Origin of the sequence: Acidovorax sp. (assembly GCF_046294525.1) — a bacterium.
GTDB lineage: Bacteria > Pseudomonadota > Gammaproteobacteria > Burkholderiales > Burkholderiaceae_C > Acidovorax.
This window is the reverse complement of record NZ_JBKBKQ010000002.1, coordinates 53,793-110,503: the sequence shown is the minus strand read 5'-3', so window position 1 is coordinate 110,503 and position 56,711 is coordinate 53,793. Positions and strand designations below refer to the sequence as shown.

Below are 56,711 nucleotides of genomic sequence, written 5' to 3'. Positions count from 1 at the left end.
CGGCGTACTACAAGGTGGACCGCTCGCGCACCGGTGCGGCCGAAGACGGCTACGGCCGCCTGGTGGCGTTTGCCGAATACAAGCTCTCGCGCCGCACCAAGGTGTATGCCGAGCTGGACAACACCCGCTGGCGCAACGGCTTCCAGGGCGCGGCCAACAAGGCCACGGCCACCGGCATCTCGGCCGGTGTGGTGCACACGTTCTGAGCAGGTCTCAAACAAACTTGCCGGTGATGCCCCCGTCCACCACCAGCTCGGTGCCGGTCACGTAGGCGGCTGCATCGCTGGCGAGGAAGGCGCAGGCATGGGCCACATCCCAGGCGGTGCCCATGCGGCCCATGGGCACCTGGCGGGCGCGCGCGGCGCGGGCCTCGTCGAGACTGGTGTCCGAGAACATCTTCGCCACCGTGGTGGCGATGCGCGGCGTGTCGATGAGCCCCGGCACCACCGTGTTGGCGCGCACGCCCTGGCCTGCGTACTGCTGCGCCACCATGCGCGTGAAGTGCGTGACGGCTGCCTTGGTCACGCCATAGGCCAGGTGCGGATAGCCGAGGTAGCGCATGCCCGCGATGGACGAGATCGCAACGATGGAGCCCCGCCCGCGCTCCACCATGCCGGGCAGCACCTGCTGGCAGGCCAGCAGCAGGCTGTTCACGTTGACGGAATGGATGCGGTCGAAGTCTTCGGTGCTCGTCTCCAGCGGTCCGCCGGTCTTGCCGATGCCCACGTTGTGGTGCAGCACGTCGATGGCGCCGCCAAAGCGCTCGCGCGCCTCGGCAAACAGGCGCTGCACATCGGCCGCGTCCGCCACGTCGCCCACCAGGGTGGCGGCCGTGCCGCCCTCGGCGTGGATGAGCGCCGTGGTCTCCTCGGCCGAGGCCGCGTCGCGGTCCGCCACACACACGCTGGCGCCCAGGCGCGCGTAGGTCACGCAGGCGGCGCGCCCAATGCTCCAGCCCGGGCCGGCAGACCCGCCCCCGGCCACGACCACCACGCGGCCCGACAGGTCCAGCGGCAGGGCGGCTGGGTGGGCTGGCTGCGCGCTCATGCGTCCGTGCCCTGGCCGGCACTGCCGCCGACAAAGGGTATGGCGTGCTCCACCGTGTCCCAGATGAATCGGCCCGAGGGGCTTTGCTGCTCTTCCACGATGTGCGCCACCAGCCCGGCCGCACGCGAGATCACCGCAAAGCCGCGCATCACGGCCGTGGGCACGCCGATCTCGCCCAGCAGCGCGGCCACCGCGCCGGTGGCGTTGATGGTGATGGGGCGGCCAGCCACTTCATCCACGGCCTTGGACAGCGTCTCCAGCGCACGGATCTTGTCGCCCTGCAGCTCGGGTTCGGCACGGCCCATCTCCAGCAGTTTGTAGGCGCGCGGGTCTACCGGTTTGTGCAGATGGTGGCCAAAGCCGGGCACGGGGGATTTGAGGCCCTTGTAGTGGCGCGCAATAGCCAGCGCTTCCGCCTCAGGGTCTTGCGCCGCCGCAATGCGGTCGAGCAGGCCCGAGCAGTTCTCCATGGTGCCCACGAAGGAGCTGCCCACGGCCAGCAGACCTGCCGACACAGCGCCCTGCAGGTTCTCGGGCGCGCTCATGTAGATCAGCCGCGTGGCGATGGCGCTGGGCGTGAGCCCGTGCTCCATGAGCACGATGAGCACCACGTCGGTGATGCACAGGTCCACGCCGCGCGGGGTGCGGCCCAGGATCTGCATCAGCATCACTTCGGTGAAGGTCTTTTTGCCCATCAGGTCCTCGACCAGGTCCGCATCGCGGTAATGCAGGCTGGTGAGGGTGTGGGTGCACAGGCGGGTGACGGGGGTCTTGGAAGCAGGGTGGGTCATGAAATGGGTTCCTTCGTTCAGGCAGTGGCCGTACCAGCCAGGGCAGCCAGGGCCGCATCGCGCACGGCGGACTTGAGCACCTTGCCCACGGGCGAGCGCGGCAGGCTTTCGTGAAAGTGGATGCGCTTGGGCGTCTGCACCGGGCCCAGGCGTTCGCGCACAAAGGCGATCAGCTCGGCCTCGTTCGCGTGCTCGCCGTTGCGCAGCTGCACGGCGGCCTGTACGGTCTCGCCCCACTTGTCGTCGGGCAGGCCGAACACGGTGCATTCGTGCACCGCAGGGTGCTGGCCCAGCGCGTTCTCCACGTCCACGGGGTAGACGTTGAAGCCGCCGGTGATCACCATGTCCTTGAGCCGGTCCTTGAGGTAGAGAAAACCCCGCTCGTCGATCAGGCCCCGGTCGCCCGTGTGCAGCCAGCCGTCCACCAGGGTCTCGGCGGTCTTCTCGGGCAGGCGCCAGTAGCCGGTCATCAGCAGGTCGCCGCGCGCCACCACCTCGCCCACTTCGCCCGGGGGCAGCAGGCGGCCATCAGGCGCCATGATGGCCACGTCGCTGAACCAGGTGATGCGGCCCACCGAGGCCAGGTTGCGCTGGTCTTCAAAGTCCTCGGGGCACAGCACGGTGAGGATCTGCGGCGCCTCGGTCTGGCCGTAGGTGGTGCCCAGCACCGGGCCGAAGAAGTCGCGCACCTGGCGGATCTTGTCGGGCGGCATGGGCGCGCCGCCGTAGATGAGCCGGCGCAGGCGTGGAAAGTCCGCGCGCGATGCGCCAGGCAGCGCCATCAGCATGTAGACCAGCGTGGGCGGCATGAAGCACACGGTGCCGCCGCGCTCGCGGAAGGCCGTGCGCACCGCCTCGGCGCCCGCGCCCGCCAGCACCACGTGGCAGCCGCCCTGCGCCAGGATGGGCAGGATGTACGTGGAGGTGCCGTGCGTGATGGGCGCGGCCACGATGTAGCGCTCGTGCTTGTCAAAGCCCCAGGCATGGATCTGGTTGGTGATGTTGGCCATCCACGCGCGGTAGGGCTGCATCACGCCCTTGGGGGCGCCGGTGGTGCCGCCGGTGAACTTGATGGCTTGGGTGGCGTCGTCCGGCAGGTCGATCACGGGGCGCGGCGCGTCGGCGTGCGCTGCGGCCAGCTCCGCCAGCCCTGCGGTCTGCAGGTGGACACCCGGTGCGCCCTCCAACAGCTCGAAACAGGCGCTGTCCAGCACCACGATGGAGGGCTCGGTCGCGTCGATGATGCGGCGAATCTCGGGCCGCGTGCTCTTGGGGTTGAGCGGCACCCACACCTTGCCGCAGGCCAGCACGGCCAGCAGCGCGGCGATGTGGTCGGCGCTGTTGCCCGCACAGATGCCCACACGGCTTTGGGGCGCAGGGTCGATGGCGGTGAAGCCCGCCGCGAGCGCTGCCACGCGGGCGGCCAGCGCGTCGTAGCGGATAGCGCCCTCCGGCGCGTCGATGGCAATGCGGTCGGGCCAGCGCTGGGCGGCCCGCCAGAAGAAGTCGATGGGGAACATGAAGGCAGGTAGGTTGTGTGGGTGATCTGTCACTCCGCGGATGCGCCCGACTCCTTCACCACTTCTCGCCAGCGCTTGATCTCGGCGGCGGCGAACTGGCGCATCTTGTCGGGGGTGCCACCGTCGGGCGTGGCAGCCAGCTCCTGCAGGCGCGTGCTCACCTCGGACTGGGCCAGCACCTTGTTCAGGGCTGCGTTGACCTGCTCGACGACGGCGCGCGGCGTGCCCGCCGGTGCGGCCAGGCCAAACCACGACTGCACGTCAAAGCCCGCGTAGCCCGACTCAGCCAGCGTCGGCACGTCCGGCAGCAGGGGCGAGCGCTGGGCACTGGTGATGGCAATGGCGCGCAGCTTGCCGGCCTGCACATGCGGCAGCGCCGACGGGGTGTTGTCAAACATCGAATCCACCTGGCCGCCGAGCAGGTCGGTCACGGCAGGCGCGCTGCCCCGATAAGGCACATGCAGCATCTTGAGCTTGGACTGCATCTTGAACATCTCGCCCGAGAGGTGGATGGACGAGCCGCTGCCCGAGGACGCAAACGTGATGCCGTCCTTGGACTCCTTGGCGTAGCGCACGTAGTCGGCCAGGTTCTTGATGGGCAGCTTGGGGTTGACCACCAGGATGTTCGGGATCTTGGCGATCAGGCCGATGGGCTCGAAGTCCTTGACCGGGTCGTAGCCCAGCTTGGGGTACAGCGTGGCGTTGATGGTGTTGGCGATGGTGTAGACATACAGCGTGTAGCCATCGGCCGGCGCGCGCGCCACGGCCTCTGCGCCCACGTTGCTGTTGGCGCCTGCGCGGTTGTCCACCACCACGGGTTGGCCCAGCTGGTCGCCGAGCTTGACGGCCACCATGCGCGCAATCACGTCCGTGGCGCCGCCCGCCGCATAACCCACCACCAGCTTGACCGGTTTGGTGGGCCAGCCCGAGGCATTGGGCTGGGCCTGCAATGGCATGGCGGCGCCGCAGGCCAGGGTGGCGACCAGCGCCAGCAGGGCGCGGCGCGGCAGGGATGGCGAAGCTTTGCGCTGACCCAGCGCGGCGGGGGTGTGTGGGCTCATGGTGTCTGTCTCCGGTGGTTCTTGGAAAAATGCCGTCGTGGCGCCCTGCTGCGTGCTCTGCGGCACACTGCGCACTGGTTGCGTTGACGAACAAATTCTTTCCCATGCCCTCCCGACCTGCGAATTCAAACGTCCGGCTGCCGGACGAACGTGTGAGTGCGCACACGGCAGACGAACCGGCCGACGACCACGGCAGCCGCACGCTGCGGCGCGGCCTGCAGGTGCTGGACGCCGTTCTGGCCCATGGCCGCGACGGCGCGCGCGTGGTGGACCTGTGCCGCGCCGCCGCGCTGGAGCGGGCCCCCGTGTACCGGCTGCTCGCCACGCTGATGGAGAGCGGCTACGTGGCGCAGCGCGGGCGCTTTCGCTACGTGGCGGGCCCGCGCCTGGCCGCCCTGGCCGAGCCCCCGGGCCAGCCCAACCTGGCCGTGCGCCTGGCGCCTGTGCTGGAGCGAGTAAGCCGCGCCTGTGGTGACGCAGCCTTTGCCATCGTGCGCGAAGGCCCCACCTCGCACTGCATTGCACGCCATGTGGGCACGCACCCGGTGCAGATCCTGGTGATCCAGGTGGGCACGCGCCAGCCGCTGGGCGTGGGCGCCGCGGGCCTGGCGTTGCTGGCGGCACTGCCCGATGCCGAGATGCAGGCCTGCATCGACGCCAACGCGCAAGATCTGCCGCGCTACGGCGGCATGACGCCCGAGCGCCTGCAGATCCTGGTGCGCGCCACGCGCGAGCGCGGCTGGTCGGTGGTGGGCAACCATGCCACGCAGGGCGTGCTGGCGGCTGGCATGGCCGTGCGCAACGCGGCGGGCGAACCCGTGGCGGCGATCAGCGTCGCGTCAACCGTGGACCGCATGCCGCGCGAGCGCCAGCAGCTCATCGCACGCTGGATGCGCGAGGCGCTGGCGGCGTTGTTGCCGCATGGGGTATGACGGCTGCGGGGTCGGGGACGATGCCTGCGTGGCGCGATTCGTGAAGCCCAACCCCACGCCGAGAAAGCCGAAGACGCCGGGGCCGCCGTCCCTGCCAGCTTCTTGCTACTGCGCCGCAGGCTCGGTCACCGAGATATCGGTATGCACCAGCGTCAGCGGAAAGCGCTGGCCCGCCAGGTAGTCCTCCAGGCAGCGCAGCAGCAGGGGGCTGCGGTGGCGCTCGGGACAGGCGCGGATCTCGTCGGCGGTGAGCCACAGCGTGCGTACGATGCCGGTGTCCAGCGTGCGCCAGTCGTGGTGCGTGCCCAGCGTGCCCGCAAAAGCAAAGCGCATGTAGGTGATGTCGTCGCCGGTGCGGGTTTTGGTAAAGCGGTTGAGGTACACGCCGATCAGCGCCGTGGGCTCGAAGTCGTGCGCGGTTTCTTCCAGCACCTCGCGCGCGCAGGCCTGGATGGGCGACTCGCCCGGGTCCAGGTGGCCCGCCGGGTTGTTCAGTTTGAGGCCGTCGGTGGTCTGTTCCTCGACCAGCAAAAAGCGGCCGCCCTGTTCTATCAGTGCGGCCACTGTGACGTTGGGTTTCCAGCGGTGGGGCATGGCGCGCATTATGACCAGGGGTGGTGACTAAAGGCTGCGCGCCATGTACACCGCGCCGTCGCCGTAGCTGGCCAGTCGCGTGCGCTGCTGCGCACCATGCAGAGTCTGCAGCACATAGCCATGGCGTTGCCAGTAGGCCTGGGTGCCCTGCACCGACACCAGTGCACTGTGCCGCAGGCCTTGCTCCGTGGCCAGCGCCCACAGCGGCTGCAGCAACTGCCGGGCCAGGCCTTGGCCTGCGCAGGCCGGCGACACAGCCATATCGTGCAGGTACAGAGTATCGGCTGCAGGGCTGGCGTCAAAGTCGCCGTGCAGCGGGGTGACTTTGCCAAGCACCGACCGATAGGCCGCCAGGTAGGCGCACACCGTGCCGGCCTGCTCCAGCACCAGCGAGCAGTTGGCGGGGCTGGCCAGACGGCGCGCAAAAACCTCGCCGCTTTCGACAAAGCCTTCGCCATAGCAGGCCAGCTGCACGGCCAGCAGGCCCGGCAGGTCGCTCAGCGCCAGGGGTCGAATCACCACTACGGACACGGGAGCGAGGGGGTCAGTGCGGCAGCACAGGCGCCTGCATAAAGTCGTCCAGCGACAGGCCCTTCTCTTTCAGCAAGGCCTCCAGTACCGGCTGCAGGCGCCCCAGGCTTTCGTGCACCGCATCGCGCACCGTGTCCACCACCACCTGGGTGCTGCGCTCGATCTCGATGTTCAGGCGGTCGCCCACTTTTTTGTTTTCAAACACGGTGGCGCGGCGGGTCTCGGGGATCATCCAGATCTCGAACCAGCCCTCTTGCCGGTTCACCTCGGCCACGGTGAGGCTGGCCCCGTGGATGGCGATGTAGCCCTTGGCAAAGATGTAGCGGCGAAACGCCTCGGGCACGGCCACGCGCCACACCAGGTTGTTGTCGAACTCGCGCCGCTCAATCAGCGTGGCGGTGAAGTCCACATGGCCCGACAGCGGGTGGCCGCCGATCTCGGCCCCGTCCTTGGCCGCGCGCTCTACGTTCACGCGGTCACCCTGCGCGTAGCTGCCCAGCGTGGTGATGTTCAGGCTTTGCAGCATCACATCGAAGTTGGCCTGCGTGGGCGAGAGGATCTCGGTGACCGTGAGGCACACGCCATCGGTGGCCACGCTGGCGCCAATGGCCAGGTCCTGGCAGAAGCCCTCGGGGAAATCGAGCGTGAAGGTGCGCAGACCCGCGCGGTCGTGGATGGCGGCAATGCCTGCCGTGGCTTGGACGATGCCTGTGAACATGGGGAAGCGGCTTCCGGTCAGCGTGGGTTGGAGTGCTGGAATTCTGCCACCCAGTCATGTGCCGCGCCGGTTTCGGGGCCTTCAGCCGCTGCGCTCGCCGGCGGTGCCGTATCAGGCTCCGGTGGGCGCGCGCCCCTGCGCGTGCACCTGCAGGCAGTGGATGAAATCCAACAGCGTGGCGGAAACATGCTCTGGCTTCCACACCACCGTGATCGGCCCGAAGTGGATGCCGGACTCCACCGCAATCTTCTTGAACAGCCCGAGCGAAACCATGTAGTCGGCCATGGCCCCGGAGCACACACCGACATAGTCGCCCTTGTGAAGCAGGGCCTGCATGATGATCAGCGACGCCGTCTCGGCCTTGGGAACCAGCCACGAAGCAGCCTGTCCGATCAGGAAAGCGTCCATCTGCACGCGCGTCAGCGTGCCACTGGGAGGCATGACCCAGTTGCCGTGCAGCACGTCGGCAAAACCCAGCGAATCGGCGCGCTCCCAGTGCCTGCTGCCTTGGCCGATCACAATGGCCACCTGGTCTTCAAACAGCACGTGGTGCGCTAGGCCAGGCTGGTGGGCGCGCGCATCCAGCACGCCGATAACCGCGTCCATGGCACGCGTTTCCAGCCCTTTGAGCAAGTTGTCGAACGGCCCGTCGTGAATGGCCACGGCCACGTCGGGGTGGTCGATCTGGAAGGCGCTCACGGCCTCGGGTAACCCGCCCGCGATGCCCGCCCAGACGCTGCCCACGTTCAGTCGCGGCACGCGCCCTTCGGCCACGGCATTCATCTCGCGGCCGGTGCGGGCAATGTCCCCCAGCACATTGATGGCCAGTCGCTTGAGCACATGCCCTGCGGGGGTGAGCTGCACTTTCCGGCCGCGCAGCACCAGCGGCGTGCCCACCACGCTTTCCAGCTCGGCCAGCCAGTGGGACATGGCCGATTGCGTCATGTGCAGCCGCGCGGCCGCCCCGGTCAAAGTGCCGGCTTCGTCGAGCACCAGAAACGATTCGAGGTGGCGAACCTTGATCCGCCGCGCCCATGAAGTGGCTTCGAATCGCTCAATCATGAAGAAACCCTCATGCCACTATTCTGCCTTTTCACTAGGCAGATGGCGCGTCGCTTCATGACAATGACTTCATCTTCTATTCATGAACTTCGAGGAAACGCCGTGCCCACCACCTTCCGCTACGCCGCCAAGTTTGTCCTGCTCGCTGCAGCCGCAGCCGTCACGGCCACCGCCGTGAATGCGCAAAGCGCCTACCCGAACCGGCCCGTGCGCCTGGTGGTTTCGCAGCAAGCGGGTGGCAGTTCCGACACCATTGCCCGCATGTGGGCAGAAAGCGCCGGCAAGGTGCTGGGCAACTCCGTGGTGGTGGAGAACAAGCCGGGCGCTGGCGGAATCATCGCAGCCCAGCAGGTACTGGGACAGCCGGCCGATGGCTACACGCTGTTCTTCGGCGGTGTGTCGCAGATGGTCTTCAACCGATTCACCTACAAGAACCTGCCGTACACGCCCGAGAAGGATTTCGTCGGCGTGGGCATGCTGACCACCGTGCCCTTCATCCTGGCGACCAACCCCGCCACCGGCATCAAGACGCTGGACGAGCTGACGAAGAAGGCCAAGGCGGCACCGGGCAAGCTCAACTTCGCGTCGGCCGGCCAAGGCAACTCCACACACCTGGCGGTCGAATTGCTGTCGCAGGCGCTGGGCATTTCGATGACCCACATCCCCTTCAAGGGCGAGCCCGACGGCGTGATGGCCACCATCGGTGGCCAGACCGAACTGATGGCGCCCGTGTTCGGCACCGCGCTGCCGCACATCAAAAGCGGCAAGCTGACACCGTTGGCCGTGATCGCGCCCCAGCGCCTGAGCGAGCTGCCGGAGGTGCCCACCGCCAGCGAACTGGGCGTGAAGGGCTTCGACACCATGGGCTGGAGCGGCATCGTGGCGCGCGCCGGCACACCGCCCGACCTGATCGAGAAGCTGCACAAGGCCACGGAGGCCTTTCACAAAGACCCCGAAGTGCAGGCCAAGCTCAAGAGCATGGGCGTGATCCCGCTGCCCGGCCCCGCATCGCTGCTGATGGAAACCACCGCCCGCGACACGAAGGCCTGGGGCCCCACGCTGCAGGCGCTGAATCTGAGCAACAAGTAAACAAAAACAAGCATGCCAAAAAAACACGAAGCGATGGTGGTCTGCCCCCAGCCCGAGGCCGCCGAGTCGGGCATTGACATCCTGCGCATCGGCGGCAACGCTGTGGACGCCGCTGTGGCCACCGCCCTGGCGCAAACCGTGGTGGACCCGCTGATGTGCGGCATAGCCGGTTTTGGTACGGCGGCCGTGTACATGCCGGAGAAACAGGCCCACGAGTACTTCGATTTCCATTCGCCAGCCCCCCTGGCGGCGAAGGAGACCATGTGGGAGCACCTGCTCGAAGGCGAAACCAAGGACGGCTTCGGCTTCATCCTGCAGGGCCGCGTCAATGACATCGGCCCCCAGTCCATCGGCACGCCCGCCACGCTCAAAGGTCTGGAGGCTTTGCATCAGGCCCACGGCCGCCTTCCGTGGAAGCAGGTGGTGGAACCTGCCATCCGCTGGGCCAGCGAAGGCTTCTTCGTTCGGCCCGGCATGCACGCCTTCTGGATCGACGAGCCCAGCATGGGCCGGGTCGGCAACCTGGAGCGGCTGCAGTACAGCGAGGACGGCCGCCGGCTCTACTGCCGCCCCGACGGGCGCCCCAAGCCCATCGGAGCACCTCTGCGCAACGAGGACATGGCCGAGGTGCTGCGGCAGGTGGCGCACGAAGGCGCACGCCCGTTCTATGAGGGCGATCTGGCGCGCAAGATGGTGGCGCACCTTCAGGCGCTGGGCGCACTCGTCACGCTGGACGACCTGGCCCAATACCAGGTCAAGCGCAACCCGCCGCTGGTGGGCAGCTACCGCGGGCGCACCATCGCCACCAACCAGCCCCCGGGTGGAGGGGCGATGCTGCTGGAGATGCTCAACATCCTCGAACACTTCGACCTGGCGGGCATGGAGCACAACAGCCCCGAGTACATCCGCCTCGTGTGCGAGGCCATGAAGAAGGCCACCATCGACAAGGACCGCTGCATCGGTGACCCGCAGTTCTTCGATGTGCCGCTGGACCAACTGCTGTCCAAGGACATGGCCCGGGCCGTCGCACAGCAAATCAGCGCGGGGGAACGCTTCAACGTGCAGCGCGTGAACCCGGGTGCGCCGGTGCCGCGCGACACCACGCACCTGAGCGTGGTGGACGCCGACGGCAACGCGGTGTCGATGACGCATTCACTGGCCATGCCCTCGGGCATCATCACGCCCGGCATGGGGTTCTTCTACAACGGCTGCATGGGCGTGTTCGACCCGCGCCCGGGCCGTGCCGGCAGCATCCAACCGGGCAAAAGCCGCTTCACCTCGTCCTGCCCGACCATGACCTTTCGCGACGGGCAACTGGACGTGGTGCTGGGCGCCCCGGGCGGCACGCAGATTGCCATGGGCGTGCTGCATGTGCTGCTGAACGTCATCGACCACGGCATGGAGATGCAGGCCGCAGTTTCAGCACCGCGCTTTTCATCCACCAGCAATTCCATCGACGTGTGCAACCGCATTCCGCGCTTCACCACGCGCGCGCTGGAGTCTCAGGGCTACACCGTAGGCCGCAACCCGTACAACTACACCATCGGGTGGGTGCACGCAATCCAGGTGCAGCCTGACGGCCTTCATGGCGGTGCGGACCCTGGGCGCGACGGCGTGGCCTATAAGCTGCAGACCAGCGCAGCGGCATAGCCAGCAGCCGATCCCGCCCGGTTGCAGCAGGTACAGGGACTACCGGAATGCTCTCCTATTGATAGCTACTGGCGATTTGTCAGCAAGCGCCAGTAGCCAATATGGCGTGCATTCCACCTCAAGCAGCTACTTCGCCCGCAGCAGTTCCCCCACCTCCAGCAGCACCAGCTCGTTGTCATCCGCCTTGTTCTGCTCACGGCTGCTGCTGAAGGGCAGGTTGTTGTCGTTGCCCACCACGATGTGCGTGCTGTCCACGATGTCCACGTTCTCGATAGTGAAGAACGGGAAGGTCAGCACGCCGTTGTTCAGCGGCTTACGGGCCAAACGCTGCGGGTCCTGGATGTTCATGAGGTCGATGTAGCCCACCTTGCGGATCTCGCCGCCCACGTTGGCGTCGCTCATTTCGACCTTGTACACACGCTTGAACTTGGCCAGGTCGTGGAAGCAGTCCGTGCGCTTCTGGCCTTCGGGGCAGGCCTTGTCGGCCGTGCCTTCGCCGTTGTCGCGCTCGATGATCAATCCCATGGTGTTGTCGATCATGTTGAAGTCGCCAATCGCGTGGTGGTTGGCCTCCAGCACGTACTTCCAGTGGCGGCCGGTCCACTGCTCGGTCTTCACGTCAAATTCGAGCACGCGCAGGTACTGTTTGCCGCCCACGTTTTCATACGCCTTGGCGCCGTCGTTCCACAGCGCGCCCTCGAGCAGCGCATAAAGCTTGCTGCCGTCCTTGGACGAAGCCATGCCTTCGTAACCCTTGGAGCGCTTGACCTCGAATGGAGCGGGCTTGGCATCGGGCGCACCAGGCGTGACCATGCCGGGTGTGTCAGGGGAACGCACGAGCTTGCCGTCCACCCGGGTCTCGATGACCGCCAGCACCTTGCCATTCAGGTCCGCCTTGATCAGGAAGGGGCCAAACTCCTCACCGATCCACAGCGCGCCACCGGCAAACTGAAAGCTTTCAAGATCGAAGTCAGCGCCCGTGAGGTACCGCTTTTCAGTGCCTTCGTGGGTGATGCGGAATGGCACCTTCTTGTCGGGGTCGTGCAAGAAGACGGTCTTGAGGCGATGAAACTGGCCGGTCTTGAAGTCCACGGCGTAGTGGCTCAGGTGCAGCATGAAGTCTGGCGAATTGGCCTTGGAGCCCGCGCCGTTGTCGGTCAGCAGCCAGAAGCTGCCATCGTCCATGCGCTTGATGCCCGAGTGGCCCTGCAACGGCTGCCCCTGGAACGGCAGTGACACGCCGGTATCGCGGCCTCCAGACTTGCCCATCACGCTGCCCACGGCGTCCACACGGCGGGGGGTGGTGAACTTGCCGCTGACCTGCAGGTCCTTGGGGGCGTCCTCGGGGGCTGCGACGAAGCTGAGCGCAGGCAGCACGGCGTGGCCCGCCAGCGTGGCGGGGTAGGCAAGGACTTGGGATTGCGCCGGAGCGGCAGTCAGCAGGGCATACGTGGCCAATGCTATGGGGCGAAGAAGGTTCATGAGTATCAATGGACAAAAGCACCATCTGTCACTATGGCGGTCCGCCATGACGCGCTCATGACACCAGTCATCCAGGTAGACAGCAGCCGTCAGCGCGAGGAGAGACAGGAATGGGGCGCCTCTTGGCGGAATTGCAGCACGGTTTCAGAACTGCCGCACTCCATTGAGTTCGTAGGCATTGAGCTTGTCGCCACCGCGCTCAGAAATGAGGCGCCCGATATGCTGACACGCGATCAGATCGAAGAACGCCGTTCCATGTCCCTTTGCTGTGAAACGTCGCGCAAACGCTTGTTCAAAATGTCCCTCGCCCTCATCGAATGGGCCCAGTTCCAACAACTTGCGGGCGTCCAAAAGCGAGGGCTGAAGCGAGAAGTTCGGCCACCAAAGATTGCTGCGAGCACCCTGCGAATGCCTCGCAAAAAAAGCGGCATGCCCCTCGGGCGGCACGTGTTCGTGCAGCACGTAGCGCCGGCCCGATACCGGGTGCCTGCGCGCCATGCCACCCACAAGCGCCCGATCCGGCAGGGTTTCGGCGTAGTTGCGATTGAACACTACTTGGGCCACGCCGGGCTCAGCTTGCAGGACGTCGGCGGCCCGGCTGACATAGGGCAGGGCAGCTAAGAACTCCCAGTCATCTTCCAAATGCAGCCAATAGGGCGTACACACCTCAGAGCGCAGCAAATTCATGCTGCGCGCGTGGCCCTTGTTCTTTGGGTCTTTGAAGATGAAGTCGAAGAACGGATAAAGCTGCCGCATGCGTTCGCGATCGCTCTCGCTGGAGTTGTCGTCCACGCACACGAAGCGCCGGATGCGATGCAAATCCTCGCAGCAGTGAAGGAACGAATTCATCGTCCTCTCGAATAGGTCGAGTCGCTTGCAGGTAGTCACGGTCAGCGTGGTGTCGCCCTCCCCCGTTTCGCGGCGCTCCAGCAGCCTATGGACGATGGCACGAGGATACCGCGCGGCACGCGCGGCAACGGCGGGTGCCGCGAAATCCCGATTGGCTTCCACGCGCGGGCGCTCGGATTCGGGCAGCAAGTCTTCGTCAAGCAAGCGCATGCACAAGCGAAAGCTTTCCAGCGGCTCTCCCAGCCAGTAGGCGGCGATGGCAGATTCGTCAATCGCCCCCCAGCGATACATTCCCGCATCGAGAAAGAGAAGGTCATCCGGCTCAGGCGATGCCATGGCCGCGCGGGCATGGAGTTGCGCCAGTGCCCATTCCTTGCGCCGACCATGCCAGCGGGCAAGCGCCACGAGCGGCTCGATCCGCGCTGGCCTATGCTTGTAGGCTGCCAAATACGCTCCCTGCACGTCGGCAACGGCTCCTTGCAAGCGCTCAGCCAGCACGGCGGCTTGGTATAGCGAATACCACACCTCCTCGGCCCAGCCACCCATGCCGGCGCGAGCTAGATAAGCCTCCTTCGCCTTTGCAAGCTCGCCCGCATCACGCCAGCTTTGCGCCAGGTAGAACGCATAGCGCGCATTGCCGGGCTCACGGCGCAATGCCTCCTCCAGCAAAGCGGCATCCTTGCGGAATGTCAGCGGGTCGCGGCTGCGCGCGCCCTCGTGCCTGCGCTCCACCAAGGGACCTGCGAGAGCTTCGATGTGATGCGGAGCGTCGACCGTGAGGTACTCGTGCAGCACACCCACCCATCGCCAAGGCAAGGTGGCGCTGACGAGGAGACACTGCCGGTAGCGCGTGCCCTCGCCGTCCAGGTCCAGGTAGTAGGCAGGCGCCTGCAGCGGGGGCCAGCGCCAGCCCGACGGCACATGGAAGATGTTGTCCGCATCCATGAAGAGCAGGTAGTCCCCAGCTTGCGCGTCATCGCGCGCCAGGTCCAGCGCCTCGCTGCGGTTGTGACCGAAATCGCGCCACTGACGCTCGTGCAGTTCCCCAGGAAGGTCAGCCATGCAGCGGCGGATGATGTCTTGCGTGCCATCGGTGGACCCGGTGTCCACAATGACCCAGCGGTCAATGTAGGGTTTGACCGAGGCGAGGCAGCGTTCGATGACGCCGGCCTCGTCCTTGACGATCATGTTCAGGCAAACCACTGTTCGATACGCTCCCCAGGTTCTGAAGCGGCAACGTTCCTGGGATCTGCCTTACGGTGCGCAAACCGCATGCGAAGCGACCTTCTCCGTCGCGCGGGGAAAACTGGCATCGAGCCACACAACACATCGATAGGTGGTGGGGTTGACCGGATAGTGGTCGTACCAGAAGGCTCCGTTTGATTGATTGGTGGAAGAACAGCCGCCACTGATCAGCCTGCTGCCTCCCGTGCAAACGGCGTCTAACTCCAGAGTGGTCTGCAACGCAACGGAACTATTGGTTTCCGTTTTCTGAAAGGTGATCGTTCCCAAGCCGCCCGCCGGACCGGTGGGTCCTGTCGGCCCCGCCACGCCCGCGCTTCCCACGGAGCCAGTGGGACCGGTCGCCCCAGTAGCTCCCGTCGGCCCTGTCGGACCGGTAGCACCTTGCGCTCCAGCTGTGCCTGGATTGCCCTGCGCCCCTTGGGGACCAGTTGGTCCTGTAGGTCCCGCCACCCCTGCGGCCCCAGTCGGCCCGATCAGGCTTACGCTGGAGCCGGGCCACGCACCCGCAGCTTTGGGGCCATAGACAGCTGTGGCAACGCTGTCGAAATAGAAATCACCATCCTGTCCCACAGCGGCGTTCGGCGCGCCTGTTCCCGTCAGCATGCCGGCACCCTGCGATCCGACTGGGCCTGTGGGACCGGTCGGGCCGGTTACTCCGGCTGGTCCCGTAGGACCAGTGGGACCTTGTACGCCTTGGATGCCCTGGGATCCCTGAGTACCTTGCACGCCTTGGGGGCCTGTCGGCCCGGTCGGCCCGGCGGGCCCGGTAGCGCCGGTCACTCCAAGCGCCCCCGCGCTACAGGGGCCCAGCTGGCCGCTCGCGCCGTTGAAACAGGTCGCCGTACCTTGCTGCGCGGCACTGTTAAGAGAAGGAATCCGCACTGTACCGTCGCCATTCACATGCAGTCGGTCGGCGTTATCGCCAGGGTCACGCACGGAAAAACCACCTCCAGGGGGCGGCACGACCGTCACATCAGCCGCCATCGCTCCGTGTGAAACAAGGCTCAAGTACAACGCCATAAGCAGGCGGGATGGTGCAGGAGGTTCGCGGGTCATGGAAATTTACGGTCAGGAAATGGGATGGAGGGCGCTTACGCGTGCTCGCGTCGGCGTTTGAGGATGATCGCGGCTGCCAAGGACAGAAGTGCTGCGGCGCCGATGCGCCCCCACTCGGACAATGTAGGTATTCCGACTGCACCTGCATGCGCCAGGGCACCAATCTGCACATTGGCCGCCACTTGGGCGTTGTTGCGCATCACCAGGGCGCCAGGTCCTAAGTTGACTACAGCAGTGCTGCCGCCGGAAGACGCCAATTGAATCGGCATGGCCGGTGTGCCCTGCAAAGTGAGCGTGCCGTTCACGGTGATATTGCTCCCCTGTGGAAGTACAAAGGTGCGCCCACTCAGACTTGACAGAGTAAGGTTGTTGAACACGGTGGCACCTAAAAACGCGATGGGGCCCCCAGCGCAAGCATCGTCGAAGGCCACGGTTCCAGTACCTGGGTCAAAGCTACCGTTGTTGACCCAGTCGCCGCTGACTGAAAGGGTTCCAGTACCTGCGCCCAAGGCACCTCCGGCGTTGATTTGTACACCTGCTGCGCGCTCGATCTGGCTGGCACCAAGGTTGACCGTGCCTGAAACGCCCAAGCTGGTACATGCCAAGCCCAAAGTACTTCCCGTCGGAAGGTTCATTCCCGCGTTCGGAGGCACCGTCACCTGAGCGAACGCAACGCCCGGCGTGAAAACCGCCACGGCAAGCGTTTTTGCTATGTACATGCAACGCATTGTGAATTTTTGTGAAAATCCTTTGATCCTATGAGGGTCAGGCGAACACTGCAAGAAAAATAGCAGTTAGCCCTGTGACTGCCGAGCTTGTCTCCCATCTTGCGCTGGCTAGTCCCAATGTGCGTGACGTTATCGATCAGGCACCTGGGCACTCGGCCAGCCTGTCGTATACCTCTCGCGTGAACTTGTCATTGGCCATGACGATGCAAGTCGCGGCATTTATCCCTTGCCGTTGAACGCAACCTGCGGTGCTCAAGCCCTCAAGCCATTGCGACGGCTCACACCATGCGGTGCAGTACCTTGTGCCGCCATACGCCGTGGAAGTAAAGGCTTTGCAAAATGAGTGCGGCGAAGTAGGTGGCTGGATAGGCCAACCAGGTAGCCACCAGACCGAACTGGCGGCCCAGCAGCCAGCCCAGCGGCACGATGAGGCAGGCCAGGCATCCAAGCGAAATGACGGTGGGTACCAGCACCGTGCCACTGGCGCGCATCACGCCCGAATACACACTGGCCAGCCCGAAGAACACTGCGCCCCACACGGTGATTTGCAACACCCGCGTGGCGATGTCCACCACCCGCGCATCGGCCACGAACAGGCCCACTGCAGCCGGCGCGGCCACAAACACCAGCGCCGCCAGCCCGCCCGTGAGCAGCAGGTTCATGCGCATGCCGCTGCGTGTGACGGCCGCCAACTGTGCGCTCTCGCCCGCGCCTATGGCCTGCGCTGCAAACACCGACGACGCAATCGCCACGGCCATGGCCGGGAACAGCACGTACGACATCACCTGGCTGGCGGCGCCCCAGGCAGCCGTGGCCGCAGCGCCGTGTGTATTGACCAGGCGAAGCACGCCCAGGTCGGCCAGCGAGCCGGTGATGAAAAACAGCCCTGTGGGCACACCCAGCCACACCAGCGTGCGCAGCAGAGTTCCGTCCAGCCGCAACTGAGCGGCCAGTGCCCGATTGGGGGCCAGCACATGCGCACGGCGCCGAAGGTGCCAGGCTGTCCAGCCCAGCGATGCCAGTGTGGCCAGCAGCAGCGCCACCACCCCGCCAAGAATGCCCTGCGCGGGCAAGCCAATGGCAGGCACGCCGCGGATGAAGACAGGTGCCAGCACCACCGTGACGGCCAGGGAGACCCCCAGCGCGCGCAGCGGCGTGACAGTGTCGCCCGTGCCGCGCAGCAGCGCGGCCGTGAGCATGGACGTGAACAACACCGGGAACAGCGCCATCATCCCGCGGGCATACACCACGGCCTGCGGCAGCACATCGGCGGGCGTGCCCAGCCACGCCATGAGCGGCTGCGCCACCAGCACGCCACACCCGGCCAGCCCCAGCCCCAGCAACAGGCCGGCCCACAGCGTGGTGCCTGCCACCGCCCGCAGGCCCTGGGTGTTGCGTGCACCGTGGGCCTGCCCCACCAGGATGGACGCCCCCGTTCCCAGGCCAAAGATGAAGGCGCTGAACAGCAAAAACAGCGGCATGAACGAGGCCACGGCCGCCAACGCGTCCGCACCCAGCAGCCGCCCCACGTAGATGTGGTTCACCGTGCCGGTCAGCGCCTGCAGGATGTTGGTGAGCACCAGCGGGCCGAGGAAGACGAGGAAGCGGCGGTTGAGCGATGGCGCCGGGGCGGCGGGGGTGGGTGTCGGGTCCGTCATGGCGCTGCGCTCACCCATTGTCCAGGGACCAGGGCGGTGTGGATGCACACCAACGTGCCCACTTCAACCCGGTCGAACAAGTCAATCACATCGGAATTGGCCATGCGCACGCAACCGTGCGACGCGGGCACGCCCATCACGCAATCGTCGGGGCAGCCGTGGAGATAGATGAAGCTGCGCAGCGTGTCCACTGAACCGCCTCGGTTCAGGCCGCGCTCGCAGCCGGCGAGCCACAGGATGCGACTCAGTATCCAGTCGCGACCGGGGTGTTGTGCGGCCAGTGCGGGCGAATAGATTTCGCCCGTGGCGCGCCGCGCCACAAACACCGTGCCGGGCACGCAACCAGCGCCCACCTTGGCGCGCACGCGGTGGTGGCCGCGCGGGGTGCAGCCACTGCCATCAATTTCGCCTACGCCATTCAATGCGGTGGAGACGCTGTAGCTGCGCAGACTGGCCCCGGCCACCACCAGGTGCAGCCGCTGCTGCGCAACGTCGATGTGCACTTCGGCGCCCGCCATTCGCCTCAGCCCGCCGTCACCAGCCCCGCGCCGTGTCCGCGCGTGAAGGCTTCTTCAAACACCGAATAGCCCGACCAGTCGCTGTGCGCAAACGCGAGCCGGGCGGTGGCGGGGGTGGGAATCCACGGCGCACGCTCTCCGTTTGATAGCTGCTTGCGCTTGCTGGGCAAGCGCTGCAGGCCGATTTGGCTTAAATAACTTTGCAGCCCCGGCACCGGCACGGCCATGGCGTGGCCGTAGCGGGTGATGCGCACCTCGGTGGCGCGCTGGCGCAGGTCGGGGTGGGGAACGGCCAGGGCGGCCAGGGCGGCATCGGCCCAGTGCTGCCAGGGTTGGGTGGCCAATTGCTCGCGGCCGTCTGGCAGGTCGCCCAGGGCCTGGTAGTAGCTCAGCACCGTGGGGCCGGCCAGGGTGGCGCCTGTGTCCAGCCGCTGGTGGCCGGCGTCCACGTAGCCCAGCCCCCCTGCGGTGGGGTCGGCATACAGCACGTTGTCCCACGCGGGGGCGGCGCCGGGGCGGTCGGTCAGCGGGCTGTCGATGTGGATGTTGGCCACCAGCCAGGGCGCCCACTGCAGACGCTGTGCCGCGCCGGTCAGAAAGGCGGGCGGGCTTTGCACCACGCGCGCGGCCACCAGCACGGGCAGCGCCACCACGCAGCGCGGCGCCTGCCAGCGCTCCACGTTGCCGGTGGTGTGGTTGAAGGCATCCACCTCCACGCCGTGGCGGCCTTCGGTGATGCGCAGCACGCTGGTGGCCGTTTGCAGCTGGCCGCCACCCTGGGCATTGCTCTGCAGCGGCTCGGCCAGGCGCCGGGTGATCCAGCCATTGCCTTCGGGCCAGGTGAGCACGCTTTCGCGCGCTTCGTCCACTGCCTCGCCGGGCGCATGAAAACCGTGGCGGCTGGCAAAGTAGTGGATGCCTGCCCAGGCCGACACACGCGCGGCGCCCGCGCCATAGTCGTCGCGGCAGCAGTAGTCAAGGTACCAGCGCAGGTGGGCATCATGAAGCCCCTGCTGCACCAGCCATGCCTCAAAAGTCATAGCATCCAGCGCTTGATGGGTAAGCGCCAGCGGCTGTTTTTGGCTCCAGAGCTTGAGCGCCGGCATGGCAAACTGCGCAGCGTCGCCCGCGGCCTGCACCGCCTGGGCAAAGCGGCGGTATTGCGCCAGCGTGGCGTCGCCCACGCCGTGCACGGGCAGCAGGCCTTCCTGCCATTCGCCATCAAAAAACAGGCGCTCCTGCGGGCTGTGGCACAGGTGGCGGCCGTCCTCGCCGCCGTACTGCCAGCGGCCGGCCACGCGCTGGCGCAGGCCCAGTTCTTCCAGCAGGTCCTGCACCTCGCGCGCGTCGTCGCCGGGCACGGGCAGGTAGTGCGCACCCAGCGGGCAGGGGATGCCGGCCACGCTGCCGCCCCGGCTGTTGCCGCCAGCGGCGTCTTCCAGCTCCAGCAGCGCAAAGTCCTGCACGCCGGCCAGGCGCAGCGACCGGGCCGCCGCCAACCCCGCCACGCCGCCGCCCGCGATGACGACCTGCGCGCGCCGCACCACGACGGGTGCGGGCAGGCTGCCGGTGCGCAGCAGGTCGCGCAGGTGGTGGCCGCGCGCCATGTCGATGCCTGCAAAGCCTCCTTGCAGCGTGCGCTGCGGCGGCTCGCACCCCGTCAGCAGCGTGCCGCCCAGAGCGGCCGCGCCGACCTGCAGCAGACTGCGGCGCGACAAGGTGGAAGAGCGGGGCGAGGAAGCGGCCATGGGGCGCCTACTCTAAAGCACGGCAAGGCAAACGAACGACCGCACTGTCTAAGGCGACGCTGAACAAGTCCCCGCGATGGCGCGCGCCCTGGTCTGGAATGGGATGCAAGGCGCAAACCACAGCGATAGCCGTAGCTATCGCGAGGATTTGCAACGCGGCAGCCCGCCCAGAGCAGGGATGCGCGGCGCGCGAGGAACTTGTTCAGCGTTGCCCGAAGTCGCAGCCATATCAGTTACTCATGCCGCCGTGGCAGCACCCACGGCGCGTGAGACGGGCGCGGCCCAGACCAGAGCAGCCGAGCAAGGGCCGCCCCGCAACGAGGGCTGCGTCCCCCCGCCCGCATGGCGCGTGCGAGAGAGGGGGGATGCCGCGAAGCGGCTCAAGGGGGGTCGCTCCTCGTCAATCCGGCCAGCGGCGCTGGATGTCCTGCAGGGCGGGCAGTTGCGCAATGAAGACCTCGACCATGGCCGGGTCGAAGTGCCGCCCGGCCTGTGCGCGCAGGTGGGACACGGTGTCGTCGATGGGCCAGGGCTCCTTGTACGGGCGGCGGGCGGTCAGCGCGTCAAACACGTCGGCCAGAGCCACCATGCGCGCCTCGGCCGGGATGGCCTCGCCCACGAGGCCCTGGGGGTAGCCGCTGCCGTCCCACTTCTCGTGGTGGTACAGGGCCACGGTGCGCGCCATGCGCAGCACGCCCGAGGGGTGTTCGCCGATGATCTCGGCGCCGATCTCGGGGTGGCGGCGCATCACGTCCCACTCCTCTGGCGTGAGCTTGCCGGGTTTGCGCAGGATGGCATCGGGGATGCCGATCTTGCCCACGTCGTGCATTGGTGCGGCGTTGAGCAGGTCGTCCGCCCACTGTGCCGAATGGCCCAGCGCCAGCGCCAGCACACGCGCAAAGTGGCTCATGCGGATCACGTGCATGCCGGTTTCGTTGTCCTTGAACTCCGCGGCGCGGCCCAGGCGCTGCACGATCTGCAGGCGGGTTTCGCGCAGCTCGTCCATGCGCACCAGCGATAAATGGGTGCGCACACGCGCGCGCACCACAGGGGCGCTGATGGGCTTGGTGATGTAGTCCACCGCGCCCGCGTCAAAGCCGCGCGTTTCCTCGGCCGTGTCGGTGAGTGCGGTGACAAAAATCACGGGGATGTGCGCCGTTTCGCGGTCGGCTTTCAGCGCGGCGCACACGGCGTAGCCGTCCAGGCCCGGCATCATCACGTCCAGCAGAATGAGTTGGGGCTTTTGCTGCTGCGCAATCTGCAGGGCGCGGGCACCGTCGGTGGCAAACAGCAGGCGGTAGTCGTCCTGCAGCACATGGCGCAGCACCTGCAGGTTGGTGGGCTCGTCGTCCACCAGCAGCAGGCGCGGGCGGTGGTCATCGGCGGGCATCACGGCGGCGGGGTTGGCGACAGAGGCCGTGGCCGCTGCATCGCCAGGGGCATGGGGTGGAACCATCGTCAAGGTCCTTCAGAGGCCGGCATCTGCGCGATGTGGTGGTGCAGCGCGCGCAGCGCACCCTGCGCGTCGTCAAAGTCAAAACGGTCCAGCGCCTCGCGCAGGCCGTCCAGGCGGGTGGCGGGCAGGTGCTGCTCCAGCACGGCCAGGGGGCCGTCCGGGAGCTCGCCGGTGGCCAGGGCCTGGCCCATGGCGTCCAGCGCGGTCAGCACCTGCGCGCGCTCGCCCGTGCCCAGCGGTGCGGGTGCAGTGGCCGTGTGGGCGGGGCCGGCGTCGGGTGCGTCCAGGCTGGCCAGTGCCCCGCGCGCCTGCTGCAGGGCCGCCGACAGCTCATCGACCAGCGCCGGCCGGGCGCTGGCGTGGGCGGCGTGCGCAGCGGCGGCCTCCAACCGCTCTGCCAGGCGCTGCACGGTGGGCAAGGCCAGGTTGGCGGCGGCCCCGCGCAGGCGGTGTGCAGCGGCGGCCAGGGCCTGGGTGTCGTCGGCGGCCACGGAGGCTCGCAGCCCGTCCAACGTGGCGTCTGCGTCTTGCAAAAAGCGGGCAATGGCTTCGCGCAGATAGCGTGCCTGGGTCCATAGGCGCACGCCGCGCTCCCAGTCGATGGCGGGTTGCCCGGGGGTACTGCTCCCGGGCGGTGCGTCAGCCCCCAGCGGCGCCGAACCCGTGATCGGCAAGGCATCGTCCGCCAGGCCGTGCAGGCCCACCACGCGTGCGATTTCGCCCATCAGGCGCAGCGGCTCGATGGGCTTGCTTGCAAAGCCGTCCATGCCGGCGGCGCGCGCGTTGCGGCGGTCCTGCTCCAGCACGCTGGCGGACAGCGCCACGATGGCGGTGGGCTTGCGCCGCTGCTGCGCCTGCTCGAAGTTGCGCAGGTGGCGCGTGGCCTCCAGGCCGTCCATGTCGGGCATCTGCAGGTCCATCAGCACCACGTCGAAGCGCTCGCGCTCGAAGGCCTTCACGGCGTCGGCGCCGCTGTACGCCAGCACCACCTTGTGACCGCCGCGCTGCAGGGTGATGTCCAGCAGCTCCAGATTGGCGGGCACATCGTCCACGGCCAGCACGCGCAGGGGCGGCAGGGCCCGGCGGGGCAGGGGGCGCGCCACTGCACCCGCGCTGTCGCACGCATGCTCTGTGGCCGCCTGCAGCGGCAGCTGCACGCTGAAGGTGCTGCCCTGGCCCACCTGGCTGGCCACCGCAATCTGGCCACCCATCAGTTCGGTGAGCTGGCGGGCAATGGTGGTACCCAGGCCGGTGCCGCCGTAGCGGCGCGTGGTGGACGCATCCGCCTGCGAGAAGGGGTCAAAAATGCGCTGCAGCCCGGCCGCGTCGATGCCGATGCCGGTGTCGATGACGTCCAGCGTGAGCTGCCCGCTGGTGCCGCCCACACGCAGCGTCACGCTGCCTTCGTGCGTGAACTTGATGGCGTTGCCCATCAGGTTGAGCAGAACCTGCTGGATGCGGAACGCGTCGCCCTGCCAGAACTCGTCCACGGTGGGCGGGTAGTCCAGCACCAGGCTCAGCCCCTTGCGCGCGGCCGTGATGCGCAGGGAGGCCAGGATCTGGTCGCACAGCTCGCGCAGGCTGAAGGCTTCGATCTCCAGCTCCACCGCGCCTTTTTCGAGCTTGGCCGTGTCCAGGATGTCGTTGAGCAGGCGCAGCATGGAGCGCGCGGCGTGGTGCACGGTGCCCAGGTGGCGGCGCTGGGTGCTTTCCAGCGGCGAGTCGAGCAGCGCCTCGGTGAAGCCGATGATGGCGTTCATGGGCGTGCGGATCTCGTGGCTCATGTTGGCCAGGAAGGTGCTGCGCGCGGCGGCGGCCTGCTCTGCGCGGTCCTTGGCGGTGCGCAGGTCGCGCTCCATGGCGCGGCGCTGGCTCAGGTCGGTCGCGAACTTGATGACCTTGACCACCTTGCCGTCGGCATCGAGGATGGGGTTGTAGGTGGCGTGGATCCACACCTCGCGCCCGCCCTTGCCCAGGCGCTCGAACTCGCCCGCCACAAATTCGCCCTGGCCCAGCCGGCGCCAGAGGGTGGCGTAGTCGTCGCTTTGCACGAAATCAGGCCGGCAGAACAGGGCATGGGGCTGGCCGATCACCTCGTCCAGCGTGTAGCCCGTGAGGTCCAGAAAGTTGGGGTTGGCCGTGAGTACGCGCCCGAGCAGGTCGAACTCCGCCGTGGCCTGCGACCGGTCGATGGCCTGCACCGTGCCCTCGAACTCGGCATTGCGCGCCTTGCTGTCGGTCACGTCCAGGATGACGCCGTCGATCCAGCGCATGGCGCCGTCGGCATCGGGCACGCCCCGGCCGATTTCCGACATCCAGCGGGTTTGGCCCTCGCGCGTGGTGATGCGGTATTCCACCTGGTACGGCCGTCCGTGCTGCAGCGCGTGCTCCACGTCCAGGGCAATGTGGGCAGCGTCCTCGGGGTGGGTGATGTCGCCAAAATGGATGCGGCCCTGCACAAAGTCCTCCGCCGTCCAGCCTGTGATGTGCACCACCGCGTCGCTGATGAACAGCATGGGCCAGCTGCCGCCATTGAGGCAGCGAAAGGCCACGCCGGGCAGGTTGCCCACGAGCGAACGCAACTGCTCTTCACCCTGGCGGCGCTGACGTTCCAGCGCGTTGCGCTCCGTGAGGTCAGACAAAAAGCCTACAAACAGCGGCTCGCCCGGCTGGTCCACCCGCCCCACGGCCAGGCGGATGGGCACCCGCGTGCCATCCTTTCGCACCGCATCCACCTCGCGGCCTGCGCCGATGATCTTGGCCACGCCGGTGTCCAGGTGGTTGCGCAGGTAGCTGTCGTGCGCGTCGCGGTGGGGCTGGGGCATCAGCATGTGGATGTTCTGGCCCAGCACCTCTTGCGCGCTCCAGCCCAGCAGGCGCTGGGCCGCGCCGTTGAACAGGCGCACCGTACCCCGCGCGTCGATGATGATGATGCCGTCCACGGCGGTGTCCACCAGCGCGCTCAGGCGCGATGCCGTGGCCCGGCTGTCGCGCAGCAGCTGGCTGAAGCGGATGCTTACGTTGACGCCCGTGATGACCAAGCCCATGAGCAGCGCCACCATGGCGATGGCCAGCGCCAGGTACCCTGCATGGGTGCTGGCGCCCGCCGCTTCGGCCACGGGCGCCACCACGCGCACTGCGGCCATGGCGATGTAGTGCATGCCTGCAATGGCCAGCCCCATGACCACGCCGCCCAAGGACGCGGCCACCCAGCCCGGCAGGCGGGCCCAGCGCGCCAGCCGAAAGTGCACCCACAGCGCCAGGCAGGCCACAGCCACCGCAAACACCAGTGACGCCACAAAGCCCGCCACGTCATACCGCATCACCGGCGCAAACTGCGAGGCCGCCATGCCCGCGTAGTGCATCAGCCCGATGCCGGCGCCCACCAGCGTGCCACTGAGGAGCAGCGACCGGCCGGAGACCTGGGCCTGCGCCAGCACATGGAGCGCCACCCACGACGCCAGCAGGCTGGGAACGACGGAGCCCATGGTGATCCAGGGGTTGAAGTCGCCGGAGGCACAGAGGTCAAACGCCAGCATGCCCACGAAGTGCATGGACCACACGCCCCCGCCCAGCGCCAGCGAGCCCGAGAGGATGATCAGTCGGCGGGTGGACCGCTCGGGCGCGCGCCGCGCCATGCCTGCCAGGTGCAGCGCCATGATGGACGAGGCAATGGCCAAGGCCACCGACACCGCCACAAGCCAGGGGTCATGGCGCCAGAAAACGTCCAGCGCAACCTGTTCGGCACTGACAAGAAAGAACCGGTCGAGCATCTGCGCAATTTGTAAACAATGGTGTCCATTGTGCCGAAGCGCCACGCGTATCCATTGTTAACAATCATGACCCGTTGGACGGGGCCCACACCGCGCGTCCATCGCCCTCCTGCCGCGCAGAAGGGGTGACTGAGCCCAGCGTGCCCGAGCAGGCCACCAAACGCGCCCGAGCTAGATGCAAAGCGCAGCCAAAGCGCGGGCTATGGCGAGCATTTGTAACGACAGGGGGTGTGTTTTGGCGGGATGAGCGGGCATGGCGGGTTCGTCCACACTTTCTCAGTGGTGGGTGCGGCCCCATTCGCGCTCGTACGTGTGCACCAGCGCCTGGTTGGACAGCCGGTTCACCTCGCCCGGCACTCGCGCCATGTCCAGCGGAAAGTCGAACAGCAGCGGCAGCGTGTCGGCACTTAAAAACCGCAGATCAGCGGGCAGGGACTCCGGCAACCGCCAGGGCCGGCGGCTGGCGATGATGAAGCCCCATTCGCCAAAGCTGGGCACGTGGGCGTGGTACGGCGCGGTTTGCAAGCCCACGGATTCAATGGTCTGCGCCACCGTCCAGTAGCTCTGCCGCGCCACCAGCGGCGACGTGGTCTGCACCACCGCATAGCCGCTGGCGGCCAGGCGCTTGTCCAGCAGCGCGTAAAAGCTGTTGGTGTAGAGCTTGCCAATGGAGAAGTTGGTCGGGTCGGGAAAATCCACCACGATCACGTCGTAGGTATCGTCCGCCGGGCCCTGCTGCAGCCAGCCGAACGCATCGGTGTTGATGATCTTCACCTTGGGGTTTTGCAAGGCATGGCCGTTCAGCTGCGCCAGCATGGGGTTGTTGCTGAAGATGTCCGTCATGGCAGGGTCCAGCTCCACCAACGTGACGGATTCCACCGAAGGATATTTGAGGATCTCCCGCACGGCCATGCCGTCGCCCCCGCCCAGCACCGCCACCTTCTTCGGCGCGCCGTGGGCCGCCATGGCGGGGTGCACCAGCGCCTCGTGGTAGCGGTACTCGTCGGCCTGCGCAAACTGCAGGTTGCCGTTGAGGTAAAGCCGGTGCCCCGCACGCCCCTGCGTGACCACGATGCGCTGGTAGGGCGAGGCCGTGCTGAACACAATGCGGTCCTGATAAAACTTGTCTTCGGCAAAACTCGTGATGTGCTCGGCCCCCGCCAGTGCCGACAGCAGAATGCCCAGCACCATCACGCAAGCCGCCACATGCGCCTTCACGCGCCGCAGTTCGTGCCGGAACAGCCACACCGCCCATACCGCCACGGCCGCATTCATCACGCCAAACAGCAGCCCGGTTCGGATGAGCCCCAGGTGCGGCACCAAGAGCAGCGGGAACGCCATCGACACCGCGAGCGCCCCAAGGTAGTCAAACGTAAGCACCTGCGAGACCAGGTCCTTGAGCGCCACGTTGCGCTTGAGGATGCGCATGACCAGCGGGATCTCCAGCCCCACCAGCGTGCCCACCATGAGCACCATGCCGTACAGCAGGAACCGGAACGCCCCCGGCGTGTAGGCATTGGCCAAGAACAGCGTGGCCGGCAGGAGCCCGCCAATCAGCGCCACCAGCAATTCGATGCGCAAGAAGTGCGCAGGCAGCTGCCGCTCAAAGTACCGCGACAGCCACGAGCCCACACCCATGGCGAAAAGGTAAGTGCCGATGATGGTGGAAAACTGCAGCACCGAATCGCCCAGCACATACGACGCTAGCGCGCCTGCGGCCAGCTCGTACAGCAGGCCGCAGGCGGCCACCACGAAGACGCTGATGAGGAGCGCGATCTCGATGGGTCGGGGGCCAGCGGGGGCTTCGGTGTCCTTCATGTGAAAGTGCATGCAATAGGCGCAGCATTGGTCAGCGGACGCCGCGGATGGGCCGCCAGCATGTCGCACTCTGGAAGTCGGCGTCGCCCTCCTGCCCGTATTGCACAGCGATGCAAGAGCTGTGGGCTGCTGCGCAGCTGATCAAAGGGGTGGTTCAATGAATCGCCGCCGCCACGATGATGCTGATGCCCAGGCACATCGCGGCCACCACCATGGCCAGGGCCTTGTTCTGCTTTTCGACAATTTCTTGCCACAGGTTGTACGGCGTGATCTTGTCCACGATGACAAAACACACCCAGAAGATGACGACGCCAATCAGCGCGTACAGCATGGACCCGAGGAAGGCTGCGGGCCGGAGCCATTCGATTCCCATCATGGTGTGATCTCCTTGAAAACGAGGGTATGTATAGAAGGGTGCGAGGCCGGAGCCCGCTACTTGTGGCTGCCGCCGGACGAGTATCCGCCGAACGAGCCACCCGAGCTGCGGTAGCCGCTGCCGGATGACCCGGAGCAGTTGCTCAAGATGATGAGCAGGATGAGAACGGCCACTGCGACCAAGATGACGGTGGCGCAGCCCACACCCTGCGACGCCACGAAGGGGCCGGGGTCGTCGCGCTGGAGCAGGTCTTTTTTGTCCTGCAGGTTGAAGGCCTTGGCCACGGTGTCGCTGGCCAGCTTGTCGCCAGCGGACCAGGTGACTTCATTGGGCGTTTGTTCCAGCGAGAGCAAGCCCTTGGCGCTTGCAAAATCGCGGTTGCTGGTTTTTTGGCCGCGGGTGACCTGCCAGTAGAACTCGCCCAGCACGTAGGTGGTTTCCGCCTCGTAGGTGTATTTGAGCTCGTACTTGGTGCCCAGATACGTGGCAGTGCGGCCGCTTCCCGAGAGCTGCGGTGCGCCGGTGGTGGGGCGCACCATGCTCCAGCCTTCTTCCGAATCGACGAGGAAGGCGAAGCCGCGCTTTTGGTTGTAGAGCAGATATTCGCTCCAGCCAAAGTGTTCGTCGTCGCCCGGCGCCACGCCCATGCGGTGCTGAAAGCCCACCACCTGCCAGTGCACGCCCTGCAGCTGGCCCTTGCTGCCCAGCGGGATGATGGGGCGCACGGGTTCGTCCTGCTCGGCCGAGCGCAGCTCGCCACCCACGCCGCTACTCAGGTCGATGACGCTGGCGCAACTGCCGCAAGTGATGCTCTTGGTGGTGGACAGTTTGACCTGCACCGGCGCGCCGCAGTGCGGGCAGTTGAACTGGCGGCTGCCTTTGACGTCCTTGGCGGATTCGTCCTTCAGTCCCTGCAGCTGAAGGTCTTCCAGCAGCACGGCCTTGCCGCGCTCCACGCCGGGCGGGGTGTGGCTGTAGTCGATGCTGACCACTTCGCCGTCGGCACTGCGCAGCTCGACCATGCCGAACGGGTGACCCAGCGGCGGCAGCTTGGGCAGCTCGCCCTGCGCGGAGATCAGCGACGCCTGGCCGGTGTAGGCAACGCTGTAGGGTTTGCCATTGATGGCCGTGGTGGTGCCGATGCGAAAGCGCTCGGGCGCGGGCATCTCGCGGCCGGGGTCGATGGGGCGGGTGAAGACGTAGGCCCCGTTGTCTTCACCCAGCGTGGCGGTGGTGCCGTCCTGCAAAAAGGCGACCCACTCGGTCCACACGCCGGCGTCGCCCTTGTACTGCAGTCGGCCGATGAGGGTGAAGGGCACGTCCTTGCAATCGAGCTGGATGCGACCGCTGGCCATGAGCTGCAGCGGGCTGTGGTCATCGAACAGCTCGGCCATCTTGCCCAGGCGCGTGAGCACGTCGCCGCTGCGCACCACCGTGCTCTGGCAATAGCCGCAGACGGCGTGCGTGGACTGGGCGCTCTTGAATTCCACCGGCGCGCCGCAGCCGGGGCAGGGCGCGCGGTAATAGCGCTGGGTGGGGTGGGTGGCCATCGTGGAGTGTGTTCTGCCCGCGCCGCGCTACGCGGCTTTGAAGCCTTTTTGGCCTCTAGCGCTCATCCCTCAAGCGCAAGCAGCTATATTTATGATAGCAACCGACTTCAGACCAATTTCTTCAGCAGCTCGGTCTTCTTGGCATCGAACTCTTCCTGCGTCAGGATGCCCTTGGACTTGAGGTCGCCCAGCTTCTCCAGCGTAGCCATGACTTCTTCGGGCTTGACGCCCACAGGTGCTGGCGCTGCGGCGGCCTGCGCGGCGGCGGCTGCGGCGGGGGCCACGGGGGTTTGCAAGCCCTGCTGCAGGTTTTGCGCCAGCACCTGGCCCAGTGCAACGCCGGCACCCAAGCCCATGGCGTCGCCCGCAATGCCGCTGCCGCCGCCGCCCGCGCCGCCTTCGGCAAACTTCGGGATCGCCTGGGCCGTCTGGTACTGCATGAACTTGGCCATGTCGTTGCCAACCATGCCCATGCCAATCTTTTGGTCGAGGATCTTTTGCAGCTCTTCGGGCAGCGAGACGTTCTGCACCGTCATGGCTTCAAGCTGCAGGCCGATCTTGGCGAAGGCGGGCGCCAGCTCCTTGGCCAGCGCGTCGGCAAACATCACCTGGTTGGCCGCCAGATCGAGGAAAGGCACACCGCTGCCGGCAATGGCGTTGCTGATGTTCTGCAGCACCACGCCACGCAACTGGCCTTCCAGGTCTGCCACCGGGTACGACTCGCGCGTGCCCGAGATTTCGGTGTGAAAGAGCTTGGGGTCGGCGATGCGGTAGGCGTAGTTGCCGAAGGCGCGCAGGCGCACCGCGCCGAAGTCCTTGTCGCGGATGGTGATGGGCTGGGGCGTACCCCACTTCTGGTCGATCTGCTGGCGCGTGCTGAAGAAGTACACGTCGCTCTTGAAGGGCGACTGGAACAGCTTGTCCCAGTTCTTCAGATACGTCAGCACCGGCAGCGTCTGCGTGGTGAGCTTGTAGGTGCCAGGGCCGAACACGTCGGCCACTTGGCCTTCGTTGACGAACACCGCCATCTGCGACTCGCGCACCACCAGCGTGCCGCCGTTCTGGATTTCCATACCCGCCATGGGGAAGCGCCATGCCAGCGTGCCGTCCCCCTCTTCGGTCCACTGAATGATGTCAATGAACTGTTTCTTGATGAAGTCCATCAGGGCCATGTGTGCTCCCAATACGAAGAAGAGGGGGGTTGAAAGAGGGGGCCATCATAGCAACGGGTTTCGCGCGATCCGCAGCAATTTTGCGGCCTGTTGCGTGACGCATTTCACGCTGCAACGGCCCGCGCAGCCATGTTTTTGCGGTATGCACCGCAAGGTCTGCGCGCGACAGCGGCGATAGAGCCTATCTGCGGTTTAGGAAGGATCAATTGGCTTTTGCTATTGAGAATCACTACCATTTCTCCATCGCTGCATTTATCTGCCGCAGCGTTCTAAAGAACAAGGAGCCCGCCATGTCGCACATTCGCCGCGCCGCACGCCAGAACAAGACCATGCTGATGAAGACGGCCAGCTACTACGTGATCCATATCTGCGTAGCGGCCATGGTGGCCTATGCCGTCACCGGCAACCTGTGGGCATCGCTCACGCTGAGCCTGCTGGAGCCCACGGTGCAGGCGGTGGCCTTCTTCTTTCATGAAAAGGCCTGGGACCGTGCTGGGCGGCGTGCCGCCAATGAAGCAGCCTTGCAAGGCACGTGACGCCCCAACACCCATCACGTCAATAGACAGGAAGGAGCAGCATCGCGATGTACACCATTCCCTTGCACAGCCGCACGGCGGCAGGCATGGCCTTTCAACGCTGGCTGGTCAAGCGCCTGGCGAGCCTGGCGCCGACCGCTTAAAACTGCCTACCGGCCGCAAATAAAAAAAAGCCCCGGGAGCGGGGCATTGCAGCAACCGGAAGTCGCTTGACTCAGACCTTGATATCGAGCAGCGCGCCCATCATCGCGTCCTGCGTCTTGAGCGTCTGCAGATTGGCCTTGAACGCATAGGTGGCCGACATCTGTTCCACGGCCTCCTGCTCCAGCGCCACACCCTCCTGAGGCTGGCGCTGCACGGTGGCCCGGACCCCGGCGCCTTCGGCCACCGCTTCTTGAGACACGGCATGCCGACGGAAACCTGGCGTATTCATGTTGGCCACGTTATGGGCCGAGGCGTCCAGGCGCAGCTGGGCGGCCTGCAGGCCGGACGACGCGATGGAACTGAGTGATGCCATAACGGGTTTACAGATAGTTGCAAGTTAGGGTTGATTTTGAACTCCGGTGCGCATTAGCGCAAGGCAAGCCCTTGCCTTCCGTGGTTCAGTCCACTGCATGTGCATGCGCCAGCAGCAGGCATTGCGCAAACGCCTGCGCCGCACGCGGCGGCTGCGGCGACTTGCGCAGCACGCTCACAAACTGGCAGCGGTAGTGGAACTGTGCAGGCAGCACCGCCTGCATGAGCCCCTGGCGTTCGAAGCCCTCGGCGTAGTGGTCGGGCAAAAAACCCAGGTAACGGCCCGAGAGGATCAGCGTGGCGATCGACTCCTGGTCAAACCCCGTGGCCTTGCGCGGCAGGCGGGTGCTGTGGCTCAGCTCCATGTTGGGGGAGTGGTAGCCCAGGCCCGCAAACTGGTAGGCGCGCAGTGATTCCCAAGTGAGCGCGGCGTGGTCTCCGCCAAACAGCGGGTGGCGCGCGCCGCAGTACAGCAACATGGTTTCGGCGAACAGGTCGGCGTAGACCAAGCTTTGCGACGTGCGGTGCGCCGGGATGATGCCCACGTGGAAGCTGCCGTCGATCAGCCCGCGCTCGATGGCCGGGATGGACGCGACGTGCATCTGCAGGCTTACCTCCGGCGCCTGGCTGGCAAACAGCGCAATCGCATCGCCGATGTGCGCAGCGGGGTTGCTGGCGGTCTTGTCGAACACCGCTACCTCCAGCCGCCCGCCCATGCGCCGGTGGATGTCGTCGATGCTGCTGCGGAAGCCGTCCACGGCGGACAGCAGGCGCAGGGTTTCGTCGTACACGCGCTGGCCCTCGGCCGTGAGCGCAAACCCGGCCCGGCCCCGGCGGCACAGCGTGAGGCCCAGACGGGTTTCCAGGTCCTTCATGTGGCGGCTCACGGTGCTGGTGCCGATGTTCAGCTCCAGCTCGGCGGCCGACATGCCACCGCACTCGACCACGGCCTTGAACACCTGCAGAAGGCGCAGGTCCATGTCGCTGAGCTGGCCCAGTACGGCGCGGTGTTTGGGGGAAGGGTGGGGCATAGGTGTTTTTACTTGCATAAACCGTCAAGTAAACATTGATATTGGAGTATTGGAGAGATTAACAGGCAGCGCAACAATGGCCCACGTTGTGCCCCCTCCCTCGGGGCTGCTCGCCTTTTATCGCCGCCTTTGCACTGGAGAACCCCATGAGCTTCGTCAATATCGAAAAACCCGCCGCCGGTGCCGAAGGCCCCCGCATGGATGCCGAGTGGCTGGACGCGCACTGGATGCCCTACACCGGCAACCGCCAGTTCAAGGCCAACCCGCGCATGATCGTGGAGGGCAGCGGCGCCTACTACACCGACTCCGAAGGCCGCAAGATTTTTGACGGCCTTTCGGGCCTGTGGTGTGCTGGCCTGGGCCATGGCCGCCGCGAGATCGCCGAGGCCATCGGCAAACAGGCGATGAAGCTGGACTACGCCCCCGCCTTCCAGTTTGGCCACCCGCTGTCGTTTGAACTGGCCAACCGCGTGAAGGAGCTGACGCCTGCAGGCCTGGACTACGTGTTCTTCACCGGCTCGGGCTCCGAGTCTGCTGATACGTCGCTAAAGATGGCCCGCGCCTACTGGCGCGCCAAGGGCCAGGGCACCAAGACGCGCCTGATCGGCCGCGAAAAGGGCTACCACGGCGTGAACTTTGGCGGCATCTCGGTGGGCGGTATCGTGGCCAACCGCAAGCTGTTTGGCCAGGGCGTGGAGGCCGACCACCTGCCCCACACGCAGCCGCCCGCAGGCTCGTTCCACAAGGGCATGCCGCCCACGGGCAAGGAGCTGGCCGACCGCCTGCTGGAAGTGATTGCGCTGCACGACGCGAGCAATATCGCTGCCGTGATCGTCGAACCCTTCTCGGGCTCGGCCGGTGTGGTGATCCCGCCCGTGGGCTACCTGCAGCGCCTGCGCGAGATCTGCACACAAAACAACATCTTGCTGATTTTTGACGAAGTGATCAGCGGCTTTGGCCGCAGCGGCGCCTGGACGGGTGCCGAAGCCTTTGGCGTGACGCCCGACATCCTGAACTTTGCCAAGCAGGTCACCAACGGCGCGCAGCCGCTGGGCGGCGTGGTGGCCACCAAGGAGATCTACGACACCTTCATGGCGGCGGGCGGCCCTGAGTACATGCTGGAGTTTCCGCACGGCTACACCTATTCGGCCCACCCCGTGGCTTGCGCAGCGGGCATTGCGGCGCTCGACATCCTGCAAAAGGAAGACATGATCGGCCGCGTGAAGGCGCTGGCCCCGTACTTTGAGCAGGCCGTGCACAGCCTCAAGGGCGCCAAGCATGTGGCTGACATCCGCAACTTTGGCTTGGCAGCTGGCTTCACCATCGCAGCGGTGCCCGGCGAGCCTGCCCGCCGCCCTTATGAAATAGCGATGAACTGCTGGAAGAAGGGCTTTTACGTGCGCTACGGTGGCGACACCATCCAGCTGGCACCGCCGTTCATCAGCACCCAGGCCGAAATCGACCGCCTGATCAGCGCCCTGGGCGACGCCCTGCAAGAAACGGCTTAAGGCACGAGCCCGACCGGCCCATGCGCATTTCCATCCTCACCTTCGACGCCTTTAACGACCTGGATTCGCTCGTGGCGTTCGGCATGCTCAGCCGCATCGCGCTGCTGGGCGACAAAGACTGGCAGGTGCGCATTGCGAGCCCCACGCCGCGCGTCACGTCCATGAACGGCCTCACCATCGACGCGCATGAAGACCTGAGCCGGTTGGCGGATGCCGACGCGGTGCTGGTGGGCAGCGGGATGAAGACGCGCGAGGTGGCCAACACCCCCGCGCTGATGGAACAGCTCAGGGCGCTGAACCCTGCACGCCAGCTGCTGGCCGCGCAGTGCTCGGGCACCTTTTTGCTCAGCCGCCTGGGCCTGCTCAGGGGCACGCCCGCCTGCACAGACCTGACCAGCAAGCCCTGGGTGGTGGAGTCGGGCGTGGACGTGGTGCCGCGCGCCTTCACCGCCCGTGGCAACGTGGCCACGGCGGGCGGGTGCCTGGCTTCGCAGTATCTGGTGGCGTGGCTGGTTGCACGTCTGAAGGGGCTGGACGCCGCGCGCGAGGTGCTGCACTACTTTGCGCCCGTGGGCGAAAAGCAGGAGTTCATCGACCGCGCGCTGTCCCATGTGGTGCCCACGCTGGAACCCCAGGCGGCGGCACAGGCTGCATAGTCACTCATCTTTTTATAGCTGCTTGCGCATACTGGACGTGCGCAAACGGCATTTTTTACTTGAAATCACCATGAACCACGACAAGAACGTCACCACCACCGTCGGCCACCTGATCGACGGCAAGCTCGTTGCAGACACCGAGCGCACGCAGCCGGTGTTCAACCCCGCCACCGGCCAATCGACCACCAGCGTGGCCTTGGCCAGCAAGGCCACCGTGGAAGCCGCCATCGCCTCCGCCGAGGCCGCCTTCCCCGCCTGGCGCAACACGCCGCCGCTCAAGCGCGCGCGCGTGATGAGCAAGCTGAAGGTCCTGCTCGAAGAAAACGCCGACAAGATTGCCGCGATGATCACCGCCGAACACGGCAAGGTGCTGGCCGATGCACATGGCGAGCTGCAGCGCGGCATCGAGAACGTGGAATACGCGAGCTACGCGCCCGAGCTGCTCAAGGGCGAGCACAGCCGCAACGTGGGCCCCAGCATCGACAGCTGGAGCGAGTTCCAGGCGCTGGGCGTGACCGCCGGCATCACCCCCTTCAACTTCCCCGCCATGGTGCCGCTTTGGATGTGGCCCATGGCCGTGGCGTGTGGCAATACCTTTGTGCTCAAGCCTTCGGAGCGCGATCCCTCCTCCACGCTGTTCATCGCCCAGCTAGCGCTGGAAGCCGGCCTGCCCCCCGGCGTGCTGAACGTGGTCAACGGCGACAAGCTGGCCGTGGACACGCTGCTGCAAGACCCCCGCGTCAAGGCCGTGAGCTTTGTGGGCTCCACGCCCATTGCCGAATACATCTACAGCGAAGGCTGCAAGCACGGCAAGCGCGTGCAGGCCCTGGGCGGCGCCAAGAACCACGCCGTGCTCATGCCCGACGCGGACGTGGACAACGCCGTGAGTGCCTTGATGGGCGCGGCGTACGGATCGTGCGGCGAGCGCTGCATGGCCATCCCGCTGCTGGTGGCCGTGGGCGACGAAGTGGGCGACGCCGTGATCGCGGGCCTGAAGACCGAAATCGCCAAGATGAAGGTGGGCCCCGGCACCGACAACAGCAACGACATGGGCCCGCTGGTCACCAAGCCGCACTTCGAGAAAGTGAAGGCTTATGTGGACAGCGGCGTGGCCGAAGGCGCCACGCTGGTGGTCGATGGCCGCAGCGTGAAGGTGGCGGGCCACGAGGAAGGCTACTTCCTGGGCGCCTGCCTGTTCGACAACGTGAAGCCCGGCATGAAGATCTACCAGGAAGAAATCTTCGGCCCCGTGCTCGGCGTGGTGCGCGTGAAGACGCTGCAAGAAGCCATGCAGCTCATCAACGATCACGAATACGGCAACGGCACCTGCATATTCACCCGCGATGGCGAGGCCGCCCGTTACTTCACCGACCACATCCAGGTCGGCATGGTGGGCGTGAACGTGCCCCTACCCGTCCCGGTGGCCTACCACTCGTTCGGCGGCTGGAAGCGCAGCCTGTTCGGGGACCTGCACGCCTACGGCCCGGATTCCGTGCGCTTCTACACCAAGCGCAAGACCATCACGCAGCGCTGGCCGTCGGCCGGTGTGCGCGAAGGCGCGGTGTTCAGCTTTCCGAGCAGCCGCTGACGCGCAGCGCGGGGGCCTCACCATCGGCCCCTGCCTACCACCCACCATCACGGCCCTGCGGGGCCGTTTTTCATGGGCACAGCCCACGCACCACGATGGGGAGCCGCCCGCAGACCGAACCGCGCAAGGCGCGCGGGCGCGCCGTTCGTGGTGCAGAAGGGGTTTAGCAAACACTGAAATGCATGGCATGTCACTTGCTATGAGGGCTGTATCCGCAACCCAACCCCCTCGAAGGTGACCCCATGAGCCACGCCCTGCCGCCATCGCATTCCCTGGCCTCGCGCCGCCTGCGCCCCGCGCCGCTGGTCTGCGCACTAATGGCCGCCGTGTCGTTGATGGGCGGTGCTGCCAGCGCGTGGGCGCAGGAGAAAACGCTGCGCATTGCCATGACGGCGGCCGACATCCCGCGCACGCTGGGGCAGCCCGACCAGGGATTTGAAGGCAACCGCTTCACCGGCATTCCGATCTACGACTCCCTCACGCAATGGGACCTGTCCAAGTCCGACGCGGCGAGTGTGCTGATTCCGGCGCTCGCCACGTCCTGGGCGGTGGATGCCAAGGACAAAACCAAATGGGTGTTCAAGCTGCGCCCGGGCGTGAAGTTCCACGACGGCTCGGCGCTGAACGCCGACGCGGTGGTATGGAACGTGGGCAAGGTGCTGGACAAGGACGCCGTGCAGTTCGACGCCAGCCAGGTGGGCGTGACGGCCTCGCGCATGCCCACGCTGCGCTCGGCCCGCAAGATCGACGATCTCACCGTGGAGCTGACCACCAGCGAGCCCGATGCGTTCCTGCCCATCAACCTGACCAACCTGTTCATGGCCTCGCCCGCGCACTGGCAGAAGAAGTTTGATGCAGCTGCAGGGGCCACGCCGGCCGACAAGTCCAAGGCCGCATGGACAGCCTTTGCGGCCGATCCTGCGGGCTCGGGCCCGTTCAAGGTCACGCGGTTTGTGGCACGGGAACGTCTGGAGCTGGCGGCCAACAAGGCTTATTGGGACGCCAAGCGCACACCCAAGATCGACAAGGTGGTGATGCTGCCCATGCCCGAGGCCAATGCCCGCACGGCCGCGCTGCTGGGCGGCCAGGTGGACTGGATCGAGGCCCCGGCGCCGGACGCCATGCCGCAGATCACGCAGCGCGGTTTCAAGATTTACTCCAACGCGCAGCCCCATGTGTGGCCCTGGCAGCTGTCGTTTGCCGAGGGCTCACCCTGGCTGGACAAGCGCGTGCGCCAGGCCGCCAACCTGTGCGTGGACCGCGGGGGCATGAAGCAGCTGCTGGGCGGCATGATGGCCGAGCCCAAGGGCACCGTGCCCCCCGGCCACCCCTGGTGGGGCAACCCGAAGTTCGACATCCGCTACGACGTGAAGGCCGCGCAGGACCTGATGACGCAGGCTGGGCATTCGGCGGCCAAGCCCTTGAAGGTGAAGGTGCAGATCTCGGCATCCGGGTCGGGTCAGATGCAGCCTCTGCCGATGAACGAGTTTGCGCAGCAGTCGCTCAAGCAGTGCTACTTTGACGTGCAGTTCGACGTGATCGAGTGGAATACGCTGTTCACCAACTGGCGCAAGGGCGCCAAGGACCCGTCGGCCAACGGCGCCAACGCGGTCAACATCAGCTTTGCCGCCATGGACCCGTTCTTTGCCATGGTGCGTTTTGTGAGTACCAAGACCTTCCCTCCGGTGTCCAACAACTGGGGCTACTACGGCAACGACGTGGTGGACAAGCTGGTGGCCGACGCACGCAACAGCTTTGACGACAAGGCGCGCGACGCGGCGCTCGCCAAGCTGCACGCGCACATCGTGGAGGACGCGCCTTTTGTGTGGATTGCGCACGATGTGGGCCCCCGTGCCATGTCGGCCAAGGTGAAGAATGTGGTGCAGCCGCGCAGCTGGTTCATCGACATCGCCACGATGACGATGGACTAAGAAGGCGCGAACGAACCCGCCATGCCCGCCGGGTTCATTCACACCTTCAGGCCCCTCTTCTTACGGGAACACCATGCTGGCCTATCTGCTGCGCCGCGTGCTCTACGCCCTGCCCATCATGCTGGGCGTGGCGCTGGTGTGTTTTCTGCTGGTGCATCTGGCACCCGGTGACCCGCTGGTGTCCATCCTGCCGCCGGACGCCTCGGCCGAGCTGCAGGCCCAGCTGCGCGAGTTGTACGGCTTCAACCGCTCGCTGCCCGAGCAGTTCGTGATGTGGGTGTGGCGTGCGCTGCAGGGCGACCTGGGCGTGTCGATTGCCAGCAACCGCGCCGTGGCCACCGAGGTGATGACGGCCGTGGGCAACACGCTGCGGCTGGCCATGGTGGCCACAGCCATCGGCTTTGTGCTGGGTTGCCTGTTCGGGTTTGTCGCGGGGTACTTCCGCAATTCGTGGGTGGACCGACTGGCATCCATGCTGTCGGTGCTGGGCGTGAGCGTGCCGCATTACTGGCTGGGCATGGTGATGGTCATCGTGTTCAGCTCGCAGCTGGCCCTGCTGCCGGCCACGGGAGCGGGCCCCGGCGGGTCGGGCCAGTGGGCGTGGGACTGGGAGCACCTGCAGTTCCTGGTGCTGCCCGCGCTTACCATGTCGGTCATCCCCATGGGCATCATCGCCCGCACGGTGCGTGCCTTGGTGGCCGACATCCTGGAGCAGGAGTTCATCCTGGGCCTGCGCGCCAAAGGGCTGACGCACGCGGGCGTGTTCCGGCACATGGTGAAAAACGCAGCGCCCACGGCCCTGGCGGTGATGGGCTTGCAGCTGGGCTATCTGCTGGGTGGCTCCATCCTCATCGAGACCGTGTTCTCGTGGCCCGGGACGGGCTTTTTGCTGAACTCGGCCATCTTCCAGCGCGACCTGCCGCTGCTGCAGGGAACCATCCTGGTGCTGGCACTGTTCTTTGTGCTGCTGAACCTGGTGGTGGACGTGCTGCAAACGCTGCTGGACCCCCGCATCGCCCGCGCCTGAGCAGGAACCCACCATGGCTTCACTCACAGCAGACAGCGCACCCGCCATCGCCGACGGTGGCGGGCCATCTACAACTCCTTCGCGCGGCTACTGGGAGGCGGCCCTGCGCCGCTTTGCCCGCGACCCCGTGGCCATGGGCGCCGCGCTGGTGGTGCTGCTGCTGGTGGCACTTGCGGTGTTCGGCCCGTGGATCGCCCCAGCAGACCCGTATGCGGCGTCCATGCTCAAGCGGCTCAAGCCCATCGGCACCGAAGGCTTGCCCCTGGGCAGCGATGAGCTGGGGCGCGACATGCTCTCCCGCCTCATCGTGGGGGCGCGGCTGTCGCTGTTCATCGGCATCACACCGGTGGTGTGCGCGTTCCTGATCGGCTCGGTCATCGGCATCGTGGCGGGGTATGCGGGCGGCTTCATCAACACCGCCATCATGCGCACGGTCGATGTGTTCTACGCATTTCCTTCGGTGCTTCTGGCCATCGCGCTGTCGGGCGTGCTGGGCGCAGGCATGGTCAATTCGCTGATCTCGTTGACCATCGTGTTCATCCCCCAGATCGTGCGAGTGGCCGAGAGCGTGACCACGCAGGTGCGCAACCGCGACTATGTCGAGGCCGCGCGTGCCTCGGGCGCCAATGCGTTCACCATCGTGCGGGTGCATGTGCTGGGCAATGTGCTGGGGCCCATCTTTGTCTATGCCACCAGCCTGATCGCGGTGTCCATGATCCTCGCATCGGGCCTGTCCTTCCTTGGGTTGGGCGTGAAGCCCCCAGAGCCGGAGTGGGGCCTGATGCTCAATACATTGCGCACCGCCATCTACGTGCAGCCCTGGGTGGCCGCGCTGCCGGGGCTGATGATTTTCATCACATCGATCTCTTTCAACATCCTGTCCGACGGCCTGCGCGCGGCCATGGACAACAAGGGCTGAGAGGCGAGGGACATGCCCACCATGCACACCATCACCGACGTCGGCGGACCCGCGCAGCCCCTGCTCAGCATCTCGGGGCTGGTCAAGCATTTCCCGCTTAAAAAGGACGCGTTGGGCCGCGGGGGTGGCATGGTGCACGCGGTGGACGGCGTGAGCTTTGAAGTCCTGAAGGGCGAGACCCTGGGCGTGGTGGGCGAGTCGGGCTGCGGCAAGTCCACTACCGCGCGGCTGCTGATGCAGCTGATGGCGCCCACCGCAGGCGAGATCGTCTTTGACGGCCGCACCGTGGGCAGCCGCGACCTGCCTCTCAAGGAGTTTCGGCGTCAGGTGCAGATGGTGTTCCAGGACAGCTATGCATCGCTCAACCCCCGTCTCACCATCGAGGATTCAGTGGCCTTCGGCCCGCAGGTGCACGGGGTACCCGCACGCGAAGCCGTCGCCCGTGCGCGCAGCCTGCTCGACCGGGTGGGCCTGTCACCCGCGCGCTTCGCCGAGCGCTATCCGCACGAGCTGTCCGGCGGGCAGCGCCAGCGCGTGAACATCGCGCGCGCCCTGGCGCTGCAGCCACGCATGGTGATCCTCGACGAGGCCGTCTCCGCATTGGACAAGTCGGTGGAGGCGCAGGTGCTGAACCTACTGACCGAGCTCAAGGCCGAGTTTGGCCTCACCTATGTGTTCATCAGCCACGACCTGAACGTGGTGCACTACATGAGCGACCGGGTGATGGTGATGTACCTGGGCCAAGTGGCGGAAATCGGCCCGTCGGACATGTTGTTCAAGTCGCCCGGTCACCCATACACAGCCGCGCTACTTTCGTCCATGCCGTCGATGGACCCGGACCGCCGCACGCAACAGGCGCCTCTGGCTGGAGACCCCCCAAACCCCATCGACCCGCCCACAGGTTGCCGTTTTCACCCCCGCTGCAGCATGGCGGCCGCCGTGTGCGCCCAGAAGGTGCCGGTGCACTCGGTAACGGGCCCGCAGCACGTCGCAGCCTGCCTGGTGCACGAGGCGGGCAGCGGGCATCCCCAAGTTCGCCAGGCACCGGTGGCCGCCACAGCATGAAGGCCGCTGACATGAACCGTGCTGAAACGTTCCCGGCATCTGCCGCCCCCCCGGCGACCACCGCCGGCAGCGATGCAACACCAATGGTGGAGTTGCGGGATCTCAGCGTCGCCTTCACGGGTGGGCGCAGGCCAGTGCAAGCCGTTAACGGGGTAAGCCTGACGGTGCAGCGTGGTGAGGTGGTGGCTTTGATCGGAGAGTCGGGCTCTGGCAAGAGCGTGATGTTGCGCACCCTGCTGCGGCTGCACCCGGAGCGGCGCACGCAGTTGGCGGGCAGCGTGCGGGTGGCAGGTCAGGATGTGCTCCAACTGTCTGGCCGGGCGCTTGCAGACTACCGGGGCAAGGTAGCGTCGATGATCTTCCAGGAGCCGCTGCTGGCGCTGGACCCGGTGTACACCGTGGGCGCGCAGATCGTGGAGTCCATCCGCCGCCACGACAGAGTGACGCCCGCCGAGGCCCAGCAGCGTGCGCTGGCCTTGTTTGAGCGTGTGCGCATCCCCAGCCCCGAACGGCGACTGCAGGCCTATCCGCACGAGATGTCTGGCGGAATGCGCCAGCGCGCCATGATTGCGCTGGCCCTGGCCTGCAGCCCCCAGCTCCTCCTGGCAGACGAGCCCACCACCGCGCTGGATGCCACGGTGCAGATCCAGATCCTGCTGCTGCTGCGCGAGCTGCAGCGGGACCTGGGCCTGTCGGTGATTTTTGTGACACATGACATCGGCGCGGCTGTGGAAGTGGCCGACCGCATTGCGGTGATGTATGCGGGCCGCATCGTGGAAGAAGGTTCGGCGCGGGACCTCATCTACCGCCCCCGTCACCCCTACACCATCGCCCTGCTCAAGAGCCGTGCCCACGGCACGCTGGCGCGCGGAACCCCGCTGGAGACGATTGGCGGCGCGCCACCTGACCTTGCGCAACTGCCCACCGGCTGCGCCTTTGCTGCGCGCTGCTCGCTGGCCGCAGACTCCTGCCGCACACAGCAGCCCGCACCCGTTTCGCTGGCGCCCGGCCACCAGGCGCTGTGCCTGCGCACCGACGCTGCCGCCGCCCTGGCACCCCGATGGGTGCCCGCTCTCTCAGACACCACCGCCCAATGACACCACACGACACCGCGCACGCATTTGTTCCCTACCCACCGGCGCCGGTGCCGCACGCGAGCACCGGGCCCCTGAGCGGGCTGAGTTTTGCCGTGAAAGACCTGTTTGACGTGGCGGGCTACCCTACGGGGGGCGGCAGCCCGCTGGTGCTGGCGCTGTCGGGCACCAAGGCGCGCACCGCGCCCACGGTACAGAAGCTGCTGGATGCGGGCGCGCGCTTTGTGGGCAAGACGGTGACGGATGAGTTGGCGTTTTCGATGAATGGCAACAACGCGCACTTTGGCGCGCCGCTCAACGGGGCGGCGCAGGACCGTATCACCGGCGGGTCGTCGTCGGGTTCGGCATCCGCAGTGTCCTGGGCCCTCTGCGACTTTGCACTGGGGACGGACACGGGCGGATCGGTGCGGGCACCCGCCAACCACTGCGGCCTGTACGGGTTGCGGCCCACGCATGGCCGCGTGAGCATGGAAGGCGCGCTGGACCTGGCCCCCAGTCTGGACACCTGTGGCTGGTTTGCCCGAGACGCGGCCACCTTCTCCCGCGTGGCCGATGTGCTACTGGGCCCCGATGCCACGCCCCTGCCCGCGTCGCCGCGCCTGCTGTGGCCCACCGATGTGTGGGCGCTGCTGGAACCTGCGGTGGCCGAGGCCCTGCAGGCAGCCACGCACCGCGTGACGCGCGCCTTGGGCCCCTTGCAGCCGGCCCGTGCAGTGCTGGAATCTCCCGAGGCCATGTATTGGAGCTTCCGCTATGTGCAGGGGCGGGAGGCATGGATGACCGATGGCCCGCTAATCGAGCGCTACGCACCACCGCTGGGGCCAGGCGTGGCGGAGCGGTTTGACTGGTCGCGGTCGGTGACGGACGTCCAGGTATCCGAAGCGCGCGCGTTCCGCACCCGCTACCGCGACCACCTGTCCAGCCTCCTGGGCACGGACGGTGTGATGGTCATGCCCACCATGCCGGATGTGGCGCCGCTACGATCAGCGCCCGAGAGCAGCCTGGAGGACTATCGCAACCGTGCGATTCAAATGCTGTGCATGGCGGGGCTGTCGGGGTTTCCGCAGCTGTCGATGCCGCTCGCCCAGCGCGATGGTGCGCCGCTGGGGCTGTCACTTCTGGGTCCAGCAGGCAGCGACCGGTCCCTGGTGGCCCTGGCCGCCCGGATTGCGGCTGCGGAATAAACCACTGCAGTGCAGCTCACCCGTTCAGGGGGGCAGCAGCGTGCGCGGCGTGTCTAGCGCGTGGACGTCGCAATCCACTGCGGGCGCCGCCCGTTCAATGACCAGAAAGTCCGCTGCATCCACCGCCAGCAATGCGTGGTGCCATGTTCCTGGTGACAGCACGATGCCCTGCCGGCCGTCGGTCACAAACGCCCGCAATGCGTTCGCCTGTGGCGGCGGCCCTGCAGGCGCCACCACCACCACAAAGCGGCCGCGTCCCCAGGGCACAAAAGTCTGGCTCCCCCAACGGTGGCGCTCCAGCTCCCGAACCTCCAGCGGAAAGCCGCGCGCTCGCGCACGATACATCGCCAGCTGCGCGTGGCCTCCCCGGGCATGCAACTGCAGGTCGTCCACCAGGTCAAAGCGTTCGGCGGTGCCGGCGTTGATGGCCCGGCTGCCGGTGGCGGGCGGTTGCAGCACCAGACCAAAGGGCTCAAACGCGACTGCGGTGAGAGGCAGGGGCTGCAATGGGGGATGGAGTGGACGGAAGGACGCAGGCTGGTTCATGCCCCAAAGCCTGCAAGAACCGAACCTGAAACCGCCATCCCCAACGATGGCGTCATAGCTTTTTTGCATGATCCGACCGCCTCGATTGCACCCGTGGCGAGCACAATGTTTGCGCCTGGCGTAAGCAGATTCGCTTACTAGGGTTTTTACGCACCTCCCCCTACAATCGCTGACCCTTACAAAGCTGACAGCCCCACGCAGAGCCCCTGCGGTACGGTTTTCGCACCCTTCCTGAGTTGGAGACATTGAGAATGCCCGAGAACACCACGGCCCAGAACAACAACAACGATTCCGACAAGCGCGCCCAGTTGCGCCGTGCCGCTCTCGAGTACCACGAGTTTCCCAAGCCAGGCAAGCTGGCGATTGCCGCCACCAAGCAGATGATCAACCAGCATGATCTCGCGCTGGCGTACTCGCCCGGTGTGGCGGCCCCCTGCGAAGAGATCGTCAAGGACCCGGCTAACGCCTTCCGCTATACCTCGCGCGGCAACCTGGTGGCGGTGATCAGCAACGGCACGGCCGTACTGGGTCTGGGCGACATCGGCGCACTGGCTTCCAAGCCGGTGATGGAAGGCAAGGCCGTCCTGTTCAAGAAGTTCGCGGGCGTGGACGTGTTCGACATCGAGATCGACGAGAAGGACCCCGCCAAGCTGGTGGAGGTGATTGCCGCGCTGGAGCCCACCTTTGGCGCCGTGAACCTGGAAGACATCAAGGCCCCCGACTGCTTCTACGTGGAGCGCGAGTTGCGCAAGCGCATGAAGATCCCGGTCTTCCACGACGACCAGCATGGCACGGCGATCACGGTGGCGGCCGCCATGGTCAATGCCCTCAAGGTGGCGGGAAAGAAGATTGAAGACGTGAAGCTGGTCACCAGCGGCGCGGGCGCTGCAGCCCTGGCCTGCCTGAACCTGCTGCTCAAGGTGGGCGTGCAGCGCAAGAACGTGTTCGTGACCGACCTGGCCGGTGTGGTTTACGAAGGCCGCGAAGAGCTCATGGACGACGACAAGCGCCAGTTCATGCAGAAGACGGACGCACGCAAGCTGGCCGAGGTGATCGTTGGTGCCGACGTGTTCCTGGGCCTGTCGGCCAGCAATGTGCTCAAGCCCGAAATGGTGGCCACCATGGCCGAGCGCCCCGTGATTTTTGCGCTGGCCAACCCCAACCCCGAGATCACGCCCGAGCTGGCGCACAGCGTGCGCAGCGACATCATCATGGCCACGGGCCGCTCGGACTACCCCAACCAGGTCAACAACGTCCTGTGCTTCCCGTACATCTTCCGTGGCGCGCTGGACTGCGGCGCCACCACCATCACCGATGAGATGGAAATCGCGGCCGTCCACGCGATTGCCGAGCTGGCCCAGGCCGAGCAGAGCGAAGTGGTGGCCGCCGCCTATGTGGGCGAAAAGCTGTCGTTCGGCCCCGAATACCTGATTCCCAAGCCGTTCGACCCGCGCCTGATGATGAAGATCGCGCCCGCCGTGGCCCAGGCCGCCGCCGACAGCGGCGTGGCGCAGCGCCCCATCACGGACATGGACGCCTACCGCGACCGACTGCAGACCTTTGTGTACGCGTCGGGCACCACGATGAAGCCCATCTTCGACGCTGCGCGCAATGCCTCCCGCAAGCGCGTGGCCTATGCCGAGGGCGAAGAGGAACGTGTGCTGCGCGCCGCGCAGATCGTGGTGGACGAGAAGGTGGCCCGCCCCACGCTGATCGGCCGCCCCAGCATCATTGCGCAGCGCATCGAAAAATTCGGCCTGCGCCTGAAGGAAGGGGTGGACTACGACGTGGTCAACACCGACTTTGACCACCGCTACCGCGATTTCTGGCAAACCTACCACCGCATGACCGAACGCAAGGGCATCACCCAGCAGGTCGCGAAGATCGAGATGCGCCGCCGCCTCACGCTCATAGGCGCGATGATGCTACACAAGGGCGAAGTGGACGGCCTGATCTGCGGCACCTGGGGCACCACGGCCAACCATTTGCTGTACATCGACCAGGTGATCGGCAAGCATGCAGGTGGCGCAGACAGCACGGCACAGGATGTGCCGGTATATGCCTGCATGAACGGCCTGATGCTGCCCGGCCGCCAGGTGTTTCTGGTGGACACGCACGTGAACTACGACCCCACGCCGCAGGAGCTGGCCGAGATCACCGCACTGGCCGCGGAGGAAATGATGCGCTTTGGCCTCAAGCCGAAGGCCGCGCTGCTGTCGCACTCCAACTTCGGCACCAGCAACCACCCGAGTGCCGTCAAGATGCGCCATACGCTGGAGTTGCTGCGCCAGCAAGCCCCCTGGCTGGAAGTGGACGGCGAAATGCACGGCGACGTTGCGCTCGACGGCAAGGCCCGCGCGGCCCTCATGCCTGGCAGCGAACTCACCGGCGATGCCAACCTGCTGGTCTTCCCGAACATCGATGCGGCCAACATTGCCTACAACCTGCTCAAGACCGCAGCGGGCGGCGGTATCGCCATAGGCCCCGTGCTGCTGGGTGCGGCCAAGCCGGTGCATATCCTGACACCGAGCGCCACGGTCCGCCGCATTGTCAATATGACAGCCCTGACGGTGGCGGACGCCAACGTGGCAAGATAAGCCCACATTTGGTAGCAAGCGCTAACTTTAAGTGCTTGCCCAACCCTTCAGCGTCTGCCCAAACTTTGGGCAGACGCTTGCTTTTTGGGGGCCGTTGAGCGACACTAGCGGCTCGAAATTTCGGGTTAACCCGTAGTTTCTGAAAGGTTCGTTGATGCTGAAGGCTGTTGCCACCCGGGCGCGCAGAGCAGGGTTGTTGTGTGTTTTGGGTGTTGCGTTCGTGGTGTCCCCGGTTGTGGGACACGCCCGGAATTCCCCGTCCACCGACGGCTCCCTCACTCCTATCGCACTGGCCGAGTTGCCGCCTCAAGGGCGCGCCACGTATGCGCTGATCCGTGAGGGAGGACCTTTTCCGTATGAGAAGGACGCAACGGTTTTTGGCAATCGCGAACGGCTGTTGCCCGCCCAGCAGCGGGGCTACTACCGTGAATACACCGTCAGAACACCAGGATCGCGCAACCGGGGAGCCCGGCGCATCGTGTGTGGCGGCAAGCAACCCCGGACGCCGGACGCCTGCTACTACACCAGCGATCACTACGCCAGTTTCCGCAAGATCGTGGAATGAATCCGTTGCGCTGTGCGCAGGCCGGCGATACGCTGGCGGCCGTTAGCGCGCCCCCTTGTTGAATGCCCCACCCGCAGGCCGCCCCGCGCAGTCTGTGGACAGCCAGAAGTTTGTGGACTTAATAGAGAAAGAGTAGCGGAGATGCAGACGCCACTTCGGAAAGACCTGGAAACGCCACTGCGTGGCGTGCGCACCAACATCGTGCAGTCCATTCGCGCGTTCCGCGTGCAGGACCTGCAGGATGCAGCCACCTCCATGGGTCACCATTTCTTGTATGCCAACCTGGCCCACGCGCAATCCAAACAGGATGTGCTGGACCTGATTGCCGCGCAATTCACGTTCCCGTCGCATTTCGGCAAGAACTTCGACGCGTTGTACGACTGTATGACAGACCCGTTGCATAAATCGGGCCCGCAGCCCGGCTTCATCGTGGTGCTGGAGCAGATCCCCGCCACGGGCAAGTTCGACAAGGAAGCGCGCGAGCAGCTGCTGGACATCTTCCGCGACGCCGCCGACTACTGGGGCGACCGCAAGATCCCGTTCCGGTGCTTCTATTCTTTTCTGTAGCCCGTTCTGCATCCACCAGCCAAGCAGAACGGGCGAACGAGGCTACCGACACCCAGAACAGCAATGTCCAGGGCATCGAAATCAGCTCCGAGTCCGGCGAGAAGATGCCGACCGATAAGCTCGTGGATGTGTCGCCGATGGCACTGCGCATGAGCAGCCCCTTCAATTCGGGGTATTGGCTGAGCGCTGCCTGAATTCGGTACATCCCCCTGAGGCGCTTTGCGCCTTCCCCCTTCTCTCGAATGGCTGCGCCATTCGGGAAGGGGGACGACACCAGCGCGGCGGGGCGGCCCTTGCGCGGTGTCACTGGCTGGGCCGTGCCGGTTGTTACGGTCGTGGCGAAATGAGGCGCCGCAGCGCAAATGCGACGCCGTCCCATCACAGCATCGTAGGTCGGGTTAGCGAAGCGTAACCCGACATTCTCCGCGCATCACCCACAGTAAAAGAAGGCTCCAGCGCTTATCCAACAAGCGCTGACAGCTATCAATTCAAGAGCACAACTGCGCCAGTGCCACGTATTCGTGCACGGGCACTTCTTCGGCGCGACGCTGGGTGTCGAAATTGCCGGCGAACTGGCGCGCTTCCAGCCAGCGGCCCAGGGTGTGGCGCAGCAGCTTGCGGCGCTGGCTGAAGGCGACCTGCACCAGCTCTTCCAGCAGCGGCACGGACAGCGGTGCCGGCTCGGCATGCGGCACCATGCGCACCACCGCGCTGTCCACGCGCGGGGGCGGGTCGAAGCTTTCGGGCGGCACGAACAGCACGTTCTCCATCGCGTAGCGCCACTGCAGCATGACTGACAGGCGGCCATAGTCGCCAGTGGCGGGGCTGGCCACCATGCGGTCGATGACTTCCTTTTGCAGCATGAAGTGCTGGTCTTCAATGACCTGCACATGGTCCAGCAAGTGGAACAGGATGGGCGTGGAGATGTTGTAGGGCAGGTTGCCCACCACGCGCAGCTTCAGGCCGGGCTGCGCGGCCTGATCGCGCATAGCCTGGGCCAGCGCGGTGAAGTCCACCTTCAGCACGTCAGATTCGATCACGTCGAGCTGGCCGTGCAGGCGCAGGCGCAGCGCCAGGTCGCGGTCCAGCTCAATGACAGTGAGGCGCCCCAGGCGCTCGACCAGGGGCTGCGTCAAGGCCGCCAGGCCGGGGCCGATCTCCACCATGGGCTGACCCGGCTGCGGCGCAATGGCCTGCACGATGCCGTCGATGATCCCGTGGTCGGACAGGAAGTGCTGGCCGAACCGCTTGCGGGGAATGTGCTTCATGCGAACGGCTCGCGTGTTTTGTCGGTATGCCGTGCAACGGCCGGCGATCTATATAGGGGGCGCTGTCCAGACCAGCGGCCGCCGCGCAAGGGCCGCTCGGCGGCGCAGGCTGCGCTTCGCTGGCGTGCGCAGGCTTGGACGTGCCCCAAGAGCCGCCGCCTCTGGCTGCGGTGCGGAGGCGCGCAGCGCCTCAGGGGGATGCACTCCATCCTCATTGCGGCGGATCGCGGTATTCCACATAGGCCCGGCCGCGCAGTTCCTGCGCCCAGGTGGCGTAGGCCTCGTCGAGCTTCTTCTCGCGCACGGTGTCGCGCGCCATGTCGCGCTGTTCGCGCTGGGTGAGTTTGGCCTCGCGGCGCTCCAGCAGCTGGATCAGGTGCACGCCAAAACGCGACACCAGCGGTTCGCTGATTTCGTTCGGGCGCAGGGCGTTCATCGCCTCCTCGAATTCGGGCACGTAGCGGCCGGGATTGGCCCAGCCCAGGTCGCCGCCGTTCTTGGAGCTGCCATCCTGAGAATGCTCGCGCGCCAGGGCGGCAAAGTCGGCCGTGCCGGCCAGCACGCGGCGGCGGTAGTCGGCCAGGCGGGCAGCGGCGGCGGTTTCACTCAGTTGCGGTCCGGTGCGCAGCAGGATGTGGCGTGCGTGGCTTTGCACCACCGTGGTCGGCACGCCCGCGCTGGAACGCTCGACCACCTTGAGAACGTGGAAGCCTGCTGGCGAGCGCACGGGCCCGACGATGGCGCCCACGGGCTGGCCCTGAACGGAATTGACGAAGAGTTCGGGATAACGGTCGGCGGGGCGCAGGCCCAGCAGGCCGCCGGCACGCTGGCCTTCGGGGGCATCGGAATACTCGCGCGCCACGGCGGCAAAGTCTGTACCCGAGCGCACCTTGTCGGCAGCGGCCTGGGCACGGGCCTGGCGCTCGGCCACCTGGGCGGGCGTGGCGTTCTCGGGCACCAGCACCAGCACGTGGCCCAGGTTGATCTCCATGGCGGCGGGGTCGTTGTTCTGCTGTTGTTCGCGCAGATACTGGTCCACGTCCAGGTCGGTGACCTTCACGCGCGCTTCGACCTCGCGCTCGCGCAGGCGCTGCTGCAGTAGCTGGTTGCGCAATTCCTCGTGAAAGCGCTCGCGGCTCATGCCGTCACTGGCCAGGCGGCGGTACAGCTCGGACACCGCCATGTTGTTTTGCCGCGCTACGGCCTGGGCCGCCTGCTCCACCGCAAAGTCGTCCACCTTGACGCCGGATTCGCGCGCCTGCTGCAGCTGCACGCGTTCCAGGATCAGGCGCTCCAGCACCTCGCGGGCCAGTAGGTCCCGCGGGGGCATCTGGCCGCCCTGCTGCTGCAGCTGGGCCAGGGCACGCGCCAGGCGGGCGCGCACTTCGTTGTTGGTGATGGGCTCGGAATTGACCACGGCCACGATGTAGTCGGCCTGGCGCGTGGCGTTGCTGGCGGCAGCGGCCCCGGCGGCCCCGGAGCTTGGCAGGGTGATGGACGGCGTGGCCGCGGGGCGGGACAACCCACTGCCCGTGGCGGCCCCCGACGGGCGCAGCCCCTGCGCGGCAGCGCCCTGCACAGTCAGGGAAACCAGGGTGGCCAGGGCCAGGGCAATTGCACGTTGATTCATGGCAAGGGGCGCACACGGCGCACTAGTCATAGTTGCTGAAGCGGCTGGGCGTGGAGACCTGCTCGCGCAGGTACTGATAACGCGGCACATTTTGCTTGAAGGTTTCGAGTGGGCTGGAGCCCAGGCTCAGACGGGAGAAGCCCACGAATTCGATCTGGAACAGCAGGCGGGTGTTGGAGGTGGTCACGCCGCTTTGCAGGCGCTCCAGCACCACGCGGCCGATCCAGCAGCAGCTGTCGTATTCCAGCCCCACCACGGTGTCCACCAGCTTGCGGTCCTGCAGGCTGTAGTTGAGGCGGCCCACGCTGTACCAGCGCCCTCCGCCCTGGCCGCGGCCTGCGCCCAGGTCCTGGCCTTTGTCGCCCCACAAGTCGTTCAGCGGCCACTGCCAGCCGATGTCGATCTGCTCGCTGGTGCCGCGCTGCAGGCGGTAGGCGGCGCTCACGGTGCGGTAATTGCCGGGGCTGTAGCGCGCGCCGATGGTCGAGCGGATGGAGCGGCCCGTCTTGGGGTTGTACTGCACGGTGGAGTCAAAGCCCCACTCCGGCGTCCAGCTGATGCCCGCGCCCAGCAGCAGGTCGGACAGCCGCTCGCTCACCGGCGCGCCACCAGGCAGCGTCACCTTCTGGTCCGAGAAGCGCACGCGCTGCGCGATGCCGAAGCGCGCTGCCTCGGCGCCGTTGTTTGGGTCGAGCAGGCGCGTGGTCACACCCAGGGTGAGCAGGTTGTTGTCGGCCAGGCGGTCGTTGCCGCCGAAGGCGTTCTCGGTATAGATGGTCGCAAAGTTGAAGTCGTTGGCCGCCGTGTCATACACCGGCAGGCGGCTCTGGTCGCGGTAGGGCGTGTACGTGTAGAACGCGCGGGGCTCCAGCGTCTGGAGGAAGGCGCGGCCGAAATAAGCGGCATCGCGTTCGAACACCAGGCCGCTGTCCAGGCTGAAGGTGGGCAGCGTGCGGCTGGCCGAGCGGTCGCCGTTGCCCAGCGGCGTGTCGAACTGGTAGCTGGTGGCGTGCAGCTGCAGGCGCGGCGTGATGAAGCCTGCGGGCGCAAGGAAGGGCCGGCTGATCTGCGCCACCGCAAAGCTGCGGTCGGCGTTGGGCTGGCCCGTCAGCGCGCGTGCCGCCTGGAACCGGGTGCTGTCCAGCACCACGCTGGCATCCAACCCGCCGCCCAGGTGCGACGGCGTGTAGCGCCACTGCAGTTGGGGCATGCGGTCGTACGGAGGCACGATGGGCGAGTTCACGTCCTGCAGCGTCTGCCACTTGAGCGTGCGCACGGAGGCGGACATATCGCCCCGCGCCCAGTTCAGCGATGCATCGCCGGGCAGCAGGCGTTGGCGCAGCGGCTCGGACGCGCGGCCGAAGTCGCGCCAGTAGTTGTCGTCGCTCACGCGGTTGAGGTTGATGTTCAGGCCCAGGCCGCCCAGGGCGGTGTCAAACCAGCCCTCGTGTTTGCCCATGAAGCTCCAGCGCATGCGGTCGCGCAGGCGGTCGGCGGGCATCACGTCGCCGCTGATCTCGCCCTTGTAAGTGGGCTCAAGGTAGCGGAACTCGCCCCCCAGGTTGGCGCCGCGCTTGGTCATGAGGGCCGCGCGCAGGGTGGCGTCGCGGTTGGGCGCGATGTTCCAGTAGTACGGCTGCATGTAGGCCAGCCCATCGCGGCTGTCCAGCCCGATGGTGGGCGGCAGCAGGCCCGACTTGCGCTTGTCCGACAGCGGGAAGGTGATGTACGGAATCGGCAAGATGGGCAGGCCCTTGAACTCCAGCACGGCGTCTTCGGCCGTGCCCACCTCTTCCTCGTTGTCGATGCGGATGGTGGCTGCGCGCAGCACCCAGTCCGGCTGCCAGCTGGCTTCGTTGCCGCGCTCGCAGGTGGTGTAGGTGGCGTTGTGCACCACGGCGCGGTCACGGTCGATGAAGTCCACGCGCGTGGCCTCGCCATGCGCCTGCGTGGCCAGAAAGCGGTAGCGCGCGTCGCTGAAGAAGCCTTCGAACGCCTCCACCCGCAACTCCAGCGCCGAGCCTTCGTACACATTGCCCGCGCGGTTGATGCGCACCTGGCCCTGGGCCTTGGCCAGGTCTTCGGGCACGTTGTAGTCCAGCCGGTCGGCTCGGATCACGGTGTCGCCACGGCGCAATTCGGCATTGCCTTCGATGACCGCGTTCAGATCGGTCTGGCCCTCCACGCGGTCGCCCGTCACAAACACGGGCAGCTGCGAGCGCACGGCTTCAGGGATCTTTTCCTGCAGCAGGGGCGAACTGCGCAGCGCGGGCGGCGCGTCCCATGCGCTCGGCGCAGGCTGGGCAGCGGGCGTTGCGGCCGTCTGCGCCTGGGCCGGTAGCGTGGGCAGCCCGCACCAGGCCAGGGCCACGGCACAGGCCAGCACGCCCGGCACGGGGCGCGCCTGCCGCGCAGCCAGCGCCGTGGCAGGCCGGGGCCGGAGGGGAAGGGCTTGCACGGGGTGTGGCTTGCAGCGTGGCACGGGGGGTGATAGAGGCTTGAGGCGGAACAACAGGAAAGAAGGGACCCGCGCCAGGCGCCTACCGCGAGGGGCAGTTGCGCAGGGGCGGGTTTGTAAAATCGGATTATCCATGAGCCACCCTTTCCCCCCGTCCCCCTCCGGCCCGCAGCCCGGCGCTGCCGGAACGCCCCCCGAAACACCCCAGGTGGCCTGGCCCGACACGGCCCGCCGCGCCGCCTTTGACGCTTGGCTCGCCCCACTGACAGGACCGCACCAGCTGCTGCCCGCCACGCTGCGGCCCGCGTCGGCCGACGCGAGCTTCCGCCGCTACCTGCGCATCGACACCGCCACGGGCGCCAGCCGCATCGTGATGGACGCCCCGCCCGACAAGGAAAACTGCAAGCCCTTTGTGCAGGTGCAGGGCCTGATGGCCGCCGCCGGGCTGAACGTGCCGCAGATCCTGGCCTGGGACGAGCCCACCGGCTTCATGCTGCTGACCGACCTGGGCCACCAGACCGTGATCGAGCGGCTGAACCCCGAAAAGCCCCAGGACGCCTACGCCTGGTACCGGCAGGCCACCGACGTGCTGCTGCAGTGGCAAAAGGCCTCCACCCCCGGCGTGCTGCCCGCCTACGACGAAGCGCTGCTGCGCCGCGAGCTGGCGCTGTTCCCCGACTGGTACCTCGCCAAGCACCGCGCCATTGCCCTGGACGACAAGCAACAGGCGACCTTGAGCAGCGCCTTTGACGCCATCGTCGCGCACAACCTGGCCGCACCTCAGGTCTATGTGCACCGCGACTTCATGATGAGAAACCTGATGGCCCCCACGCTCCCCGCTGCGCGTGGTTCGCTGCCCCCCGAGGGGGCGCTCTCCGCCTTGGGGCGGCCCGGCGGCGGCTCGAACCTGATGGCCCCCGTGGAAGCGGGCGCGCCCCTGGGCGTGCTGGACTTCCAGGACGCGGTCTACGGCCCCATCACCTATGACATTGCGAGCCTGCTGCGCGACGCGTTCATCAGCTGGGAAGAGGAATTCGTCATCGACATCACAGTGCGGTACTGGGAGAAGGCGCGTAAAGCCGGCCTGCTGGGCGCCAGCAGCACCAGCGGTTGGGGCGATGACTTTGGCGAGTTCTACCGCGCGGTGGAATGGATGGGCCTGCAGCGGCACCTGAAGGTGGCGGGCATCTTTGCGCGCCTCACGCTGCGTGACGGCAAGCCCAAGTACCTGGCCGACGCGCCGCGTTTCATGGCCTACATTCGCGCCACGGCCAACCGCTACCGGCAACTGGGCCCGCTGCTCAAGATGCTGGACCAGATCGAAGGCACCGAGCCGGTCACCGGCTTTGCCTACGGGCGCATGTAGCCTGGCCCCGATCCAGTAAACTTCAAGCAAAAACAGGCTTCAGCGCTTATCTGACAAGCGCTGACAGCTATCAATAAGCTAGCACATGCCGCGCTTTCACTGCCCCGCCCCCCTGGCCACCGGTCTGGAATTGGACCTGCCCCCGGGCGCCACGCGCCATGTGCAGGTGCTGCGCCTGCAGCCGGGCGATGCGCTGATGCTCTTCAACGGCGAGGGCGGCGAGTTTGAAGCCACTGTGCTGAAGATGGGCCGCAGCGACGTGCGTGTGCTGGTAGGCACCCACCACGCGGTGGAGCGCGAGGCGCCCCGCGCCGTGCACCTGCTGGCCGGAATCACCGCCAACGAGCGCATGGACTGGCTGGTGGAAAAGGCCACCGAACTCGGCGTGGCCAGCATTACCCCGCTGGTGGCCGAGCGCAGCGTGCTCAAGCTCAAGGGCGAGCGCGCCGACAAGAAGATCGCCCACTGGCAGGCCGTGGCCGTGGCCGCGTGCGAGCAGTGCGGCCGCAACCGCGTGCCCGCCGTGCATGCGGCTGTGGACCTGGCAGCCTGGGTGCGCAATACGGCGGCGCAGCCTGCCGCGGCGGTTGCAGCAGCAACAACCGCGGGCGCGGACCCCGCGCCACAGCGACTGCTGCTGTCGCTGCGCGCAGGCACCGCCGCCTTGCAGTCGGCAGCCGGTCACAGCAACAGCGCGGGCTCGGCCGCCCCGGTGCTGTTCCTCTCGGGCCCCGAAGGCGGGCTGAGCGCGCAAGAAGAAGACCTGGCCATCGCCCACCACTTTGCGCCCGTCACCCTGGGCCCGCGGGTGCTGCGCGCAGAAACCGCACCGCTGGCGGCACTGGCAGCCCTGACGCTGGCATAGACGAGCCCGCGGCGGTCCTGTCCGTCCGCGCGGCGACAGACCGGCGGGCTGCGCGCTGTACGCCGGCAGGATCGCGGCCGTAAAATGCGCGACCCGCCGGCTGCTCCTCTCCGGCCCCCCAGCGCCGCGCCCTGCGGCACCCATGTTTGTCCCCCGACCTGGCAGGAGCCCCTGAACTTGCGCACCCCCTCCCGCTGGCAGCGCCTGAAGGACGTGGTCCTGTCCACCGACCCCAGGCGCCGCACGCTTGTCGGCATGGCCTTGCTGGCCCTGGTGCTGATGATGGCCAGCGCGGGCGTGATGCTGCTGGTGGCGCATTCCGACCCCGCCACCGACCCCACGTTCGTGCAGTGGTGGGCGGCCATGTCGGTGGGGGGCCTGGTGGTGATGACGGCGTTCATCCGGTCGGGCGAAACCGTGCATCTCTCCGACCCCTCGCTCACCATCCCGCAGATGGTCTGGACTATCACCAGCGGGGCCGTGGCCTATGTGCTGGCTGGAGATGCACGCGGCTTGGTGCCCAGCGTGCTGGCGATGATTTTGTTTTTTGGCACGTTCGGGCTCACCATGGCCGAGGTCATCGGCATCGGCGTGTATGCCCTGGTCGCCTTTGGCTGCGCCATCGGCGTGAGCGCGCGCTTCAGCGCCAACCCCTATGGCTACCTGGACACGGCCTACGCGCTGATGGTGATGATCGTGCTGGGCGGCTGCGTGGCGCTGAACCTGCGCATCCAGCGCATCCGCGCGCGGCTGCACGAGCAGCGGGCCGCGCTGGCCCGCGCGCTGGAGGTCAACCGCGAGCTGGCCACGCGCGACGAGTTGACCGGTCTCATCAACCGCCGCGCCATGCAGGACCTGATGGAGCTGGAGCGCCGCCGCAACGCGCGCAGCGGCCGCCCGCTGCTGTTGGCGCAGCTGGACATCGACCTGTTCAAGCGCATCAACGATCAGCATGGCCATGCCACCGGCGACCGCGCGCTGCAGGCCTTTGCGGGCGTGGTGCGCGCCAGCGTGCGCGACACCGACGTACTGGCCCGCTGGGGTGGCGAGGAGTTTGTGCTGATGCTGTGCGACACCCAGCCGGACGACGGCCGCGAGCTGCTGGAGCGCATTCGGCTGGCCGTGGCAGCCATGGAGATTCCGCACGCCACCGGCACGCTGCGCCTGACCGTGTCGGCCGGCCTCGCCCAGCACCTGCCGGGCCAGCCGCTGGAACACACGCTGGAGCGCGCCGATCAGGCGCTCTACACCGCCAAAGCCCTGGGCCGCAACCGCGTTGTGCTGGCCCCGGCGGGCACGCGCCCGGCCGCAGGCGCTGCCGCGGCAACGTTCAACGCACGGACTTGATCGTCCCGCAGTCGGCCGACAGC

48 protein-coding genes (2 of these 48 cut by a window edge) are annotated in these 56,711 nt (G+C 66.6%); 21 read left to right on the top strand and 27 right to left on the bottom strand.

The features are described from left to right. A protein-coding gene (locus ACK4HJ_RS02940) for a porin (protein ID WP_409827566.1) crosses the window boundary here: on the top strand, positions 1–206 show its end. 859 nt of this gene lie to the left of the window's left edge; the window shows 206 of its 1,065 coding nt (coding positions 860–1,065); its start codon lies beyond the left edge, outside the window; its stop codon occupies positions 204–206. A 7-nt stretch (positions 207–213) separates the two neighbouring features. On the opposite strand, the gene ACK4HJ_RS02935 is transcribed toward ACK4HJ_RS02940, so the two are convergent. From ACK4HJ_RS02935 to ACK4HJ_RS02920, 4 genes are read right to left on the bottom strand one after another with little or no spacing between them, the layout of a single operon-like run. Continuing rightward, positions 214–1,047: an SDR family NAD(P)-dependent oxidoreductase gene (locus tag ACK4HJ_RS02935; RefSeq protein ID WP_409827564.1), complete on the bottom strand. Its 834-nt coding sequence runs from the start codon at positions 1,045–1,047 to the stop codon at positions 214–216. After that, on the bottom strand, positions 1,044–1,838 hold the full coding sequence (locus ACK4HJ_RS02930) for a citryl-CoA lyase (protein WP_409827562.1): 795 nt from the start codon (positions 1,836–1,838) through the stop codon (positions 1,044–1,046). The genes ACK4HJ_RS02935 and ACK4HJ_RS02930 overlap by 4 nt, the downstream gene beginning before the upstream one ends. Before the next feature lie 17 nt (positions 1,839–1,855). After that, positions 1,856–3,358, bottom strand: a complete 1,503-nt coding sequence (locus ACK4HJ_RS02925) for a class I adenylate-forming enzyme family protein (protein WP_409827561.1) — start codon at positions 3,356–3,358, stop codon at positions 1,856–1,858. 29 nt (positions 3,359–3,387) lie between these two features. Further along, positions 3,388–4,419 carry a tripartite tricarboxylate transporter substrate binding protein gene (locus tag ACK4HJ_RS02920; protein ID WP_409827560.1) on the bottom strand — a complete coding sequence of 344 codons (1,032 nt, stop codon included), beginning with the start codon at positions 4,417–4,419 and terminating at the stop codon, positions 3,388–3,390. A gap of 104 nt (positions 4,420–4,523) precedes the next feature. Between ACK4HJ_RS02920 and ACK4HJ_RS02915 the strand changes: the two genes are divergently transcribed. After that, a complete protein-coding gene (locus ACK4HJ_RS02915) occupies positions 4,524–5,351 on the top strand; it encodes an IclR family transcriptional regulator (protein ID WP_409827559.1) in 828 nt (275 codons plus the stop codon). A gap of 105 nt (positions 5,352–5,456) precedes the next feature. On the opposite strand, the gene ACK4HJ_RS02910 is transcribed toward ACK4HJ_RS02915, so the two are convergent. From ACK4HJ_RS02910 to ACK4HJ_RS02895, 4 genes are all read right to left on the bottom strand, one after another. Continuing rightward, on the bottom strand, positions 5,457–5,945 hold the full coding sequence (locus tag ACK4HJ_RS02910; protein WP_409828083.1) for an NUDIX hydrolase: 489 nt from the start codon (positions 5,943–5,945) through the stop codon (positions 5,457–5,459). Between the two features lie 27 nt (positions 5,946–5,972). Continuing rightward, the gene (locus tag ACK4HJ_RS02905; RefSeq protein WP_409827558.1) at positions 5,973–6,476 is read right to left on the bottom strand and encodes a GNAT family N-acetyltransferase; all 504 of its coding nucleotides are present in this window, start codon (positions 6,474–6,476) and stop codon (positions 5,973–5,975) included. 13 nt (positions 6,477–6,489) lie between these two features. Next, the gene (locus ACK4HJ_RS02900; protein ID WP_409827556.1) at positions 6,490–7,194 is read right to left on the bottom strand and encodes a riboflavin synthase subunit alpha; all 705 of its coding nucleotides are present in this window, start codon (positions 7,192–7,194) and stop codon (positions 6,490–6,492) included. Between the two features lie 111 nt (positions 7,195–7,305). Then, complete coding sequence (locus tag ACK4HJ_RS02895) at positions 7,306–8,256, bottom strand: LysR family transcriptional regulator (RefSeq protein WP_409827555.1); 951 nt, start codon at positions 8,254–8,256, stop codon at positions 7,306–7,308. A gap of 102 nt (positions 8,257–8,358) precedes the next feature. Between ACK4HJ_RS02895 and ACK4HJ_RS02890 the strand changes: the two genes are divergently transcribed. Next, positions 8,359–9,345 (top strand): Bug family tripartite tricarboxylate transporter substrate binding protein, encoded by a 987-nt coding sequence (locus ACK4HJ_RS02890; RefSeq protein WP_409827554.1) that lies wholly within the window; start codon positions 8,359–8,361, stop codon positions 9,343–9,345. A 12-nt stretch (positions 9,346–9,357) separates the two neighbouring features. Further along, positions 9,358–10,995 (top strand): gamma-glutamyltransferase, encoded by a 1,638-nt coding sequence (ggt, locus tag ACK4HJ_RS02885; protein ID WP_409827552.1) that lies wholly within the window; start codon positions 9,358–9,360, stop codon positions 10,993–10,995. A 126-nt stretch (positions 10,996–11,121) separates the two neighbouring features. Here ggt and ACK4HJ_RS02880 read toward each other — a convergent pair whose 3' ends face one another. The 12 genes from ACK4HJ_RS02880 to ACK4HJ_RS02825 all read right to left on the bottom strand — a co-directional run bounded on the left by ACK4HJ_RS02880 (position 11,122) and on the right by ACK4HJ_RS02825 (position 30,424). Beyond that, positions 11,122–12,477 carry an esterase-like activity of phytase family protein gene (locus tag ACK4HJ_RS02880; RefSeq protein ID WP_409827550.1) on the bottom strand — a complete coding sequence of 452 codons (1,356 nt, stop codon included), beginning with the start codon at positions 12,475–12,477 and terminating at the stop codon, positions 11,122–11,124. Positions 12,478–12,621: 144 nt separating this feature from the next. Further along, the gene (locus ACK4HJ_RS02875) at positions 12,622–14,514 is read right to left on the bottom strand and encodes a glycosyltransferase (RefSeq protein WP_409827549.1); all 1,893 of its coding nucleotides are present in this window, start codon (positions 14,512–14,514) and stop codon (positions 12,622–12,624) included. 1,148 nt (positions 14,515–15,662) lie between these two features. Continuing rightward, complete coding sequence (locus ACK4HJ_RS02870; RefSeq protein ID WP_409827547.1) at positions 15,663–16,346, bottom strand: IPTL-CTERM sorting domain-containing protein; 684 nt, start codon at positions 16,344–16,346, stop codon at positions 15,663–15,665. 287 nt (positions 16,347–16,633) lie between these two features. Continuing rightward, positions 16,634–18,013: an MATE family efflux transporter gene (locus ACK4HJ_RS02865; protein ID WP_409827545.1), complete on the bottom strand. Its 1,380-nt coding sequence runs from the start codon at positions 18,011–18,013 to the stop codon at positions 16,634–16,636. Then, on the bottom strand, positions 18,010–18,531 hold the full coding sequence (locus ACK4HJ_RS02860) for a L,D-transpeptidase family protein (protein WP_409827543.1): 522 nt from the start codon (positions 18,529–18,531) through the stop codon (positions 18,010–18,012). The genes ACK4HJ_RS02865 and ACK4HJ_RS02860 overlap by 4 nt, the downstream gene beginning before the upstream one ends. A gap of 5 nt (positions 18,532–18,536) precedes the next feature. After that, positions 18,537–20,279, bottom strand: a complete 1,743-nt coding sequence (locus tag ACK4HJ_RS02855) for an NAD(P)-binding protein (RefSeq protein WP_409827542.1) — start codon at positions 20,277–20,279, stop codon at positions 18,537–18,539. 400 nt (positions 20,280–20,679) lie between these two features. After that, the gene (locus ACK4HJ_RS02850) at positions 20,680–21,669 is read right to left on the bottom strand and encodes an HD-GYP domain-containing protein (RefSeq protein WP_409828081.1); all 990 of its coding nucleotides are present in this window, start codon (positions 21,667–21,669) and stop codon (positions 20,680–20,682) included. A gap of 68 nt (positions 21,670–21,737) precedes the next feature. Further along, positions 21,738–25,508, bottom strand: a complete 3,771-nt coding sequence (locus ACK4HJ_RS02845) for a PAS domain S-box protein (protein ID WP_409827540.1) — start codon at positions 25,506–25,508, stop codon at positions 21,738–21,740. 276 nt (positions 25,509–25,784) lie between these two features. Beyond that, a complete protein-coding gene (locus ACK4HJ_RS02840; RefSeq protein ID WP_409827538.1) occupies positions 25,785–27,326 on the bottom strand; it encodes a polyamine aminopropyltransferase in 1,542 nt (513 codons plus the stop codon). 154 nt (positions 27,327–27,480) lie between these two features. Further along, positions 27,481–27,702, bottom strand: a complete 222-nt coding sequence (locus tag ACK4HJ_RS02835) for a DUF350 domain-containing protein (RefSeq protein WP_409827536.1) — start codon at positions 27,700–27,702, stop codon at positions 27,481–27,483. 56 nt (positions 27,703–27,758) lie between these two features. Next, complete coding sequence (locus tag ACK4HJ_RS02830; RefSeq protein ID WP_409827535.1) at positions 27,759–29,252, bottom strand: DUF4178 domain-containing protein; 1,494 nt, start codon at positions 29,250–29,252, stop codon at positions 27,759–27,761. 107 nt (positions 29,253–29,359) lie between these two features. After that, positions 29,360–30,424 carry an SPFH domain-containing protein gene (locus tag ACK4HJ_RS02825; RefSeq protein ID WP_409827533.1) on the bottom strand — a complete coding sequence of 355 codons (1,065 nt, stop codon included), beginning with the start codon at positions 30,422–30,424 and terminating at the stop codon, positions 29,360–29,362. Between the two features lie 290 nt (positions 30,425–30,714). Between ACK4HJ_RS02825 and ACK4HJ_RS02820 the strand changes: the two genes are divergently transcribed. After that, positions 30,715–30,960: a DUF2061 domain-containing protein gene (locus tag ACK4HJ_RS02820; protein ID WP_409827531.1), complete on the top strand. Its 246-nt coding sequence runs from the start codon at positions 30,715–30,717 to the stop codon at positions 30,958–30,960. Positions 30,961–31,174: 214 nt separating this feature from the next. Here the strand turns inward: ACK4HJ_RS02820 and ACK4HJ_RS02815 are convergent, their stop codons facing one another. Beyond that, entirely contained in the window at positions 31,175–31,477 is a 303-nt protein-coding gene (locus ACK4HJ_RS02815) for a flagellar basal body protein (protein ID WP_409827529.1), read from the bottom strand. A gap of 85 nt (positions 31,478–31,562) precedes the next feature. Beyond that, the gene (locus ACK4HJ_RS02810) at positions 31,563–32,525 is read right to left on the bottom strand and encodes a LysR family transcriptional regulator (protein ID WP_409827527.1); all 963 of its coding nucleotides are present in this window, start codon (positions 32,523–32,525) and stop codon (positions 31,563–31,565) included. 128 nt (positions 32,526–32,653) lie between these two features. On the opposite strand from ACK4HJ_RS02810, the gene ACK4HJ_RS02805 reads away from it, so the two are divergent. From ACK4HJ_RS02805 to ACK4HJ_RS02765, 9 genes are all read left to right on the top strand, one after another. Beyond that, a complete protein-coding gene (locus ACK4HJ_RS02805; protein WP_409827526.1) occupies positions 32,654–34,015 on the top strand; it encodes an aspartate aminotransferase family protein in 1,362 nt (453 codons plus the stop codon). Between the two features lie 20 nt (positions 34,016–34,035). Further along, complete coding sequence (locus tag ACK4HJ_RS02800) at positions 34,036–34,671, top strand: DJ-1/PfpI family protein (RefSeq protein ID WP_409827525.1); 636 nt, start codon at positions 34,036–34,038, stop codon at positions 34,669–34,671. Between the two features lie 70 nt (positions 34,672–34,741). Further along, positions 34,742–36,259, top strand: a complete 1,518-nt coding sequence (locus tag ACK4HJ_RS02795; protein WP_409827523.1) for a CoA-acylating methylmalonate-semialdehyde dehydrogenase — start codon at positions 34,742–34,744, stop codon at positions 36,257–36,259. A 335-nt stretch (positions 36,260–36,594) separates the two neighbouring features. After that, entirely contained in the window at positions 36,595–38,190 is a 1,596-nt protein-coding gene (locus tag ACK4HJ_RS02790) for an ABC transporter substrate-binding protein (RefSeq protein ID WP_409828080.1), read from the top strand. A 73-nt stretch (positions 38,191–38,263) separates the two neighbouring features. Then, complete coding sequence (locus tag ACK4HJ_RS02785; RefSeq protein WP_409827521.1) at positions 38,264–39,217, top strand: ABC transporter permease; 954 nt, start codon at positions 38,264–38,266, stop codon at positions 39,215–39,217. 13 nt (positions 39,218–39,230) lie between these two features. Next, positions 39,231–40,136: an ABC transporter permease gene (locus tag ACK4HJ_RS02780; RefSeq protein WP_409827520.1), complete on the top strand. Its 906-nt coding sequence runs from the start codon at positions 39,231–39,233 to the stop codon at positions 40,134–40,136. Positions 40,137–40,157: 21 nt separating this feature from the next. After that, a complete protein-coding gene (locus tag ACK4HJ_RS02775; RefSeq protein WP_409827518.1) occupies positions 40,158–41,201 on the top strand; it encodes an ABC transporter ATP-binding protein in 1,044 nt (347 codons plus the stop codon). Between the two features lie 83 nt (positions 41,202–41,284). After that, entirely contained in the window at positions 41,285–42,298 is a 1,014-nt protein-coding gene (locus ACK4HJ_RS02770) for an ABC transporter ATP-binding protein (protein ID WP_409828078.1), read from the top strand. Next, positions 42,295–43,479, top strand: coding sequence for an amidase (locus ACK4HJ_RS02765; protein ID WP_409827516.1), 1,185 nt, complete (start codon positions 42,295–42,297; stop codon positions 43,477–43,479). Before ACK4HJ_RS02770 ends, ACK4HJ_RS02765 begins: the two co-directional genes overlap by 4 nt. 24 nt (positions 43,480–43,503) lie before the next feature. Here the strand turns inward: ACK4HJ_RS02765 and ACK4HJ_RS02760 are convergent, their stop codons facing one another. Continuing rightward, positions 43,504–43,986: an ureidoglycolate lyase gene (locus ACK4HJ_RS02760; RefSeq protein WP_409827515.1), complete on the bottom strand. Its 483-nt coding sequence runs from the start codon at positions 43,984–43,986 to the stop codon at positions 43,504–43,506. A 290-nt stretch (positions 43,987–44,276) separates the two neighbouring features. Between ACK4HJ_RS02760 and ACK4HJ_RS02755 the strand changes: the two genes are divergently transcribed. From ACK4HJ_RS02755 to ACK4HJ_RS02740, 4 genes are all read left to right on the top strand, one after another. Further along, positions 44,277–46,622, top strand: a complete 2,346-nt coding sequence (locus ACK4HJ_RS02755; protein WP_409827513.1) for an NADP-dependent malic enzyme — start codon at positions 44,277–44,279, stop codon at positions 46,620–46,622. Between the two features lie 154 nt (positions 46,623–46,776). After that, entirely contained in the window at positions 46,777–47,187 is a 411-nt protein-coding gene (locus tag ACK4HJ_RS02750) for a ribonuclease domain-containing protein (RefSeq protein ID WP_409827511.1), read from the top strand. A 141-nt stretch (positions 47,188–47,328) separates the two neighbouring features. After that, positions 47,329–47,754 (top strand): barstar family protein, encoded by a 426-nt coding sequence (locus ACK4HJ_RS02745; RefSeq protein ID WP_015016366.1) that lies wholly within the window; start codon positions 47,329–47,331, stop codon positions 47,752–47,754. Then, positions 47,733–47,948: a hypothetical protein gene (locus ACK4HJ_RS02740; RefSeq protein WP_409827509.1), complete on the top strand. Its 216-nt coding sequence runs from the start codon at positions 47,733–47,735 to the stop codon at positions 47,946–47,948. The genes ACK4HJ_RS02745 and ACK4HJ_RS02740 overlap by 22 nt, the downstream gene beginning before the upstream one ends. Positions 47,949–48,242: 294 nt before the next feature. Here ACK4HJ_RS02740 and rsmA read toward each other — a convergent pair whose 3' ends face one another. The 3 genes from rsmA to lptD all read right to left on the bottom strand — a co-directional run bounded on the left by rsmA (position 48,243) and on the right by lptD (position 53,245). Further along, positions 48,243–49,022, bottom strand: a complete 780-nt coding sequence (gene rsmA / locus ACK4HJ_RS02735; RefSeq protein WP_409827507.1) for a 16S rRNA (adenine(1518)-N(6)/adenine(1519)-N(6))-dimethyltransferase RsmA — start codon at positions 49,020–49,022, stop codon at positions 48,243–48,245. A 211-nt stretch (positions 49,023–49,233) separates the two neighbouring features. Next, complete coding sequence (locus ACK4HJ_RS02730) at positions 49,234–50,652, bottom strand: peptidylprolyl isomerase (RefSeq protein WP_409827505.1); 1,419 nt, start codon at positions 50,650–50,652, stop codon at positions 49,234–49,236. Between the two features lie 22 nt (positions 50,653–50,674). Next, complete coding sequence (gene lptD, locus ACK4HJ_RS02725; RefSeq protein ID WP_409827503.1) at positions 50,675–53,245, bottom strand: LPS assembly protein LptD; 2,571 nt, start codon at positions 53,243–53,245, stop codon at positions 50,675–50,677. On the opposite strand from lptD, the gene ACK4HJ_RS02720 reads away from it, so the two are divergent. The 3 genes from ACK4HJ_RS02720 (at position 53,244) to ACK4HJ_RS02710 (ending at position 56,688) form a co-directional block, all read left to right on the top strand. Then, entirely contained in the window at positions 53,244–54,476 is a 1,233-nt protein-coding gene (locus ACK4HJ_RS02720) for an aminoglycoside phosphotransferase family protein (protein WP_409827500.1), read from the top strand. The two genes, lptD and ACK4HJ_RS02720, sit on opposite strands and share 2 nt — an antisense overlap. An 85-nt stretch (positions 54,477–54,561) precedes the next feature. Continuing rightward, positions 54,562–55,341, top strand: a complete 780-nt coding sequence (locus ACK4HJ_RS02715; protein ID WP_409827499.1) for a 16S rRNA (uracil(1498)-N(3))-methyltransferase — start codon at positions 54,562–54,564, stop codon at positions 55,339–55,341. 177 nt (positions 55,342–55,518) lie between these two features. Next, positions 55,519–56,688 (top strand): diguanylate cyclase, encoded by a 1,170-nt coding sequence (locus ACK4HJ_RS02710; protein WP_409827497.1) that lies wholly within the window; start codon positions 55,519–55,521, stop codon positions 56,686–56,688. Here ACK4HJ_RS02710 and ACK4HJ_RS02705 read toward each other — a convergent pair. Next, a protein-coding gene (locus tag ACK4HJ_RS02705; protein WP_409827495.1) for a DUF3617 domain-containing protein crosses the window boundary here: on the bottom strand, positions 56,672–56,711 show its 3' portion. 524 nt of this gene lie beyond the right edge of the window; the window shows 40 of its 564 coding nt (coding positions 525–564); its start codon lies off the right edge, out of view — the gene reads right to left on this strand; the stop codon is at positions 56,672–56,674. The genes ACK4HJ_RS02710 and ACK4HJ_RS02705 overlap by 17 nt on opposite strands.

What these genes read in the sequence shown, in the direction of transcription:
- ACK4HJ_RS02935 (WP_409827564.1), bottom strand. Translation starts at nt 1,047, where the DNA reads ATGAGCGCGCAGCCAGCCCACCCAGCCGCCCTGCCGCTGGACCTGTCG.
- ACK4HJ_RS02930 (WP_409827562.1), bottom strand. Translation starts at nt 1,838, where the DNA reads ATGACCCACCCTGCTTCCAAGACCCCCGTCACCCGCCTGTGCACCCAC.
- ACK4HJ_RS02925 (WP_409827561.1), bottom strand. Translation starts at nt 3,358, where the DNA reads ATGTTCCCCATCGACTTCTTCTGGCGGGCCGCCCAGCGCTGGCCCGAC.
- ACK4HJ_RS02920 (WP_409827560.1), bottom strand. Translation starts at nt 4,419, where the DNA reads ATGAGCCCACACACCCCCGCCGCGCTGGGTCAGCGCAAAGCTTCGCCA.
- ACK4HJ_RS02915 (WP_409827559.1), top strand. Translation starts at nt 4,524, where the DNA reads ATGCCCTCCCGACCTGCGAATTCAAACGTCCGGCTGCCGGACGAACGT.
- ACK4HJ_RS02910 (WP_409828083.1), bottom strand. Translation starts at nt 5,945, where the DNA reads ATGCCCCACCGCTGGAAACCCAACGTCACAGTGGCCGCACTGATAGAA.
- ACK4HJ_RS02900 (WP_409827556.1), bottom strand. Translation starts at nt 7,194, where the DNA reads ATGTTCACAGGCATCGTCCAAGCCACGGCAGGCATTGCCGCCATCCAC.
- ACK4HJ_RS02895 (WP_409827555.1), bottom strand. Translation starts at nt 8,256, where the DNA reads ATGATTGAGCGATTCGAAGCCACTTCATGGGCGCGGCGGATCAAGGTT.
- ggt (WP_409827552.1), top strand. Translation starts at nt 9,358, where the DNA reads ATGCCAAAAAAACACGAAGCGATGGTGGTCTGCCCCCAGCCCGAGGCC.
- ACK4HJ_RS02880 (WP_409827550.1), bottom strand. Translation starts at nt 12,477, where the DNA reads ATGAACCTTCTTCGCCCCATAGCATTGGCCACGTATGCCCTGCTGACT.
- ACK4HJ_RS02875 (WP_409827549.1), bottom strand. Translation starts at nt 14,514, where the DNA reads ATGATCGTCAAGGACGAGGCCGGCGTCATCGAACGCTGCCTCGCCTCG.
- ACK4HJ_RS02870 (WP_409827547.1), bottom strand. Translation starts at nt 16,346, where the DNA reads ATGTACATAGCAAAAACGCTTGCCGTGGCGGTTTTCACGCCGGGCGTT.
- ACK4HJ_RS02865 (WP_409827545.1), bottom strand. Translation starts at nt 18,013, where the DNA reads ATGACGGACCCGACACCCACCCCCGCCGCCCCGGCGCCATCGCTCAAC.
- ACK4HJ_RS02860 (WP_409827543.1), bottom strand. Translation starts at nt 18,531, where the DNA reads ATGGCGGGCGCCGAAGTGCACATCGACGTTGCGCAGCAGCGGCTGCAC.
- ACK4HJ_RS02855 (WP_409827542.1), bottom strand. Translation starts at nt 20,279, where the DNA reads ATGGCCGCTTCCTCGCCCCGCTCTTCCACCTTGTCGCGCCGCAGTCTG.
- ACK4HJ_RS02850 (WP_409828081.1), bottom strand. Translation starts at nt 21,669, where the DNA reads ATGCCCGCCGATGACCACCGCCCGCGCCTGCTGCTGGTGGACGACGAG.
- ACK4HJ_RS02845 (WP_409827540.1), bottom strand. Translation starts at nt 25,508, where the DNA reads ATGCTCGACCGGTTCTTTCTTGTCAGTGCCGAACAGGTTGCGCTGGAC.
- ACK4HJ_RS02840 (WP_409827538.1), bottom strand. Translation starts at nt 27,326, where the DNA reads ATGAAGGACACCGAAGCCCCCGCTGGCCCCCGACCCATCGAGATCGCG.
- ACK4HJ_RS02835 (WP_409827536.1), bottom strand. Translation starts at nt 27,702, where the DNA reads ATGATGGGAATCGAATGGCTCCGGCCCGCAGCCTTCCTCGGGTCCATG.
- ACK4HJ_RS02830 (WP_409827535.1), bottom strand. Translation starts at nt 29,252, where the DNA reads ATGGCCACCCACCCCACCCAGCGCTATTACCGCGCGCCCTGCCCCGGC.
- ACK4HJ_RS02825 (WP_409827533.1), bottom strand. Translation starts at nt 30,424, where the DNA reads ATGGCCCTGATGGACTTCATCAAGAAACAGTTCATTGACATCATTCAG.
- ACK4HJ_RS02820 (WP_409827531.1), top strand. Translation starts at nt 30,715, where the DNA reads ATGTCGCACATTCGCCGCGCCGCACGCCAGAACAAGACCATGCTGATG.
- ACK4HJ_RS02815 (WP_409827529.1), bottom strand. Translation starts at nt 31,477, where the DNA reads ATGGCATCACTCAGTTCCATCGCGTCGTCCGGCCTGCAGGCCGCCCAG.
- ACK4HJ_RS02810 (WP_409827527.1), bottom strand. Translation starts at nt 32,525, where the DNA reads ATGCAAGTAAAAACACCTATGCCCCACCCTTCCCCCAAACACCGCGCC.
- ACK4HJ_RS02805 (WP_409827526.1), top strand. Translation starts at nt 32,654, where the DNA reads ATGAGCTTCGTCAATATCGAAAAACCCGCCGCCGGTGCCGAAGGCCCC.
- ACK4HJ_RS02800 (WP_409827525.1), top strand. Translation starts at nt 34,036, where the DNA reads ATGCGCATTTCCATCCTCACCTTCGACGCCTTTAACGACCTGGATTCG.
- ACK4HJ_RS02795 (WP_409827523.1), top strand. Translation starts at nt 34,742, where the DNA reads ATGAACCACGACAAGAACGTCACCACCACCGTCGGCCACCTGATCGAC.
- ACK4HJ_RS02790 (WP_409828080.1), top strand. Translation starts at nt 36,595, where the DNA reads ATGGGCGGTGCTGCCAGCGCGTGGGCGCAGGAGAAAACGCTGCGCATT.
- ACK4HJ_RS02785 (WP_409827521.1), top strand. Translation starts at nt 38,264, where the DNA reads ATGCTGGCCTATCTGCTGCGCCGCGTGCTCTACGCCCTGCCCATCATG.
- ACK4HJ_RS02780 (WP_409827520.1), top strand. Translation starts at nt 39,231, where the DNA reads ATGGCTTCACTCACAGCAGACAGCGCACCCGCCATCGCCGACGGTGGC.
- ACK4HJ_RS02775 (WP_409827518.1), top strand. Translation starts at nt 40,158, where the DNA reads ATGCACACCATCACCGACGTCGGCGGACCCGCGCAGCCCCTGCTCAGC.
- ACK4HJ_RS02770 (WP_409828078.1), top strand. Translation starts at nt 41,285, where the DNA reads ATGGTGGAGTTGCGGGATCTCAGCGTCGCCTTCACGGGTGGGCGCAGG.
- ACK4HJ_RS02765 (WP_409827516.1), top strand. Translation starts at nt 42,295, where the DNA reads ATGACACCACACGACACCGCGCACGCATTTGTTCCCTACCCACCGGCG.
- ACK4HJ_RS02755 (WP_409827513.1), top strand. Translation starts at nt 44,277, where the DNA reads ATGCCCGAGAACACCACGGCCCAGAACAACAACAACGATTCCGACAAG.
- ACK4HJ_RS02750 (WP_409827511.1), top strand. Translation starts at nt 46,777, where the DNA reads ATGCTGAAGGCTGTTGCCACCCGGGCGCGCAGAGCAGGGTTGTTGTGT.
- ACK4HJ_RS02745 (WP_015016366.1), top strand. Translation starts at nt 47,329, where the DNA reads ATGCAGACGCCACTTCGGAAAGACCTGGAAACGCCACTGCGTGGCGTG.
- rsmA (WP_409827507.1), bottom strand. Translation starts at nt 49,022, where the DNA reads ATGAAGCACATTCCCCGCAAGCGGTTCGGCCAGCACTTCCTGTCCGAC.
- ACK4HJ_RS02730 (WP_409827505.1), bottom strand. Translation starts at nt 50,652, where the DNA reads ATGAATCAACGTGCAATTGCCCTGGCCCTGGCCACCCTGGTTTCCCTG.
- ACK4HJ_RS02720 (WP_409827500.1), top strand. Translation starts at nt 53,244, where the DNA reads ATGAGCCACCCTTTCCCCCCGTCCCCCTCCGGCCCGCAGCCCGGCGCT.
- lptD (WP_409827503.1), bottom strand. Translation starts at nt 53,245, where the DNA reads ATGGATAATCCGATTTTACAAACCCGCCCCTGCGCAACTGCCCCTCGC.
- ACK4HJ_RS02715 (WP_409827499.1), top strand. Translation starts at nt 54,562, where the DNA reads ATGCCGCGCTTTCACTGCCCCGCCCCCCTGGCCACCGGTCTGGAATTG.